Annotated in this window: 40 protein-coding genes; 22 read left to right on the top strand and 18 right to left on the bottom strand. The window is 40.4% G+C overall.

From position 1 onward, the window contains the following. Positions 1-207: 207 nt before the first annotated feature. Together AAEY68_RS16125 and AAEY68_RS16130 are read right to left on the bottom strand one after the other, a co-directional pair. Complete coding sequence (locus AAEY68_RS16125) at positions 208-630, bottom strand: TIGR02444 family protein (RefSeq protein WP_165726850.1); 423 nt, start codon at positions 628-630, stop codon at positions 208-210. After that, a complete protein-coding gene (locus tag AAEY68_RS16130; protein WP_350586413.1) occupies positions 614-2,536 on the bottom strand; it encodes an ATP-binding cassette domain-containing protein in 1,923 nt (640 codons plus the stop codon). Before AAEY68_RS16130 ends, AAEY68_RS16125 begins: the two co-directional genes overlap by 17 nt. A gap of 132 nt (positions 2,537-2,668) precedes the next feature. Here AAEY68_RS16130 and AAEY68_RS16135 point away from each other — a divergent pair, with 132 nt between their 5' ends. Then, entirely contained in the window at positions 2,669-2,872 is a 204-nt protein-coding gene (locus tag AAEY68_RS16135) for a YheV family putative zinc ribbon protein (protein WP_007378899.1), read from the top strand. A gap of 32 nt (positions 2,873-2,904) precedes the next feature. On the opposite strand, the gene AAEY68_RS16140 is transcribed toward AAEY68_RS16135, so the two are convergent. Beyond that, on the bottom strand, positions 2,905-3,120 hold the full coding sequence (locus AAEY68_RS16140; RefSeq protein WP_007378900.1) for a SlyX family protein: 216 nt from the start codon (positions 3,118-3,120) through the stop codon (positions 2,905-2,907). Continuing rightward, complete coding sequence (locus AAEY68_RS16145) at positions 3,107-4,105, bottom strand: WD40 repeat domain-containing protein (protein WP_350586415.1); 999 nt, start codon at positions 4,103-4,105, stop codon at positions 3,107-3,109. Before AAEY68_RS16145 ends, AAEY68_RS16140 begins: the two co-directional genes overlap by 14 nt. Before the next feature lie 215 nt (positions 4,106-4,320). Between AAEY68_RS16145 and fkpA the strand changes: the two genes are divergently transcribed. Further along, positions 4,321-5,067: an FKBP-type peptidyl-prolyl cis-trans isomerase gene (gene fkpA, locus AAEY68_RS16150; protein ID WP_007582243.1), complete on the top strand. Its 747-nt coding sequence runs from the start codon at positions 4,321-4,323 to the stop codon at positions 5,065-5,067. Between the two features lie 65 nt (positions 5,068-5,132). On the opposite strand, the gene AAEY68_RS16155 is transcribed toward fkpA, so the two are convergent. After that, a complete protein-coding gene (locus tag AAEY68_RS16155) occupies positions 5,133-5,603 on the bottom strand; it encodes an Rsd/AlgQ family anti-sigma factor (RefSeq protein ID WP_007582240.1) in 471 nt (156 codons plus the stop codon). A 530-nt stretch (positions 5,604-6,133) separates the two neighbouring features. On the opposite strand from AAEY68_RS16155, the gene hemE reads away from it, so the two are divergent. Then, complete coding sequence (gene hemE / locus AAEY68_RS16160) at positions 6,134-7,198, top strand: uroporphyrinogen decarboxylase (protein WP_002961084.1); 1,065 nt, start codon at positions 6,134-6,136, stop codon at positions 7,196-7,198. 269 nt (positions 7,199-7,467) lie between these two features. Here the strand turns inward: hemE and sthA are convergent, their stop codons facing one another. After that, positions 7,468-8,898 (bottom strand): Si-specific NAD(P)(+) transhydrogenase, encoded by a 1,431-nt coding sequence (sthA, locus tag AAEY68_RS16165; protein WP_024592322.1) that lies wholly within the window; start codon positions 8,896-8,898, stop codon positions 7,468-7,470. A gap of 13 nt (positions 8,899-8,911) precedes the next feature. Then, positions 8,912-10,045 (bottom strand): acyl-CoA desaturase, encoded by a 1,134-nt coding sequence (locus tag AAEY68_RS16170; RefSeq protein ID WP_024589509.1) that lies wholly within the window; start codon positions 10,043-10,045, stop codon positions 8,912-8,914. Between the two features lie 126 nt (positions 10,046-10,171). Here AAEY68_RS16170 and fabR point away from each other — a divergent pair, with 126 nt between their 5' ends. From fabR to leuD, 11 genes are all read left to right on the top strand, one after another. Beyond that, complete coding sequence (gene fabR / locus AAEY68_RS16175) at positions 10,172-10,795, top strand: HTH-type transcriptional repressor FabR (RefSeq protein ID WP_007582233.1); 624 nt, start codon at positions 10,172-10,174, stop codon at positions 10,793-10,795. A gap of 147 nt (positions 10,796-10,942) precedes the next feature. Continuing rightward, positions 10,943-12,112 carry a hypothetical protein gene (locus AAEY68_RS16180; RefSeq protein ID WP_350586417.1) on the top strand — a complete coding sequence of 390 codons (1,170 nt, stop codon included), beginning with the start codon at positions 10,943-10,945 and terminating at the stop codon, positions 12,110-12,112. 9 nt (positions 12,113-12,121) lie between these two features. Further along, complete coding sequence (locus tag AAEY68_RS16185; RefSeq protein WP_024589511.1) at positions 12,122-12,778, top strand: PGRP and LysM peptidoglycan-binding domain-containing protein; 657 nt, start codon at positions 12,122-12,124, stop codon at positions 12,776-12,778. A gap of 1 nt (position 12,779) precedes the next feature. Beyond that, positions 12,780-13,142 (top strand): hypothetical protein, encoded by a 363-nt coding sequence (locus tag AAEY68_RS16190; protein ID WP_024592320.1) that lies wholly within the window; start codon positions 12,780-12,782, stop codon positions 13,140-13,142. A 94-nt stretch (positions 13,143-13,236) separates the two neighbouring features. Next, positions 13,237-14,310 carry a TolB-like translocation protein gene (locus AAEY68_RS16195; protein WP_024592319.1) on the top strand — a complete coding sequence of 358 codons (1,074 nt, stop codon included), beginning with the start codon at positions 13,237-13,239 and terminating at the stop codon, positions 14,308-14,310. Further along, complete coding sequence (locus tag AAEY68_RS16200; RefSeq protein WP_350586420.1) at positions 14,310-19,049, top strand: OmpA family protein; 4,740 nt, start codon at positions 14,310-14,312, stop codon at positions 19,047-19,049. The genes AAEY68_RS16195 and AAEY68_RS16200 overlap by 1 nt, the downstream gene beginning before the upstream one ends. A 161-nt stretch (positions 19,050-19,210) precedes the next feature. Next, positions 19,211-20,290: a TolB-like translocation protein gene (locus AAEY68_RS16205; protein ID WP_024592317.1), complete on the top strand. Its 1,080-nt coding sequence runs from the start codon at positions 19,211-19,213 to the stop codon at positions 20,288-20,290. Positions 20,291-20,883: 593 nt separating this feature from the next. Further along, positions 20,884-22,437: a 2-isopropylmalate synthase gene (gene leuA / locus AAEY68_RS16210; RefSeq protein ID WP_024592316.1), complete on the top strand. Its 1,554-nt coding sequence runs from the start codon at positions 20,884-20,886 to the stop codon at positions 22,435-22,437. Further along, positions 22,434-23,510, top strand: coding sequence for a 3-isopropylmalate dehydrogenase (leuB, locus tag AAEY68_RS16215; RefSeq protein WP_007582207.1), 1,077 nt, complete (start codon positions 22,434-22,436; stop codon positions 23,508-23,510). The genes leuA and leuB overlap by 4 nt, the downstream gene beginning before the upstream one ends. A 60-nt stretch (positions 23,511-23,570) precedes the next feature. Next, the gene (gene leuC, locus AAEY68_RS16220) at positions 23,571-24,971 is read left to right on the top strand and encodes a 3-isopropylmalate dehydratase large subunit (protein WP_121954607.1); all 1,401 of its coding nucleotides are present in this window, start codon (positions 23,571-23,573) and stop codon (positions 24,969-24,971) included. Beyond that, the gene (leuD, locus tag AAEY68_RS16225; protein ID WP_024594319.1) at positions 24,971-25,570 is read left to right on the top strand and encodes a 3-isopropylmalate dehydratase small subunit; all 600 of its coding nucleotides are present in this window, start codon (positions 24,971-24,973) and stop codon (positions 25,568-25,570) included. Before leuC ends, leuD begins: the two co-directional genes overlap by 1 nt. A gap of 93 nt (positions 25,571-25,663) precedes the next feature. Here leuD and AAEY68_RS16230 read toward each other — a convergent pair whose 3' ends face one another. Beyond that, complete coding sequence (locus tag AAEY68_RS16230) at positions 25,664-27,163, bottom strand: DUF3360 family protein (RefSeq protein ID WP_350586424.1); 1,500 nt, start codon at positions 27,161-27,163, stop codon at positions 25,664-25,666. 418 nt (positions 27,164-27,581) lie between these two features. Here AAEY68_RS16230 and AAEY68_RS16235 point away from each other — a divergent pair, with 418 nt between their 5' ends. Continuing rightward, positions 27,582-28,568 carry an SRPBCC family protein gene (locus AAEY68_RS16235; protein ID WP_024594318.1) on the top strand — a complete coding sequence of 329 codons (987 nt, stop codon included), beginning with the start codon at positions 27,582-27,584 and terminating at the stop codon, positions 28,566-28,568. Positions 28,569-28,654: 86 nt separating this feature from the next. On the opposite strand, the gene AAEY68_RS16240 is transcribed toward AAEY68_RS16235, so the two are convergent. Next, the gene (locus tag AAEY68_RS16240) at positions 28,655-30,280 is read right to left on the bottom strand and encodes an endonuclease (RefSeq protein ID WP_350586426.1); all 1,626 of its coding nucleotides are present in this window, start codon (positions 30,278-30,280) and stop codon (positions 28,655-28,657) included. A gap of 303 nt (positions 30,281-30,583) precedes the next feature. On the opposite strand from AAEY68_RS16240, the gene AAEY68_RS16245 reads away from it, so the two are divergent. The 4 genes from AAEY68_RS16245 (at position 30,584) to AAEY68_RS16260 (ending at position 35,635) form a co-directional block, all read left to right on the top strand. Continuing rightward, complete coding sequence (locus tag AAEY68_RS16245; protein ID WP_350586428.1) at positions 30,584-32,398, top strand: assimilatory sulfite reductase (NADPH) flavoprotein subunit; 1,815 nt, start codon at positions 30,584-30,586, stop codon at positions 32,396-32,398. Between the two features lie 61 nt (positions 32,399-32,459). Next, complete coding sequence (cysI, locus tag AAEY68_RS16250; RefSeq protein ID WP_007582193.1) at positions 32,460-34,157, top strand: assimilatory sulfite reductase (NADPH) hemoprotein subunit; 1,698 nt, start codon at positions 32,460-32,462, stop codon at positions 34,155-34,157. Between the two features lie 43 nt (positions 34,158-34,200). Then, on the top strand, positions 34,201-34,941 hold the full coding sequence (locus tag AAEY68_RS16255) for a phosphoadenylyl-sulfate reductase (protein ID WP_007582191.1): 741 nt from the start codon (positions 34,201-34,203) through the stop codon (positions 34,939-34,941). Positions 34,942-35,086: 145 nt separating this feature from the next. After that, positions 35,087-35,635: a DUF4124 domain-containing protein gene (locus tag AAEY68_RS16260; protein ID WP_010554783.1), complete on the top strand. Its 549-nt coding sequence runs from the start codon at positions 35,087-35,089 to the stop codon at positions 35,633-35,635. Here the strand turns inward: AAEY68_RS16260 and AAEY68_RS16265 are convergent, their stop codons facing one another. The 4 genes from AAEY68_RS16265 to AAEY68_RS16280 all read right to left on the bottom strand — a co-directional run bounded on the left by AAEY68_RS16265 (position 35,636) and on the right by AAEY68_RS16280 (position 39,888). Next, on the bottom strand, positions 35,636-35,890 hold the full coding sequence (locus tag AAEY68_RS16265; RefSeq protein ID WP_007582187.1) for a hypothetical protein: 255 nt from the start codon (positions 35,888-35,890) through the stop codon (positions 35,636-35,638). Positions 35,891-36,027: 137 nt separating this feature from the next. Further along, positions 36,028-38,772, bottom strand: coding sequence for an aconitate hydratase AcnA (gene acnA, locus AAEY68_RS16270; protein WP_024594315.1), 2,745 nt, complete (start codon positions 38,770-38,772; stop codon positions 36,028-36,030). 202 nt (positions 38,773-38,974) lie between these two features. Next, the gene (locus AAEY68_RS16275) at positions 38,975-39,403 is read right to left on the bottom strand and encodes a hypothetical protein (RefSeq protein WP_024594314.1); all 429 of its coding nucleotides are present in this window, start codon (positions 39,401-39,403) and stop codon (positions 38,975-38,977) included. A gap of 101 nt (positions 39,404-39,504) precedes the next feature. Next, the gene (locus tag AAEY68_RS16280; protein WP_024594313.1) at positions 39,505-39,888 is read right to left on the bottom strand and encodes an RNA-binding S4 domain-containing protein; all 384 of its coding nucleotides are present in this window, start codon (positions 39,886-39,888) and stop codon (positions 39,505-39,507) included. Positions 39,889-40,133: 245 nt separating this feature from the next. Here AAEY68_RS16280 and AAEY68_RS16285 point away from each other — a divergent pair, with 245 nt between their 5' ends. Both AAEY68_RS16285 and AAEY68_RS16290 read left to right on the top strand, forming a co-directional pair. Then, the gene (locus AAEY68_RS16285; RefSeq protein ID WP_007582180.1) at positions 40,134-40,421 is read left to right on the top strand and encodes a hypothetical protein; all 288 of its coding nucleotides are present in this window, start codon (positions 40,134-40,136) and stop codon (positions 40,419-40,421) included. A gap of 56 nt (positions 40,422-40,477) precedes the next feature. Then, the gene (locus AAEY68_RS16290) at positions 40,478-41,143 is read left to right on the top strand and encodes a hypothetical protein (RefSeq protein ID WP_024594312.1); all 666 of its coding nucleotides are present in this window, start codon (positions 40,478-40,480) and stop codon (positions 41,141-41,143) included. Position 41,144: 1 nt separating this feature from the next. On the opposite strand, the gene AAEY68_RS16295 is transcribed toward AAEY68_RS16290, so the two are convergent. The 5 genes from AAEY68_RS16295 to glnA all read right to left on the bottom strand — a co-directional run bounded on the left by AAEY68_RS16295 (position 41,145) and on the right by glnA (position 46,227). Beyond that, the gene (locus tag AAEY68_RS16295) at positions 41,145-41,603 is read right to left on the bottom strand and encodes a cyclic nucleotide-binding domain-containing protein (RefSeq protein ID WP_010554789.1); all 459 of its coding nucleotides are present in this window, start codon (positions 41,601-41,603) and stop codon (positions 41,145-41,147) included. A gap of 29 nt (positions 41,604-41,632) precedes the next feature. Then, positions 41,633-43,018: a nitrogen regulation protein NR(I) gene (ntrC, locus tag AAEY68_RS16300; protein WP_007582175.1), complete on the bottom strand. Its 1,386-nt coding sequence runs from the start codon at positions 43,016-43,018 to the stop codon at positions 41,633-41,635. Positions 43,019-43,032: 14 nt separating this feature from the next. Then, positions 43,033-44,103, bottom strand: coding sequence for a nitrogen regulation protein NR(II) (glnL, locus tag AAEY68_RS16305; protein WP_010554790.1), 1,071 nt, complete (start codon positions 44,101-44,103; stop codon positions 43,033-43,035). 82 nt (positions 44,104-44,185) lie between these two features. Continuing rightward, positions 44,186-44,707, bottom strand: a complete 522-nt coding sequence (locus AAEY68_RS16310; protein WP_024589531.1) for a DUF4124 domain-containing protein — start codon at positions 44,705-44,707, stop codon at positions 44,186-44,188. Between the two features lie 113 nt (positions 44,708-44,820). Next, a complete protein-coding gene (glnA, locus tag AAEY68_RS16315; protein ID WP_024594310.1) occupies positions 44,821-46,227 on the bottom strand; it encodes a glutamate--ammonia ligase in 1,407 nt (468 codons plus the stop codon). A gap of 507 nt (positions 46,228-46,734) precedes the next feature. Between glnA and typA the strand changes: the two genes are divergently transcribed. Next, positions 46,735-48,558, top strand: coding sequence for a translational GTPase TypA (gene typA / locus AAEY68_RS16320; RefSeq protein WP_024594309.1), 1,824 nt, complete (start codon positions 46,735-46,737; stop codon positions 48,556-48,558). The last annotated feature ends 390 nt before the right edge of the window (positions 48,559-48,948 follow it).

A 48,948-nucleotide genomic window follows, 5' to 3' on the forward strand; every position in this document is an offset into this window, starting at 1 on the left:
AAGAAGAAAAAGAGAAGAAAATTAGGGCAGGGTAATAAAATGCTGAGCTAAACAACCGCTCAATATTTATATTTTTACCTAAGTAATCTAGTTTGTTTTCCTCTAAAAGCGAAGCGCCTCTTAACCTCTTTGTGAATAAATTATTTAAAGGTTTTTTGCACAAAGAAAAGAGAATGAGCAGTAGAAGAGGGTATAAAAACTAGCAGCCTAAGTGGCTTTCATATACAGCTCAATATTGTTTGGTTCTGCATGCTCGATTAATTCAAACTCATTTACTGCTTCAATCAACATATGTTGCTGTTGTTTTTCAAGCTTTAGCTCAGCGCTTAGTAACTCTGCGCGTATTGTGGTGTAATCACTTATCGTATTCTGATTAGCTTTTAAATAGCTACGGGCAGCGCGCAGAGGTTGTAATGCGTGAGTATCAAACTCACTAATTGCGTCTATTAACTCATTTAACTGTTGGGTATTAATACTTAAATTTAATGAGTCTAAATAAAGTAGCAATAAGCATAAATTAACGTTTTTTCCTTGCTGGTTTTGTAGTGCCAGCAAGGTTGTTTGTTGATCAGGCTTTGCGTACAAGGTGCACGCAAACTGCCAAAAATGGTCGCTATTGAGCAAGTTCATCGGCGAATGCCTGCTCTTTTTCTTCCATTTCTTCAAGTGCCATAAGTAGCTCTTCTTCAATGTCGTTAAGCTTAGGCGTAAGGGTTGCTTGCTTGGCTAATAACTCTTTAAGCTTGGCTTTGTTGTCGTCGTTGTACAGTTCGTTATCACCTAAGGTCACTTCAACTTCACTTAATTCAGCAGTGAATTTATCGAGTTGCTTTTCAAGCTTTTCAATTTGCTTTTTAAGTGGCTGAGTGGCTTTTCTAAATTCAGCCTCTAAGCGCTTTTGCTCTTTTCGGTTAACGCCTGGGTTTGCTTTAGGCTCGTCGGTTTGCTGCGCTTTAACCGCTTCTTTATTCGCGTTAAGTAACCATTGGTAATATGCATCTAGGTCGTAGCCAAACTGGGTCACTTTGCCGTCATCTACTAAGTAAAACTCATCGGCAGTATTTTTAAGCATATGGCGATCATGAGATACGGTAACCATAGCGCCTTCAAAGCCTTGTAGTGCCATAACAAGTGCATGGCGCATTTCTAAATCAAGGTGGTTAGTTGGCTCATCGAGAAGTAATAAATTTGGTTTTTGATATACCAACATGGCAAGTACTAAACGTGCTTTTTCGCCGCCCGAAAATGGGGCTACAGGCTCAAGTGCTTTATCGCCAATGAAGGCAAAGCCGCCTAAAAAGTCACGTAGTGATTGCTCAGTGGCTTTTGGGTCTAGTCGTTGTATGTGCGTTATTGCACTGGCTTTTAAATCAAGAGATTCAAGCTGATGCTGCGCAAAGTAACCAATATTTAATCCGTGATGCTGAATAACTTCGCCCGCTTGCGGCTCTAAATCACCAGAAAGCAGTTTAATTAACGTTGATTTACCCGCGCCATTTCGACCAAGTAAAGCAATTCGGCTACCTGGTACAAGGTTTAGCTCTATATTATTTAAAATAGTGACGTCACCATAACCCGCTTTGGCTTTATCTATTGTCATTAGTGGGTTTGGTAATGCTTTTGGCTCTGCAAACTCAAAGTTAAATGGCGAGTCGGCATGTGCTGGCGCTAGTTTTTCCATGCGTTCAAGTGCTTTTACACGGCTTTGTGCTTGTTTAGCTTTACTGGCTTTTGCTTTAAAGCGCGTTATAAATTGCTCTAAGTGTGCAATTTGATCTTGCTGCTTATCAAACATTGCTTGTTGTTGTAGTAAACGCTCTGCTTTTTGGCGTTCAAACTGCGAGTAGTTACCTTTGTACACGTTGATAAGTTGCTTATCTACATGCCAAATTTGATCAACCACCGCATCTAAAAACTCACGGTCATGCGATATAAGTACAAGGGTGCCGGTATAAGCACGTAAAAAGCGTTCAAGCCAATAAACGGCATCTAAATCAAGGTGGTTTGTTGGCTCATCGAGTAATAGTAAATCGGCGTCGCGTATTAATGCTTGGGCAAGGTTTAAACGCATACGCCAACCACCCGAAAACGAGCTGACAGGGTTTTCTATTAGGTTATTGGCAAAGCCTAGACCATGTAATAGCTCACCTGCGGTTGATTCAATGCTATAGCCTTTAATATTTTCAAGCTGAATATGTACTTTGGCTTGTGTGTCGCCATCGTTGTTTTTCTCGGCCTCACGCAGTGCTATGCGCATTGAGTAGTATTCTGGGTGGCCTTGAAGTACATAATCAATCGCGCTTATTTCAAGTGCAGGTGTCTCTTGCTTAACAGAGGCAATAGACCAATCTTTTGGAATGCTGCAGTTACCGGCATCTAGTTGTAGTTCTGATTTTAGTAAACCAAATAACGTTGATTTTCCACAGCCATTAGCGCCAACAAGGCCTACTTTGTGTTCTGGGAATAATGTAGCTGATGCGTTTTTTAATAAGGCTTTACCGCCACGAAGTAGTTCTATTTCTGAGATTTGGATCATGAATGCGTTACTTTGCTGTGCCCTTGTTAAGTTGGCGCTATCATAACATAGAACTTAATGCTCTTATCAAGCGTATCAACAAGTGAAGTTATACGATAAAATGACAGCAGTTCAAACCACAGGAAAAATGTTGTGAGACAAAAGAAGCGATTTATTGCTGGTGCATCGTGCCCTGACTGCAAAGCCATGGATACTATGATGCTATACAGAGAACATGATGTTGAAAAAGTAGAGTGTGTTGAGTGTGGTCATAAAATGGCGCAACCCGATAACGCTGTTCAGGCGTCTACTCGCCAATTTGAACAAGTAATTGGTGTATTTAAACCGGGCGACTAACCCGGTTTTTTATTGCCTAATTTTTACCGGTTTTAGTAATGCGGTGGAGGCGGCTCAGGTGCTTCAGACATCATAGACGATGATGACTGCGACTCTTTAATTTTTTCTGCTAGCAGCTCAGTTTGGCGTTTCATTTTTGCTAAAAGTTGCTGGTGCACTTTTATTTCATCATTTAAGACTTCAATCGTCTCATCTTGAAAAGCCACTTTGGCTTCAAGTTCCATTAAGCGATGTTCAATTGTGTTCATTATTCTCTCGTATAATAAATCGCTCTGCGATACCGCTGGAGCTTTCGGTTAACAACGACTTACCGTTATCTGTAAATGTCACATCTAGCACCACCGCCGATTTAGGCTTACTGCCTTCGCGCGGGGTAACCTGCCAAGTTTGAATCTTTTCACCGCTTGGTATTTGCCACAAATCTACGCGCTTATTTGGCGAGCCGGTTGCAAGCAAAGTGCCTTGTTCGTTAAAACGCACAGCAGTAAAAATTTTCTGACGCGCAATATACTTCAGTTTACTCACAAGATCACCTGTAGTCAGCTTCCATACATTTGCTTGTGCCATACTGTCGGCCGTAAACGCATAGCGACCTTGTGGATCGAGCGTCACTTGGGTAACACGCGTTGGGTGATTAAAACGATGAATTACTTGCCCTGTACGTGTATCCCAAAAGTAAGCAACATAATCGTTAGAACCACTTAAGGCGTAGCGTCCGTTAGGTGATAGGTCAACGGTGTTAACTTTATCTTGATGACCTAAAAACTCAATACGACGTCCGGTTTCTAGGTTTACAAATACGACAACGCCGTCGCTACGGCCGTATAAAACACTACGGCCTTGATTGCTAATAGCAATATCGCGAATACTGGCTTTTTGTATTTTGTAATAACCTTTATTTTTGCCTGTGGCTATATCCCACACAGCAAACGTGTTTTTTTCGGCGGTAACAGCCACGCTGTTATCAAAAGCAATAGCAACGGCGTATACCAAACTGTCTTGATCTTGCTGCTGAAACCATTGGTATTTTAGTACCTGCTGTTGATTATCCCACAGGGCGACCCCATGGTTGATAGAGGAGATCAAACTGTATTTACCATCGTTTGAAACTGTTGATGAAAACGCACCTTGTGCAGCATGTTCGTAACTTGCTACAGCGTGTTGTTTTTTATCGGTACAGGCGATGGCTAAAAAACAGCTAAATACGATTAAAAAAGTACGAAATATCGACATATTACAGGTATTTCCCCTTAACTCTTAGTGACTGAGAGGTTAGACTAGGACGCGTTAAATGCCTAGGTTGTTTGTCTAATCACTGGATATGTTTTTAGTTTAGCTAACAATGTGGAATTTAGTCATTAAACAAGCAGCCTATCATGTGGGCCGTTAATCTTTAACTAGTAATAATACATTAAAATGACAACTGCAAAGTGTGTCGGAGATTTAAAATGAAAAAGACGATTAGATTGTCATTGATTGCAGCGTCAGTTTTAGCGCTTACAGCTTGTAATCAAGAAGCAAAAAAAGAACAAGCTGAAGTTAAATTAGACACTGTAGAACAGCAACAAGCATACGGTATTGGTGCATCTGTAGGTAACTTTTTAAATAAAGACTTAGCAGACAAAACAGAAATTGGTATTGAACTAGACCAAGCACTTCTAATCCGTGGTTTTGAAGATGCACTTGCTGGTAATGCAAAAATTGACGAAGAAAAAATTCGCGAAGTATTAACTGAACTAGATACATCAGTACGTACTAAGCAAGAAGAAAAAGCAAAAGTAGAGTCTGAAAAAAGCAAAGAAGCGGGTGTTAAATACCTAGCTGACAACGCTAAAAAAGAAGGCGTTACAGTAACTGAGTCTGGCCTACAGTATGAAGTACTTAGCGAAGGCGATGGCGAAAAGCCAGTAGCAACAGACGTAGTTAAAGTACACTACAAAGGTACTTTATTAGACGGTACTGAGTTTGATAGCTCATATGCACGTAACGAACCTACAACTTTCCCTCTTAACCGCGTAATTGCTGGTTGGACTGAAGGTTTACAACTTATGTCAGTGGGTTCTAAGTACAAGTTCACTATTCCTTCAGAACTTGCTTACGGCGACCGCGACTTAGGTAAGATTCCAGCTAATTCAACACTTGTATTTGAAGTTGAATTACTTGAAATTCAAAATGAAGAAGCACCAGCACAATAATAAGCTTATTGTGTAAATGCAAAAAGGGACCTTAGGTCCCTTTTTTAATATGCGTAAATAACATATTAGTTTGCGTGATTAGAAAACAAGTTATCAATAAGCTCATCTTCAAGTGCAAAGCGTGCTTCTAATGCCTCACCAATAACAGACAAGTCATCATCAAAACCCTTTAACAAGTCTTCTTTATCTACTTCAGCGTACTTATCATTAAAATCTAACGCTATGTCGGTTGTACTGGAAATACGCGGGTAAATAGAGTTTGCAAGCTCTTGGCTCTGTAAGCCCTTTTTTTCACATGCTTTTGCTATATCGTCATACACTTCAAAATGGCCTGCAGATAGGTAATCCATTAAAAGTTGGCAAAATGATTCAATTAGTTTTGGCTCTGGCAATGCTTGATCTTGTTTTTCGTACGGCGTAAAACCTGCAATTTTGCAATAAAGTACAATAAGGTCTTGGCGTTCGTTTAGCCATTTATCAATTACTGTGTGGCTACCACCCCATTTTTGTTGAGCTTTTTCTACACGCGTCAGCATAACTGTTCTCCTAGCTGGGTTGGTCTTTCAATTAGAATATAATAAGTTTATGTACATCAAGATATATTTAATTTGCGCGTATATCAACAAGTAAAGTTGAGCTACTTTGAGGGGTGTACCTTTTTATATAATCTAAGGCGAGAGATTTTATTTTAGACAAGAAAAAACCACCAGTTACGGTGGTCTAATTTCTTTCAGTGACTTGTTATAACAAGCTTTCTTATTTTTATGAGATGATTTTTATTGTTATTATTTTAAAACATTTATTTTTATTGTTTTAAGATTTTTATTATTGTTTTTGTTAACGCGGGACAAACAATAACAAGGTTTTTGTAATGTTGCAAACATATTAATAAAAAGTTTTAAATGTTATTCTTTTTTGCTTGTTTTATAGTCAAAATGGATTAAAGCACGCCATTATATTGATCTGCCTCTAGGTAAAGCTGTTTTCGTCCCTAAGCAATAGAGGGTCGGAGAATATGGTGGTACAATCTTGCACAATTTATACAAGTCTTAGGATCATTTACGCCATGAGCGAATTAAAAAACGACCGTTATTTACGTGCACTTGCAAAACAACCTGTTGATGTAACTCCGGTATGGATGATGCGCCAAGCAGGACGCTATTTACCAGAGTATCGCGCTACACGTGCACAAGCGGGCGATTTTATGAGCCTGTGCCGTAATGCTGAGCTTGCATGTGAAGTAACACTGCAGCCATTACGTCGCTACCCGTTAGATGCCGCTATATTATTTAGTGATATTTTAACGATTCCAGATGCGATGGGTTTAGGTCTTTACTTTGAAACTGGCGAAGGCCCTAAGTTTGAACGACCTATTTCATCACTTGCTGATGTTAAAAAAATTCCAAAGTTAGACCCTACAGACGAGCTTGGCTACGTAATGAACGCAGTAAGCACTATTCGTCGTGAACTTAAAGGTGAAGTACCGCTTATTGGTTTTTCTGGTTCACCTTGGACGCTAGCAACTTATATGGTTGAAGGCGGTAGCAGCAAAGTATTTGGTAAAATCAAAAAAATGGCGTTTGCAGAGCCGCAAACACTTCATTTATTACTCGATAAGTTAGCTGACTCAGTTATTGATTATTTAAATGCTCAAATTAAAGCTGGCGCGCAATCGCTAATGGTATTTGACTCATGGGGTGGTGTATTAAGCCCGCGCGATTACAACGAATTTTCACTGCAATATATGCATAAAATTGTAGATGGCTTAATTCGTGAATACGATGGTCGTAAAGTACCGGTTACTTTGTTCACTAAAAATGGTGGTCAATGGATTGAAGCTATTGCAGCAACTGGTTGTGATGCAATTGGTCTTGATTGGACTATTAATATTAGCGACGCTAAACGCCGTGTGGGTGATAAAGTAGCTCTACAAGGTAATATGGACCCATCTATGTTACACGGTACACCAGAGCGTATTCGCCAAGAAGTAGGCACTATTTTAGAAGACTTCGGTACAGGCAATGGCCACGTGTTTAACTTAGGCCACGGTATTACACCAGATGTAGACCCTGAAAATGCTGGTGTATTCATTAATGCAGTACATGAGCTAAGTGCTAAGTACCATAAGTAATAGCTACTTAAATAAACTTTAAAACTGTTTAAAAGTAAAAAACCCGCTAAGTTGCGGGTTTTTTGTTACCTATTTATAAAGGCTTTTAAAACTACTTATACCAATTCGCTTAATTAAGTGATCTATTTTGAGGGAAGAAAATCGTGTCGATAACAAGGCAAAAATTTCGTTATTTAGTGTTCTATATCAGAAATTTTTAACGTAGTTAACGTCAGATTTAACCCCTCAAATTGATTAAGTATTATTGCGGATTGGTATTATTTAAGCAGTTATTTAAATAAGCGATTTAAACCATTTAATGCCGCAACACGGTAGGCTTCAGCCATGGTTGGGTAGTTAAATGTGGTATTTACAAAGTAGTCGATATTATTGCCACCATTTTTTTGTTCCATAATGGCTTGGCCAATGTGAACAATTTCAGATGCACGCTCGCCAAAACAATGTACGCCAAGTACTTCTTTGGTTTCAGTGTGGAATAATATTTTTAAACTACCTACTTCAGTACCAGCAATTTGCGCGCGAGCCAAATGCTTAAACTGAGCACGGCCAACTTCATACGGTACTTTAGCGGCTGTAAGTTCTTGCTCTGTTTTACCTACTGAGCTCATTTCTGGGATGGTATAAATACCGGCCGGAATATCAACAATCAGGCGGTCGTCACAGTTACCACACGCAATTGCATCAGCAGCTATACGACCTTGGTCAAACGCAGCACTAGCAAGGCTTGGGTAGCCAATTACATCACCTACAGCGTAAACGTTATCAACTTCTGTTTGATATGTTTCGTTAACTTTTAATTGGCCACGGCTATCGGCTTTTAAACCAATGGCTTCAAGGTTTAATGTATCTGTATTACCAGTACGGCCATTAGCAAATAAAATACAGTCAGCTTTTACGCGTTTGCCTGATTTTAAATGCATAATAACGCAGTCGTCACGTGTTTCTATTCTGTCAAACTCTTCGTTATGACGAATAACAATACCGCTGTTCCAAAAGTGGTAGCTAAGCGCATCAGATATTTCAGCATCCATAAAAGCAAGTAGGCGGTCGCGTGTATTAACTAAATCAACTTTAGCGCCTAGGCCTTTAAATATAGAGGCATATTCACAACCTATTACACCAGCACCGTATATCAGTACGCGGTGAGGGTCGTGCTTAAGACCTAAAATAGTGTCGCTCTCGTAAATACGAGAATGCGTAAAATCGACTTCTGGTGGGCGATAAGGACGAGAACCAGTTGCTATAACTATTGTTTTAGCCGTAAGTCGCTCGGTTGAGCCGTCATTTCGCTTTATTTCAATCGTGTGCTTATCTACAAAGCTCGCATCGCCTTGAAACATATGAATGCGGTTACGGTCGTAAAAGCTACTACGTAAATTAGATTGCTTAGAAATAACCGAACTGGCGTGACGTAAAATATCAGGAAAAGTTAAGCGGCTAGGGCGCTCACCAATATTAAATAACGGGTTTGCTTTGTATTCAATATAGCGGCTAACCGAATGACGAAGAGCTTTTGAAGGGATAGTTCCCCAATGTACACAACCGCCACCAACAGCTTCTTGGCGTTCAATAACCGCTACTTTTTTGTCGTTTTTTGAAAGGTTCATGGCGGTACCTTCACCGCCAGGACCCGTGCCAATAATTATTGCATCATATTGGTATGTCACGGGTACTTTTTTTTGTTCTGGTTGTTTGGCCACAGCCACTCCTAAATTAATTAAAAGAGGCTTTTAATAACCTCGCATTAAGTGCTAGCCATGCCTGTTTTTGATTTTCCCAGGCGGCTTCCAACTCATGGTATTGTGCCATTAATGCTGAGCGTTCACACTGCTTTGCCATGTTATTTTTTTTAACTTCTAACACTTGTTTTTGTAGTGAACAATAATTTTGCAGTTTTTTCAGCAGTAAATCGTACTCTTGTTGTAATAATGTAATCTTATCTTGTGCTAAAGGCAATTTTGCAAGACGCGTTTGCGTTTTGCTCATTAGTGTTTCGGCCTTTGCTTTTTCGATACGTTCAACAGGTGTACGCTTCAATTTATTAGCTAAACCAACAGCTGCTAAAGAGCGGATCATCCATTTTGTTGGATCGTAATGAAACCATTTAATACCGTTACGGTAGTCGCTTGCAAAAATATGGTGGAAGTTGTGATACCCCTCACCGTATGTAAATAACGCTAAAAAGCCGTTATCGCGTGCCGTATTTTTTTCGGTGTATGGGCGAGAGCCCCAAATATGTGCAACCGAATTTATAAAAAAGGTAAAGTGTTGGCTTAGTACTAAGCGTAGTAAACCTGCAAGAATTAACATACCCCACACATCACCAACTAATAAACCAAGTGCAAGAGGCAAACCTACGTTCATAGCAATAGCTAGTTTTAAGTAGTGCTTATGTTGCCACATAACGACTTTATTTCGTTGTAAATCACGACAATTACTATAGTCGTTGTAGCTATCGCCTTGGTAGTCACGTAACATCCAGCCGATATGGCTATACCAAAAACCATTGGTAGCCGCGTAAGGGTCTTTTATTGGGTCGTCAACTTGACCGTGATGTATACGGTGATCGCTACTCCAATGCAAAGCACTGTTTTGTAGTGCAAAAGCACCGCCAAGCGCAAAAATAAATTCAACAGCAGGGTGTGCGTTATAGGTTTTATGTGCCCATAATCGATGGTAGCCAGCAGTAATTGATAAGCCTGCATAAAACATGCAGCCAACAAAAGCAATCCAATGCGCGCTGGTAAATCCGTAGCTAATGGCGTACCAAGGTACAAGTGTGGCAGCCGCCAAAAAGGTTAGGCTAAAAAATAGGACGTTTGTCCAAATAATCGGTGGTTTATTCATAATTCTCAATCTCAGCGTACAACTGTAAGCTAAAATAGTATTTCAAACTCTCGTCGTCAAGTATTAGACTGGACAATTGAGCTAATATCACTAAATATTCATATAAAATAATTCAGGGAGCTGTTGATGTCGGGTGTTAGAGCGCAACAGAAACAAAAAACACGACAGGCGTTAATTCAAGCGGCATTTAATCAGCTGAGTGCTGATCATAGTTTTTCGAATTTAAGTTTACGCGAAGTAGCACGAGAAGCTGGTATTGCCCCAACTTCTTTTTATCGTCATTTTAAAGACATGGATGAGCTAGGTTTAACTATGGTAGACGAAGCCGGTTTAACCCTTCGTCAACTAATGCGTCAAGCACGCAGACGAATAGCAAACGATGGCGGCAGTGTTATAAATACCTCTGTGGTTACTTTTATGGAGTTTATTGATAACTCAAGTAACCAATTTAGGTTGTTGCTGCGAGAACGCTCTGGGACTTCTAAAGCATTTAGAGCCGCTGTAGCCCGCGAGGTAAAACATTTTATTTTAGAGCTGGCTCATTATTTAGAAAGTGAAACTAAATGTAATGCTATGCATGCCTATATTCAGGCGGAATCTATGGTAACGCTCGTATTTAATGCGGGTGCAGAGGCGCTCGATATAGAAGGATTGCAACGCGACGAATTGATTGAGCGCGTTATTTGGCAGCTGCGTTATATTACTCGTGGAGCCGGGCATTACGTAAGAGAAAACACTGAACAAAGTTAGCAAATTTAAAAATTCATTGTAGATTTTTTGTGCCTATTTCTTTATATTAACGCACTATAATAACGGCATACCTTTTAGCCGTAACTAAATAATAAATAAGTCTCTTATTAAGAGAAAGCGAGGATGCAAATGCTCACCAAGGATCCGGTGAACTTAAATTACCCCCCACTATTTGAACAACCACATAATGAGCCTGAAAATTCAGAGCCTGTGGTTACATTCTCTTATTTAAGTCGTGCTCAGCTTTGCAAGCTTCCTAAAGTGTTGCAAAGGCAACTGCAAGACAACCTGTTTGGTGCGCTAGATAAACACCAAGCTGCGCGATTACGCGACGACACACGGTGCCAATATTGGGCTAAAGACAAAGAGTGGAAAAAAGTACCGTATTCTCTCTTTAAGCAAGCTAATACACGCTTAGCTGTTTACCCAAAACAAACTCAAGCACCAACAAAGTACTCGGGCGCGGTTAATAATGGTTCAATTACATCATCGCAAACAGCGTTGCAAAACAATACTTTTATAAATAACACAGTAATGACGCCAAGCACTTCTGCATTTATAAACAGCCAATCAGCTGCGCAAAATAGTCCGCAATTTATAAATCAGCAAAGTTATAATCAAAAACCTAAAAAAGCGGTGCAACCTATACAACAACATGCGCCCGCTTTACGTATTTATAAGCCAGAGCTAAACAGCACAATGCTACTAAAAGCATCTCACACTGTTAGGCAAAATTTTACAACCCACGTACTTAGCGCCGCCGAAACCGTAGAGCAATTAGCACAGCAATATACCGGCTATAAAAATGCCAATTTAATTTACGATTACAACCTAGGTTATAGCGAGCGCAAACCTGCTAAAGCAGGCACAAGCTTAACAGTACCCAGTGGTTGGAAACTCAATATAGAAGGCTCATGCAGTAACAGCCGCAGTGTAGTTATTCAGTGGCAAGGGCCAACTAGTGGGCAAATAACGCTACAACTAGAAAAAAAGCGCCCCGACGAAGTCTCGTTTTGGCAGCACTACGCTGAAGTAAAACCGGGTCTTTATAATGTTACGGTAACTGCCAGTGGCGCAACCGACACCACCACATTTACTGTTGAACAACCCACTCTAGCCTACGAAATAGAACTACTCGACGAAGCTGGCGAACCACAAGCCAACATGGGCTACAAAATACGCCTACGCAACGGGCACATTATTACCGGGCAGCTAGATCAAAACGGTTATGCCAACGTATCAGGCCCCGACTTTGAAAACGCTAAAGTCAGCTTTTTTGAACTCGACAGCGAAGATTGGTCTGTAGGCAAAGTTTAAGGATACACAATGACCCAACAACACACTGTAGCTCAAGGTGAAACGCTATTGCGCATAGCAAAGCAATACGGCTACCAAACATCTAAAGCGCTTTACAACCACCCAAGCAATGCAGAGTTTAAAGCCCTACGCCCAGACCCAAACTTAATTTACCCGGGCGATAAAATTACGATTCCGCCTAAAAAAGAAAAGTTTATACCGCTGCGCACCAACAGTATTAACAGCTTTGTTGTACAAAACGAAAAAGAGTACTTTCGTCTGCAAGTATCGTACGACGACGGCGATGACGTAGTCGGTAAACGCGTAGTACTTAATATTGGTAACCAAACAATAGATACCGTATTGCAAAGTGATGGGCTTATCGAAGTAGAGCTTAATAGTAACGACGCCCTAACCGGCACAGTCGATTTATACCTAAATGAAGGCGATACCACACCAACTAAAAGCTTTAACGTGCAAATAGGCAATCTAGATCCAATAGACACGCTTTCAGGTGTGCAAGGCCGGTGCAATATGCTTGGGTTTGATTGTGGTACGGTTGATGGTGTTATGGGTAAAAAAACTCGCATTGGTGTAAAGGAATTTCAGTACGAGCACGATCTCGACATAGACGGCATACCAGGCCCTAAAACCAAAGCAAAACTACAACAAGTATTTGGGAGTTAGTATGAGTGCCCCGCACAGTATGGCAATGGTAGTAAATAACATAAACCCGTTAATTATGGTTAAGCCCGCTTTTGTGTTTATGTATCAGGTTGACCCAAATACGCCAAAGTATGACAAAGAGCAGCTTATACTTATAAATAAACAACATAGCTGGCAACAAGTACAATCTATAGCCAGTGTAAGGCTTGATTCCACGTGGGTAAAAATAAAATTTACTAATATTCCTCAAAGTGGCAACTTTGATTTAATGCAAGACCCAAATGATGGCCAGCCAGCTTATTACATTTTCGACAATGTCCCATTCAGTGAGCTTTACGACCAAACGCCAGAATCCGTTTTAATGGCAGAAATAGTAGAAGAGTAAGTGCAAGCACTTTGACTCAATAACACAAGTTTTAATGAGTGCGCTTATTTATATTACCTCGTAAATAAGTGCATGTAGTAAAAGGATAGTTTTAATGACGTTTTTAAAAAATCACAGCATGCTTTGCGCCCTCAGCGTTTGTTTTAGCTTATTGCTAAGCGGCTGCTCAGAGCCATCATCGCAAAGTTCACCACAAGTAGAGGTTGATGTTGCTAAATACCCATGGGCTAAAGAGCACAAAAACCATCCAGAGTGGCCACTAGAAATACGCGAAGAGGTGTATGGCGATGCAGATACATTTTCAACCCCGAGGTTAATGTTCTGGAATAAATATAAATATAGCGAAGTACGCACGCTGTGGTCATCAAAACTCGATGGCTCAGACAGGCGCCGTATCATTCCAGAAGAGGTATTTCAAAAGCTTGAATCTATTAGTATACATGCACCCGCTCGCTCACCAGATAACCGTTATATCGCTATTTCGGGCTATATAAATGACCGAGCGACTCGCCAGTTATACGACACCAAAGATAAAAAACTCATTACCATGTCAGGCGGGGGTGGCTACCCGTGGTTTAACTGGACGTCAGACAGTGAAAGCGTCATTTTTTACTCAGATGGCAAAAACTTTAACTACCATGTACCAACAGGGGAGCTAACCCCACGGCCTCAAATTCACCACAGTGGCGCTGCTTTTTTACTGCCTGGTGATAAAGAGTTTTTAGCGATAAAGCACGATGGCTTTTGGATACATAAGTTTAATGGTGAAGTGGTTCGCAAAGTTAATTTTGGTTTTCCACGCAAATGGGAGATGAAAAACCACCGTATTTCACCCGATGGTAAATATTTAGCGTTTATGACCCACTCTAGGTCAAAGGCACACTTTCATTGGGTGAATATTGCAAACCCTGAAATAGAGCATTCGCAAATGGGGGAAGGTAATGGCGTTATTTTCTCTCTAGATGAAGATATTACTCTTAAATTTAGTTATAACCCAATAGGTGAAGTTGATGAAAATGGAAAGCCTATTACTTATCGTATTATTACTAAAACGAATATTTTGACCGGGTATGAGCAAATAACGCGAGTAAAAGAAAAGAATATTTGGGGCTTAAGTATATTGTCTCCAATAGCGATTACAAACTTAGCGGTACGAGGAGTACAATAATGCATGACATCAGCAAAGGAAGTGCTAGCCCCGTAGTTTATTTACTCACAGGGTATTTTGAAAAGGACTTAGCGGTAAGTAAACTAACGCCGCTAACAAACCGTATTGTGGTGGCTGAAGAGCCAGAAAGCGCTACATATAACCAAAAAAAGCCAGTAGTGCTAAAAACTAATGATGCGGGTATTATTTCTACCTTACATAATAAAACATTAGCTACGCGCCAACCTTTTCATGCACATAAAAATCGGCCGATTATTATTCCTCCTTTGGAGTCAGTTAGCTTGTTAGCAGTAAATAACCCTTCTGGCTGGGCAGAAAACTTCATAAGTTATTTAAGCGATTACCGCAAAGTTGAAAGCTCGGGCTCTGCTCAAGAAACTGATAAGGCTTCACCGCCACCATTACCTATTTTAACTCTGCAAACTGTGCCAGTTAGTAATTTAAAAACGCCAATAATATCTTCGCAAAATGGGGTTGTGATTAGTAAGAATGATCAAGATTACACCGACTGGTATACAAGTGAGATTACTGCAAAAAACGTTAAAAAAATTAATGCATATATATTAGCCAAAACGCGAGCAGTAATACTAAGTATAAATCCTAATATTCCCACTTTAGAAGATGGTGAGAGTATAGTTTTGTCACCACCAATGGGCAAAGATATATTTGCTACTTTCGTTACTAAAACTAATTTAGCGGTCATATCTGGCACGAATAAAAGGTTACCGAAGGGGCTATATCGCATAAAAATAAGGCTTGAACGAGATGCTTATTTAGCCAATTTAACTAACTGGTGCTCCAAATCTATTCAGAATGATGGTACTTATTATTACTACGAACTTGCCGAAATGATCCGCTTTGATATAAAAAATGAGGCAGGTGAGTTTGATGTAATTAATTGCGACCCGCTTTCGGTTGAAGAGGCAATAATAAAGCAATTTCCTCGCTTTTATAGCCACTTAATAAGTTATGCAAAAGATTTAAAAACCGAGCATGCCACCTATGACCCTAAAAATATTAGTATTAAAGATGAAAACGGTAAAGAGATTGGCCGCGCCAAAGTTAGCGATGAACCAATAAAAATAGCCAGCGGCTTTGAGAGTTTTTGCCATGGCTGGGCGGTGGCTAAAGGCCGTGCACAATTGGCCGCAGGGTTAATAAATACCGATATAACCGCCAGCGCGAGTAACGGTAACTTTACCACTAATGGTAAATTTGTTTTAGGGAGTAAAATTGCTAAAGCAATACATACTCATTTAAATAAAACAGAAGATAAAACTATTCAAGCAACGCTAGACTCCGTGTTTGCTATGCAAGACGGGCAGGATGCCTGGAAAAAGCTACGTGAAGCTCGCGCTGCCTTTACAACCGATGCTTGGCGGCAAGCACTTGCAGAAAATTTGTGGCGCTTACCAGCTAACACACCAGCAGCAATGGAAAGCTATAATAAAAGTTTAGGTAAAAAGCTCGGCATTCCTAAATCGGCAATGGATGCAGCAGGTAATGCGCTCAATATAGCTGACTTAACCATAAATATTGCAGCACTTGGGAAAACTACGTTGCAGCAATTTGGTACAAATGTCCCTAATTTAGCGCAAGCTAAACGGCACTATAAAACGGTTGCTAACGATTATTTTGAGCATTTAAGTGCCAAAGAAATTGTAAAAGATGTCGTAATTGAAGGAACGTTTTCGCTTAATAGCGAGCAAGTAACCGATGATTACCGCAATACTATTTTGCAGCAAAGCGAGGCCGTTATAAAAGCGCTTAAGCAAAATGAGAGTCTTAAAGTAACCGTGGCAGGCCACACCTGCGATATAGGTAATTACGATTATAATATTGCGTTATCTGAGCGACGAGCAGAGGCTGTTAAGCACATTTTAGTGACCCAAGCAGGCATTGATGAAGCGCGTATTGAAGTGCTTGGGCTGGGTTATGCTCAACCACTTATAAATAATAAAGATGAGGCAAGCCGAGCACAAAACCGCCGTGTACACATTGCCGCATATGCTATTAGCCAAATAAATGTTTGCCCATCTCGTGAAGGTATGGACAGTTTAGAGCGTTTTCGTAATTTAACCGTAGCCAATGATATAAAAGTAGATGAAACCAGCGACGATATGGCGTGGCAAATGATTAACATTGCTCTGGGTGTTATGGCATTTATTCCAGCAACAGCTCCCATTGCCGCGGCAGTAGCGGTAATAAAAGCGGGTGGCGCTATCGTTACGTCGGCTGCGAATTTAATGGATGAAGTACTCCTCGATAACATCTGTAAACAATTCTATGCAGAAATTCAGCGAGATAAACGCCTAGGCCAAGAGTGTGCAGCTAATCAAGGTATGATGCATGAGCTATTAAGTGAATATAATAAAGACGGAAAAACGCAGCAAAGTACACAATGGGCAGCTCAATTTAGGCTGCGCTCAGAGGCCATATCGGGCCTTATGGGATTGCTACTAAGGGCTCAGCGTGAAGGTGATAAAAGCCAATATTATTCAAATTTAGAACGCTATAAAGTAAAACAATACATAGAAAACTTTTTATTAGGTGATAGCTGGGCACTGCCTAATTTGCCCGGTGCATCAATTAGGATGGATACATTTTGGGTATTTTTAATTGATAGCATTACCAATCAAAAGCAAAGTACAGATGGTGATAAAAAAGCACTTTACGGCTTTAGTGACAACTACAGCTTGCTAGATAAAGCGGCACGTAAAGCCGTAGTTACAGATCCTGAAAACACGCTTTATTTGCAATCGCAATCTAACCCGTATGGTTTTTATATGATGACGGTGCCGACGGTAGCGCGTGAGCATAATTATATTACGGCTGAATTTCAAAATTACTTCCCCATTCACACATTTGCCACGCAAGAAAAAGAAGGCAGTAAATACCTCGAAAGCTTTGCAAACACATTTGAACCAGTATTTTCTGACTATGGTGAGGCGAGTTATCACCACAGCGCCATATATTATCAAGACCAGACTTCAAAAAAATGGTTGCCAATTATTGCCAATAAACTAAAGCGTTTAACGCCATTCACCCCGATTCGTGTTCTTGTTGTGTTTAACGACACGATGACCGGTATTGCACCTATTACATTTAAAGTAACGCGCTGTGATGGCGTAATAAATAACGAACTTGCTTATAAAGAGCTTGTAAGGCCGCTTGTAGAGTCTGAGCTATTAAATAATGAAAAGCATTTTGCAGGAAAGTTTGGTTGTGTATTTACACCATTTTTTCAATTAGGGCCAAAAACGTATTTAGGTACCAAGCCTATGGTGCACGAAGAAGCCTTTTACTCGATTATAAACGACTCTGCACTTGAATATTATCAAGATGACAATTTTTCTGATATGCGTTATTACATTGGTGCACAAGTTGGTAGTAGCAGTAAGGTTGTATTGCCACTAATGGGGGAGCGTAAAGATAATAGTGATGAGATGATTTTTGAGTCTGACACTGCGGAGGTCCTCTATGCCTTAGGCTTAAAAAATAAGTTTGTGGCGAATGAGTTTTATGTTGATTTAAATACAAAGCGTAATGGTGGTAATGAAGAGTCACTATTAATAAAAGATTTTTTAACGAGTAGTAGCTCAAGCTTTGTATATCCAGAGCTTTTTGCTGGGGAAAAAAGCATTAGAATTTTGGTGCGCTTTGGTGGTGAGGGTAAACCTTATTTAATAACCAGTAAAATACAAAGGCAAGGGCAAGTTATTCGTTTGTTTAAGAGTGAATTTGCTGCGGCACAAAGTTTAGGGTTTAAAGTACGCCAGTTTGGCGATGACATAATATTTGATGACTTTGATTGGAATACCCAAGTCGATATTATGGTTGTAGCGACCTGTACAGAGCTAGAGTCTGATAATTATACCAAAAAATTAATTGGTTTAGATTGGCGTAGTGTGCCATGTGATTTAATACTGCAGCAAACTATTGGTATTAATGATAAAGGCCCGAAGTATCAGTCAAAACTTTGCTATTTAGGCAAGGCTACACGTAATGCAAATAAAGGTTATAAAACAGAGCGTATTTTAAATAAAATGGTGGACATATGGCATGACGATGACTATCAATTTGAGGATAAGTGGTATGACAACCAGTGCCAAATTGATGAGCAGGTAGGCCCAGAGTATGAAGAGTTAATTGAATTATTGAATAACGCAGGCTCTGATAACGAAAAAGGTAAACAGGGTCGAGCGCTGCTTAATTGGCATAATAAAGACGCTGAAGCATTTGCCGGTGAAGAGCAGGTTTTTGTTTTTGCTGCAAATTTTAGTTTGAAATATGACTCACCGAAGCGTGTTGAAGTAAACGGCTTAAGGCCTTTTGGAGACATATTTACAAGCCAATTTAGTGATATATTTACTGACAAAGAGGACAGGCAATATACGATGGAGCTAGGTATAGCTAGCTTTAACTCAGCGGGAAATTCGGGCTTTAATTTTAATGATATCGGTTCGATGACCGATAAAATTAGCAACCATGGCTTGCAGTTAAAGTTACCACTACCGAACCCTACAAATAGCAATTTGCCTTGGGGTAAAACACTACCAGAAGCTGATTTAAAAGAATTAGCCGCTGAGCTAAATAGCGATCATTCAACCCCATCACAAAAAGACCTATATAAGCACTTGTCAGAGGAAGGGTTGACTGAAGATGAAGTGAAACAGTGGTTTGTTGAAGATGCTACAAAGAGGAAAGTAAGGCCGCTAGGAGCTTTTAAAAGCGAATAAATTTATTCGTAATTTAAGTAGTTACTACCAACATAACTGAGCGCAACAGCGCAATTATAGTAAGAATAAAAAGCTCATGAATATGAGCTTTTTATTTATTAGGGTATGGACATAGTGTGCAGAACGGCTCAGTACTTTAACTGCTTAAAAGGACTTTAATAATGACATTTTTAAAAAATCACAGCATGCTTTGCGCCCTCAGCGTTTGTTTTAGCTTATTGCTAAGCGGTTGCTCAGAGCCATCATCGCAAAGTACAAAAAACACAACAGCCGTTGACGTTTCTAAATACCCATGGGTTAAAGAGCACAAAAACCATCCAGAGTGGCCACTTGAAATACGCGAAGAGGTGTATGGTGATGCAGATACATTTTCAACCCCGCGGTTAATGTTCTGGAATAAATACAAATACAGTGAAGTACGCACGCTGTGGTCATCACGGTTAGATGGCTCAGACAGACGACGTATAATTCCAGAAGAGGTATTTCAAAAGCTTGAATCTATTAGTATACATGCACCCGCTCGCTCACCAGATAACCGTTATATCGCTATTTCGGGTTATATAAAAGACAGAGCAACTCGCCAGTTATATGATACTAAAGAGAAAAAGCTAATCACCATGTCTGGCGGGGGCGGTTACCCTTGGTTTAACTGGACCTCAGACAGTGAAAACGTCATTTTTTACTCAGATGGCAAAAACTTTAATTACCATGTACCAACAGGGGAGCTAACCTCACGGCCGCAAATTCACCACAGCGGCGCTGCTTTCTTACTCCCGGGCGATAAAGAGTTTTTAGCGATAAAGCACGATGGCTTTTGGATACATAAGTTTAATGGTGAAGTAGTTCGCAAAGTTAATTTTGGTTTTCCGAGAGCGTGGGAAATGAAAAACCACCGTATTTCACCAGACGGCAAGTATTTAGCCTTTATGACCCACGCTAGACCAAAGGCGCATTTTCACTGGGTGAATATTGCTAATCCTGAAATAGAAAATTCGGAAGAAGGAACTGGCGGCGGGATAATTTTCTCTCCAGAGGAAGATTATCAATTAGAGTATAGAATAAAGCACTCGCAAGAACGTGATGAAAATGGGTTTTATCTTTCTGAGCGTGTCATCAGAACAAAAAATATACTAACAGGTGAGCAAACAGAGGCGTTAGTTAAAGAAAAAGGAATCTGGGGCATGAGAACTTTAGTCCCAGTAGCAATTACTAACTTAGCAGTTCAAGATGTGAGGCGTTAACAATGCATGAATTAAGCAAAGGATCTGCAAGCCCAGTAGTTTACTTATTAACAGGATACTTTGAACAGAATGAATCGATTATATCGATATGAAAGTAGGTTCAATGTAACTCAAATCACTTTGACTATTTTGTCGATAAAGTGAGTAATGGCACTTTTTAATTATTAAACATGGGATTACTTTATAAGCCCAGATAAAAATAATAAAACTTATCTAATCGGGGATCACTTTAAAGCCGATTTGATTATGGTGACAAGAAGCGTGTTTGGTATTTTTAATCTTGTTATTTGATGTTTATTGGTTTTTATTTTCTTTATGGTTGTGTTTCAAAGGTGTTTTGTGGAATTTTTATGCTTGCTTCCGTCGCTTTGTAATGTTAAAAATAGGCTTCACTGAACACACACACAAGAAAACAAGATGCATATTATTCGTTTAATTACACTAAAACTTAACCTCTTACTGCTATGGCAAGTAAGCGGGGATTAGTGTGTTTGCATCGAGTTGAACACTAAAAACCCCGCAATTGCGGGGTTTTTTTTATCTCGCGGCTGGGATTAATTGAAATTTGGGTAACATAGGAATGAGGGGCAGTTATGCAAGAGCAAGATAAAGTATGGATTTTTGATACCACCTTACGTGATGGCGAACAGGCGCTTAAAGCAAGCCTTACTGAAGATGATAAAATTCAATTAGCGCATACAATTAGCCGCTTGAATGTGGATGTGATGGAAGTGGGTTTTCCGGTTTCGAGCCCTGCTGATTTTCGCTCGGTGCAACGTATTGCAACCGAAGTAAAAGGCCCGATTATTTGTGGTTTAGCACGCTCAGTTGCTAAAGACATTGAAGCCTGTGGCGAAGCACTTCGCACAGCACAACAAAGCCGTATTCATACTTTTATTGCTACAAGCCCTTTGCACCTTGAACATAAATTGCGTATGAGCTTAGACGATGCAACAGCAATGGCTGTTAAATCAATTAAATTGGCACGTAACTATACTGATGATGTTGAGTTTTCGTGTGAAGATGCCGGTCGTACGCCGCATTGGGATTTATGTAAAATTGTTGAGCAGGCAATTAATGCCGGAGCTTCAACTATTAACTTGCCAGATACCGTTGGTTTTGTAACGCCAGACGAATACGCCGCGATGATCCGCCATTTAATGAATAACGTGCCAAATATTGATAAAGCGCGTTTAAGTGTGCATTGCCACAACGATTTAGGTTTAGCCGTAGCAAACTCGGTGGCTGCAGTGCAAGCCGGAGCACGTCAAATTGAGTGTACTATTAATGGCATTGGTGAGCGTGCTGGTAACTGCTCGCTTGAAGAAGTGGCGATGATCATGAAAATGCGCTACGACCACTTAAAAGTATATACCGATATTAAAAGTGAAGAAATTTATCGCGCCTCTCGTCAAGTGGCTAAAATTTGTAATATGCCAGTACAACCAAATAAAGCGATTGTTGGCGAAAACGCCTTTGCACACAGCTCAGGCATTCACCAAGACGGTGTATTAAAAGCGCAAAATACTTATGAGATTATGTCGCCAGAAAGCGTTGGTGTGCCAAGTAACCAATTAAATATGACTTCGCGTTCGGGTCGCCATGTTATTGAGCATCGCCTAGAAGAATTAGGCTATCAAAAATCTGATTACGATATGGATGGCTTATATAAAAGCTTTATCGAGTTGGCTGACCAAAAAGGCACCGTATACGATTACGACCTTGAGGCGATGATTTACTTTAATCAAATTAACGACAAAGACGAAAAATACCAATTAGAATTTGTTAACTCAGCCTCTAACTCGCAATCGGTAGCAAGCTCTACTATTGGAATGCGCATTGATGGCGAAGCTAAACAAGAAGCCGCGACAGGTAATGGCCCAGTTGAAGCTTCGTTTGCAGCTATTGAGCGCTTAACCGGTATGAGCGTTGAAATGATTGAATATAACTTAGAAGCGACAGGCCAAGGTGCAAGCTCATTAGGCCAAGTAAATATTATAGCTAAATACGATGGCCGACCTTACCACGGTGCGGGCATTGCAGCGGATGTGGTTGAAGCGTCGGTACGCGCCATGATCCGTGTTTATAACTTAATTTATCGTGCACAAAAAGTGTCTGATTTAAAACAACAAAGGAAAGCAGGATGAGTAAAACAAACTACAGCGTTGCGGTATTAGCTGGCGACGGTATTGGTCCAGAAGTAATGGCAGCAGCAGAGCAAGTACTTGATGCTGTGAGCAATAAGTTTGGTTTTACCCTAAACCGCGAGCATTATGCAATTGGCGGCGCAGCCATTGACGAATTTGGTAAAGCATTACCAGAGAGCACGCTTACTGCGTGTGAAAACTCAGACGCTATTTTATTTGGTTCGGTAGGCGGTCCTAAATGGGAAAACTTACCACCAAACGAGCAGCCTGAGCGCGCATCGTTATTGCCGCTTCGTAAGCACTTTGGTTTGTTTTGTAATTTACGCCCTGCACAGTTATTACCTGCATTAAGTGCAGCGTCGCCACTTCGCGCTGATATCAGCGAAAAAGGGTTTGATATTTTATGTGTGCGCGAACTAACTGGCGGCATTTACTTTGGTGAAAAAGGCCGCAGTGGTGAAGGCGCAGAAGAGTTTGCATTTGATACGCAAACATACTCACGAAAAGAAATTGAACGTATTGCACGCTTTGCTTTTGAAGCTGCAAAACTACGTAGTAACCATGTTACCTCTGTTGATAAAGCCAATGTATTAGCATCAAGCGTATTATGGCGCGAAGTAGTAACCGAAGTAAGCAAAGACTACCCAGAAGTAAGCTTAGATTACATTTACGTAGATAACGCCGCTATGCAGTTAGTTAAGCAGCCTAGCCAATTTGATGTATTACTTTGCGATAACTTATTTGGCGATATTTTGTCAGATGAGTGCGCCATGATCACAGGCTCAATGGGCTTATTACCATCGGCAAGCTTGAATCAATCGGGTTTTGGATTGTACGAGCCAGCAGGCGGTTCAGCACCAGATATTGCAGGTAAAGGCGTTGCAAACCCAATAGCACAAATTTTAAGTGCCGCATTAATGCTACGTTACTCGCTAGGGCAAGACGAAGCTGCACGCACCATTGAAAAAGCAGTAGCAGAAGCCGTAGAAGCAGGCGTTGGCACACCAGATATATATCCAAATGCAGGTTACAGCACAAGCGATGTGGCAGCAGCCATCGTTTCACGCATTTAATAACATATTAAAGTTGCAGCACCGTTATGCTGCAACTCAAACAGATTAGGGAATTAGCAAGTGGCCCAAACGTTATACGAAAAAATTTGGCAATCACATACCGTTGCCAGCATAAACGAGCAAACCGACTTACTTTATATTGACCGCCATTTAGTGCATGAAGTTACTTCTCCGCAGGCTTTTGCTGGTCTACGTGAAAAAAACCGTACTGTACGTTGCCCAGAAAAAACCTTTGCAACGATGGATCACAACGTATCGACTAAGAGCCGATCACTTGATGCGGCAAGCGAAGTATCTAAAAACCAATTAATGGCGCTTGATAAAAACTGTAAAGAGTTTGGTATTGTGCTTTACGATTTAAACTCAATTAATCAAGGTATTGTGCACGTAATGGGCCCAGAGCAAGGTATTACTTTGCCTGGCACAACCATTGTATGTGGCGATAGCCATACCTCTACGCATGGTGCGTTTGGCGCATTAGCGCATGGTATTGGTACGTCTGAGGTTGAGCACGTATTAGCAACGCAAACGCTACAGCAAAAAAAGGCGAAATCGTTAAAAATTCAAATTAACGGTGTATTGCGTCCAACGGTTACGGCTAAAGATTTAATTATGGCGGTAATTGGCAAGTTAGGTACCGCTGGTGGCACAGGTTATGTAGCAGAGTTTTGTGGTGAAGGCATTGAAGCGCTTTCAATGGAAGCCCGTATGACGCTATGTAATATGAGCATAGAAATGGGTGCAAAAGCGGGTTTAATTGCATCTGACCAAATTACTTATGATTACTTAAAAGGTCGTCCGTTTGCACCAAAAGGCGCAGATTTTGATGCAGCCGTTGAATATTGGGAAACATTAAAAACGGATGAAGGCGCACACTTTGATTTAGTTGTTGAGCTAAATGCCGACGACATTCAGCCGCAAATTACCTGGGGCACAAGCCCAGAGCAAGTAATTGGTGTTGATGAGTGCATACCCGATCCAGACCAAGAACCAGATTTAATTAAAGCCGATGCTATTCGCAGCGCGCTTAAGTACATGGATTTAAAAGCGGGTGATAAATTATCAAGCGCGAAAGTAGACACGGTATTTATTGGCTCATGTACAAATAGCCGCATTGAAGATTTACGCGCAGCTGCAAAAATTGTTGAAGGCAAACATGTGGTAGCCGGCATTGAAGCGTTAATTGTACCGGGCTCTGGCTTAGTTAAAAAACAAGCCGAAGACGAAGGCTTAGCTGATATTTTTAAAGCCGCTGGCTTTGAATGGCGCGAACCGGGTTGTTCTATGTGTTTAGCGATGAACGATGACCGCCTAGGAGCAGGCAAGCGTTGTGCATCTACTTCTAACCGTAACTTTGAGGGCCGCCAAGGTCGTGGCGGGCGTACCCATTTAGTTAGCCCTGCAATGGCGGCAGCCGCTGCAATACATGGTCACTTTGTTGATATTAGAGGAGAAGCCTAATGAGCGTATTTTTTAGTGGCTTAATGGCCCCACTTGATAAAAACAATGTAGATACTGACCAAATTATCCCTAAGCAGTTTTTAACATCAACTAGCCGCGAAGGCTTTGATGCGGCATTGTTTTATGATTGGCGTTACCGAGATAACGACGAGCCAAACCCTGACTTTATTTTAAACCGCCCATGCTACCAAGGCGCGCAAATATTATTAACGCGCGACAACTTTGGTTGTGGCTCATCTCGTGAGCATGCTCCTTGGGCGCTGAAGCAATATGGTTTTGAAGTTATTTTGGCTGAAAGCTTTGCAGATATTTTCTTTAATAACTGTGGTAACAACCAAATGTTAGCCATAGCGTTACCTGCCGATACGCTTGAGCAATTGTTTGTACTTAGCGAGCAGCACGACGATATTAACATTGAAATCGATCTTGAAAATCAAACACTAACAAGCAGTAAGTTTGCACCAATTAGTTTTGATATTAGTAAAGAGGTAAAAGAGCGCTTATTAAGTGGCTTAGATTTTATTGGTGTAACCGAAACGCTAAACCCACAAATTGATGCGTTTGAAAAACAACTAGCGACTGAGCGTTCTTGGCAGTAATTGCTTAACCGTGTGTATTAAAAATCACGTATTAAAAAGCACGGCAATTGCCGTGCTTTTTTGTGGGTAAATATGAGATGTGGTAGCTAAAGGTTAATGCCTAAAGTCAGCCATTAACGCCGGTATACCAGGTAACATACCTACAATTGCCATTACAGTGGTAAGTAACACAAACATAATAAGTGGAATCACCCAGCGGCTCATTTTAGTTAACTCAGCGCTGCGCTCTTTACAGCCAATCAGCCCTAAGTTATCAAGTAACATAGTAAGCGACCAACCAAAAGCAGGATTAACCAAGGTCGAAGCAAACACCACAATAGCGGCTGATTGCGTCGTTTTACCTTCGCGCGTCATTTCCATGCCAGCTTCAAGTAGCGGGATAAATACCCCAACAATAAGCGCTACACACAATACAGGCTGCCAAATTGCTAAATCCATAGGGTAACCCCATAAACCAGCAATAATACAAAATAATGCCGTTAAAATAGCGCCAGCAGGGATAGGGCGTTTAGCAATAGCGGCAGGCACAATATAAGTACCCCAAGAGGAGGCAAAGTTAGCACCACCGGCAAGTGAGCCAAATATTTGTCTAACCGATGCACTTAGCATGGTGTCGTCGATATTCATTTGTACTTTTTCGGTGCGTTGCGGATAGCTTATTTTTTGAAATACTTGATGGCCTAAAAAATCAGGAGACCACATAGCAACGGCGAGCACTGCAAATGGGAGTACAACAACAAAGCTTTCAAGTGTTGGTAAACCTAGCATCCAACCCGTGTTTTCGCCCCACCAGTATGCAGGGTTCATATTTGGTAAACCCGGTGCAGTATGAAACTCAAACGGTGCACCTAAGGCAAAGGCAACCACGCCACCAATAAGGCAGCTTAACGGCACGGCTAACCAACGTTTTTTAAAGTGCTCTAACAGTGCATATAGTAAAATGGTGGCTAAAATAACAATAAACGCAATGTGTGCCATATCAATGGCTTCAGCCCAAGCAAACAGCTTTTTAACTTGCGAAATAGTACCAATAAAGCCTAAATAAATAAGTAGCCCGCCACATACACCTTTACTGGTTAGGCGCGCGAGCATACTTCCTCCCTTGGTTATGGCTAAAATAAAACCAAAGGCACCAATGAGTAAGCCAAACGCCATAGGGTGACCGCCAGCAGCAACAACAATAGGAATTAACGGAATAAGCGGGCCGTGAGTACCGGCTAAGTTGGCTGTTGGTAAAATAAAGCCCGAAAACAAGATGATAAAAATAGAAACAATGAGTAATTCGTAACGTACGTTTTCTAAAACAAATGCATCGCTTAAACCAAGAGGCGCTGCAAATGTTGCTGCAATAGCACCCACCATAACGACTTTGCCAATTGTGCCTGCCATTGCTGGAATGGTGTCTTCAAATTCAAATCTGTAATCTCTAAACGGTAAATTAGGACGCCAGCGCTTAGGCTGCATAATTTGTAATTCATGTTCGAGATACTCGTCGCGAGTATTAAACTCTGAACTCGGCTTGTGAAGTTGCTCGTAGCTTTGAGCATCCTTGTGCGTGTTTGATGGTGCATCACCGGGTGGTGTAGTTTGCATGCGTTCTCCTGCAACATTGTTGCTTAATCAAATAAATACGGCTTTTGTTAAAGCAAATGAATATTGAACATGCAGGGTAGATCAGCTCTTAGGCTGGGATGTATAGGCAAAAGGTCGTGCATGGTTGTTTTTAATACAGTTAATCTGACAATCAGCTTTACGTTAAAAATTATAAAACCACACAAAATTATTTAAAATTACTATAAATCAATGGCTTGTTTTTTATTTTAAAGAGTTTGATTACTGTTTATAACGGGGAATAGTGTTAATGGCAGGTTATTATCCTTTAGTCTTAGTGACTGTAAAAGCCGCTTTGTTTGAAAAGCTTATTGGTAGCAGCCGTTAATTTCGTTTTATTTGTGGTGAAATAATACTTCTGTTACTTTCGGATTGTTAATAACAACAATAAAGAATAGAGATGCAACTCAACTCCCCTAAATCAATTGGTATTTTACTTGGTACGCTTTACGGCATATTTATGCGGCTGTTTGTAGAGCTAGTCAATGTTTATAATTTAGGTAGCTTAGTCTCTATATCATTTATGTTTTTAGTGCCTGTTGCTATTGGCTATATTCGTATTCACTTTGAGTACAACGAATCAAAAACATTAACTAAAAGGCAAATGATCACGATTGCTTGGCAGCCTATTTTTGTTTTTTTATTTGTAAGTGTAATTACTTTGCTTGAAGGGAGCATTTGTGTGGCAATGGCTTTGCCTGCTTTTATGTTTTTTGCCAGCATTGGTGGGTTACTTGCGGGCTTTGTTAGAAAACGTAAAATAAAAAAAGCGAATAGTTCTTTATTATCAATCGCGTTGTTACCTATATTGCTCTCACCTATTGAAGTTAACTTTTTACATTTATCAAAAACATACGAAGTAACAAATTCAATAGCTATTAACGCGCCCATCAATGTTGTGTGGCAGCAGTTAGCTAATGTGAGTGACATAAAGCCACAGGAAGTGCCTTTTTCACTCACTCAATTAATTGGTGTACCAAAGCCATTAAAGGCAAGTATGAATGCTAGCGGTATAGGCGCTGTTCGCACAAGTACTTGGCAAAAAGGCGTTGTGTTTAAAGAAGTAATAACCGACTGGCAACCAAATAAACTGATGCATTATAGATTTGATATAGACCCAGATGCTATCCCCGATGACGCACTCGATAAACACGTAAAACTAGGCGGTGAATACTTTTCACCTCTTTACGGTGGATATGAGTTAAGTGAAGATAAAAGCGGCAATACGATTTTAACGTTAAAAACGACCGTGCAAGATAATACAAATTTTGGTATTTATTCGCGAATATGGGGTGAGGTGATATTTCAAGATTTTCATTACACACTTTTAACGTTGATGAAAAACAGAGCTGAAAAATCACTTATCGTAACTGTTTCTTATAATTAGCTTAAGCCATCATATTTCTAAAAAATATTACACACTAAAAGGTAAAGCCTTTGCATTTGCAAAGGCTTTTTTTTAACTGCTAACTTTTACCAAATCATTTCTACAAATTCAGGGTGGTCGATATATGGGTTACGATTACCTTGAAATTCAAACGCTGCTTGGTTACGGTCAAGTTCCATTTGGCTTACAGGATCGCTGTTATGCCAATTAAGTAGCATGGCTACAACCCAGCTTTCAAACACTTGGTTGCTTGAACCATTAAGCACAGCATTACTTGAGGTCGTTTTGGTTTGCCAAGTGCCTATTACATTTTCGTAGCGCGTTGCCATGTAAAAATAAGCACGTGCAAAGTCACCTTTAAATTCGTCAATTGGCTCAAATACAGTACCTGAGTAATTTAATGAACTTGCGGCAGAACCTAATTTACTTCCGTTAGTTGATGTAAATGAAGCGCTTGCTACTTCACCAAATGGGAAGTTACTACGTTTTGAGTTTACATAACCGTCGGTTGCGTAAATATGATGCACATCTGAGTTCATTGGTTCAATAGTGCCGCCAAACCAACTTTTAGGGAATGAATGCTCTCGGTTGTAACAGCCGCCTTCTCCACTATAGTTACCACATTGATCGCTCACCGCAGCATAATTGTAGCTGTCAGAGCCGTTTGGTTTTTCGCTATACATATCTAAAATGCTGTTATCGTTTTCAAAGTATGTATCACGTGCTGATGAGTCGTAAAAATTCCAAATAGCCGAGTAACCCTGTGCATTATGATCTTTAATAATATTATAAAGCTCAGTTTTTAGTGAATAGCCCGATAGCCCTTGAGCTGTAACATAGTAGCCAGTGGGTGTTGGGTTGGTCCCGCCGCCATCACCAGAGCCACTGCCTAAAGTAAATGCCGTGCTGTCTGTATTATTAAAACTTGCACCGCTAGCAAGTGTGGTAGAGCCTTGCTTAAGCGCATAACTGCCATTACCTGTTGAACAACACATGCCATCGCCGTAGCTGTCGCTAATAACAAGAGTGTATGTACCATCAGTTAGGCATATTTGCTCATCATATTGTGTGTTTGATGCGTAACCACTGCCGTTAGCAACAGCACTACCTTGATTGTTATTAACGGCCCAGCTAGTTTCGCTACCGTAATTATCGGTATTAAGCGTTAAGGTAAGGCTATTGTCGGTACAGCTTGTTGATGCGCTGCCATCAGCGTTTGGTAAAAAGTTATCTACGTATACGGTTTCGCTGCCATCAAATCCACTTACATCGTAAAACCTTAGGCCAACACTAATTGTTTTATTACTGCTTGCTGTATAGCTATGGCTAACTGTTTGCCATTGGTTAGTTTGTGCTTGATTTGAATAGCCTTGATAACCATCTACATACAAGCGAGCTTTAATTTTACCTTCGGTGTGGTAAACATCAGCCGAAAAGTTATAGGTTTTACCTGCTTCTACAGCAACCTGTTGTAGTAAATCAGTGTTACTTTGCGATCCTGTAGTTACATTTACAGCAGCAGAGCTATTACCGCTTTTAACTGTACTGGTTGAGCGCGTTAAGCTGATTCCGCTATCAATAGTGCTCCAAGAACTAGGTGTATTGCCAGTCCATTGTTCAAAGTCGCCATTAGCTACATTGGCCATTACAGGTAATGAGCCAAGTAACAATGCGGTACTAAGTAGTTTATTTTTATATTTCCCGTGTAACATAGTTGTTCCTATTTTTATTTTGAATGAGGAATATACCCTACATTAGTTAGGTTACAAAATTGTTAATTTAAAGTGCTGTAAAAGGCAATAATCGTCCTTTAATCTGTTTTTGAAGGTGTTTTTATAAATTAATAACTAAATGGAATATCAAAGCAGATTCTATTCTTTTTTTATCTATGCAGAGCCCGTTATCCTACATACTTAGAAAACCTCAACAGATACGCTCTGGATGAGGTAAAACTCATTTTTAACAATACACAAAGTGTGTTGTGTTTAATTTTCAGGGTTATGGGGAATCGATTCATGTTGTTAGGTCAACTAAATGCTGCGGCAAGCCCGCTATCGCAAGATCAAGTACAAAAGCTGCAAGGTTTAGTGGCTGAACTTAATCCAATTCAACAAGCGTGGGTAAGTGGTTACTTAGCTGCAAATGCTAATTCGGCTGCGTTAGGTGCTCCTACGGTAGGCGTACCGGCTGCGGGTGATGCAGCAGCGCTAACTATTTTATATGGTTCGCAAACAGGTAACGCAAAAGGTGTAGCTACCAAAATGAAAGAGCAGGCTGAGTCGCGAGGCTTAGCAGTTAAGCTTGTTAGCATGTCAGATTACAAACCAACAGCCCTGAAAAAAGAAAAGTTTTTAACAATCGTTGTATCTACTTACGGCGAAGGTGAGCCACCAGAAGACGCAGAAACACTCCACGAATTTTTAGCCACTAAAAAAGCGCCAAAACTAGACGATGTAAAAATAGCGGTTATTGGCTTAGGTGATTCTAGCTATGAGTTTTTCTGCCAAACAGCAAAAGATTTTGAAGAGCGTTTAAATAAACTCGGTGCGCAAACCATATATCAACGTGCTGATTTAGATGTAGATTACGAAGATGAAGCTGCAACATGGATTGCCGGGGCAGTTGATGCATTCGAACCTGATTTAAAAGCGCAGCAAGAAGCCGCTGGTGGTCAAGTTGTATCAATGCCATTTGGCGCTCCAACCTCTGCAGCAAGCCAATATACAAAACAAAATCCATTTGAAGCAGAGCTATTAACTGTTCAAAAAATTACCGGTCGCGACTCGACTAAAGATGTACGCCACGTTGAAATTTCGCTTGAAGGTTCAGACATTACTTACACACCAGGCGATTCATTAGGTGTGTACTTTTTAAATGATGATGTATTAGTTGATGAAGTACTTACACTTACTCAAATAGATGCAACAAGCATTGTAAAAGTAGGTGATGAAGAGCTAAGCGTACGCGGCGCACTTATTGAAAAACTAGAGCTGACTCAGTCATACCCTGGTTTTGTAGAAAAATACGCAATAGCAACTGGTACGCCTGAATTATTAAAGCTTGTAGAAGATAAAGCCGCAATGCGTGCGTATATTGAACCTCGCCAAATATTTGATGTAATTCGCCAAAACCCTGCAAAAATTGATGCACAAACATTAGTAGACTGCCTACGTAAACTACAAGCTCGTTTGTACTCAATTGCATCTAGCCAAGCTGAGGTTGAAGACGAAGTGCATTTAACACTAGGTCTAGTGCAGTTTGATGCATTTGATAGCGAGCATTTAGGTGGCTGTACAGGTTACTTAACTCGTCGTGCAGAAGAAGGTTGTAAAGTTAAAGTATTTAGCGAACACAACGACAATTTCCGCCTACCCACTAACGATGATACACCTGTGATTATGGTTGGCCCTGGTACTGGTATTGCGCCGTTCCGTGCATTTTTACAAGAACGTGATTCGCGTGAAGCGCAAGGCAAAAACTGGTTGTTTTTTGGTAACCCACATTTCACTCAAGACTTTTTATACCAAGTAGAAATACAGGGTTATTTAAAATCGGGTTTACTTAACAAAGTAGATGTTGCATTTAGCCGTGACCAAGCAGAAAAAGTATATGTGCAAGATAAGTTACGCAGTAACAGTAAAGACGTGTTTGAATGGTTAGAAGCCGGTGCTCACTTTTATATTTGTGGCGATGCAAATCGCATGGCAAAAGATGTACACAACGCCTTGCTTGATATTGTTAAAGAAAACACAGGCAAGAGCAATGAAGACGCAGAGCAATATTTAAAAGATTTGCGTAGCGCAAACCGCTATCAGAAAGACGTGTATTAATCACGTTTCTTATTTTATTTAACAGCTAGCAGCCGTCACTGTAACAAATTTAGGATTTAAAATGAGCGAACAAGATAAAAACGTAAAACTTTCTGATAACGAACGTTTGAAAAGAGAAAGTAACTTTTTACGTGGCACCATAGAAAAAGATTTAACAGACGAAATTACTGGTGGCTTTACAGCCGATAACTTTCAGTTAATACGTTTTCACGGTATGTACCAACAAGATGACCGCGATATACGTGGTGAGCGCGCTAAGCAAAAGCTAGAGCCGCTACATAATGTAATGTTACGTGCACGTATGCCTGGCGGTATTATTAAGCCAGAGCAGTGGTTAGCAATCGACAAGTTTGCAGATGACAAAACAAGCTACGGCAGTATTCGTTTAACAACGCGTCAAACGTTTCAGTTTCATGGAGTGTTAAAGCCTAATATTAAAGGCATGCACCAAATGCTTGATAGCGTAGGTATAGATTCTATTGCTACAGCGGGTGACGTTAACCGTAACGTGCTTTGTACTACTAACCCAGTTGAGTCTGAGTTACACCAAGAAGCTTACGACTGGGCTGCAAAAATTTCTGAACATTTATTACCAAAAACGAAAGCGTATGCCGAAATTTGGTTAAATGGCGAAAAAGCAGAAACCACAGAAGAGCCAATTTTAGGATCTAATTACTTACCGCGTAAGTTTAAAACCACGGTGACTATTCCACCTAACAACGAAGTTGATGTACACGCTAACGATTTAAACTTTGTGGCAATTGCTGATAACGGCAAACTTGTTGGTTTTAACGTATTAGTGGGCGGTGGCCTTGCGATGACGCACGGCGATACAGCAACGTATCCGCGTAAGGCTGATGACTTTGGCTTTATTACGCTAGAAGATACCTTAAAAATTGCAGAGCATGTTGTATCTGTGCAGCGCGATTGGGGTAATCGTTCAAACCGTAAAAATGCAAAAACTAAATACACATTAGACCGTGTAGGTGTTGATGTATTTAAAGCAGAAGTTGAAAAGCGCTCAGGCGTTACGTTTGCACCAAGCCGTCCGTTTGAGTTTACTCACCGTGGCGATCGTATTGGTTGGGTTGAAGGCATTGATGGTAAGCACCACTTAACGCTATTTATTCAAAGTGGTCGTATTTTAGACTATCCAGGCAAGCCGCTTAAAACAGGTTGTCGTAAAATTGCAGAAGTTCACCAAGGTGACATGCGTATGACGGCAAACCAAAACTTAATTATTGCTGGCGTACCTGCAGATCAAAAAGCCGTGATTGAAGAAATTGCTCGTAGCCATGGCCTGATTGATGACACAGATTCGCAGCAGCGTAAAAATTCTATGGCGTGTGTTTCACTGCCAACGTGCCCACTTGCAATGGCCGAAGCAGAGCGTTACTTACCAAGCCTAGTAGAAAAAACTGAAGCATTACTTGCTAAGCACGGTATACCCGATGACAGCATTATTATGCGCGTTGTAGGTTGCCCGAACGGCTGTGGCCGCGCAATGCTTGCAGAAGCAGGTTTAGTAGGTAAAGGCCCAGGTAAGTACAACGTTTACTTAGGTGGTAATTTAGAAGGCACACGTATTCCTAAATTGTACCTTGAGAACGTAGGCGAAGACGTTTACCTAGAAGCATTCGATAAGCTCATTGGCCAATGGGCAAGCGAGCGCAATGACGGTGAGTGTTTTGGTGACTTTGTTATACGCAAAGGCATTGTTGCTGAAGTAAAAGTATCAGTAACCGATTTTCACGCTTAATTAAATACCAGCGCTTTGGCGCTGGTGAGGTTTGGAATTTACCATGAGTGAATTTAAAAACATTTTACAGCTAGATAAACAAAGCCAAACGGCTATGTTAGCTGATGCTAATGGTTTACTAGCGAATATGAGCGCAGAACAGCGTGTTGCATGGGCGCTTGATAACTTGCCTAATACGGCTTTTTTATCATCTAGCTTTGGTATTCAAGCGGCAGTAATGCTGCATTTAATGACCTCACAACGTCCAGATATTCCCGTTGTATTAACCGATACAGGCTATTTGTTTCCTGAAACGTATCAGTTTATTGAGCAAATGAGTGAGCGTTTATCACTTAACTTAAAGGTGTATAGAGCGCCGCTTAGCCCAGCATGGCAAGAGGCTAAATTTGGCAAACTATGGGAGAAAGGCGAAGACGGCATTAAGCAATATAATCAGCTTAATAAAGTAGAGCCGATGACCCGTGCGTTAAAAGAAATAGAAGCGGGCACGTGGTTTAGTGGTTTGCGTCGCGATCAATCATCTACACGTGCTGATAAACAGTTTGTAGAAATTAGCCGTGGTACCGTTAAAGTGTACCCGATTATTGAATGGTCTAACCGCGACGTGTATCAGTATCTTACTAAGCACGATTTACCTTACCACCCATTATGGGAGCAAGGTTATGTGTCTATGGGAGACGTACATACAACACGTAAGTTAGAACCAGGAATGACAGAGGAAGAAACTCGCTTTTTTGGTTTAAACCGAGAATGCGGACTACACATGGATGGTGACGGTATTTAACGCGACTACGGTGTAGTTAAATTGCAAATAAAAACGCAGCTTCGGCTGCGTTTTTATTTTCTTTTATTAGGGTACAAAAAATTGCCTAATTAAGTATTTTTTATTAGACTCAAGGCAATAAAGGATTAATTAAAGCAGGAACGCTATGAAATACTTTACCTACTTAGCTATATCAATCATGGCTATTGCAGTCATCTCTTTGTTTTATTTAAAAAAGCCCGATGGTCAAACATGGCTTTCTGCATCATCAATTAGCAGTGAATCTCAGCAAATTAAAGAAAAAATGGTTGCGCTATCTAGCAATACTTTGGACCAAGCAGTGCAGGGCGTTAAGCAAGCTGGCGATAAAATTGCGAGCAGTATTTCTGATGAACCAATGCCTGAAAGTACTACCTCAAGCAGCAAAATTTTTAAGTGGCAAGATGAAACAGGCCAATGGCACTTTTCTGATACACCTAACCCGCATGCAAAAAGTATTGAAGTAAAACTCGATCCTAAAGATATTACTGTTATTGCTGCAGAAGACACGTCTATTTTAAATACCTCTCCAAGTACAAATACAATGTCGGCTGCACCAGAGGGGATCAGTATTTTGAACCCAGACTCGGTTAAAAAGTTATTTAATGATGCCGAAAATGTAAAAGACAAACTAGAAAAACGTAATAAAGAAATTAATAATTTAAGTGCACTCTAATTATTTAGAGTGAGTGCTTTTATGGTTTTTTAAATAACGTTTTTCGGCTTCCATCAATAATACGGTTAAATATATTTTAGTGGGAAGCGACAGCAGTACACCTACAGCAATGCATGCCGCGGCTATAATTATTCCTTTAATACCATGATTAACAGTGAAGTAACTCGACACAATTAAAGTGTGGCCAGTCACGATAAGGCACAACCCAAGCACTATTGATGTTTTTAGCAGCCTAATTATCATTGTTTGCGACATAGTTACCCCACTAATAGTCGCTATAGTGTAGGCACGCTTTAAATGCTTAGCATTGATTTAAGACAACAAACAGCACACATAAAAAAGCCCAGTTTATTACTAAACTGGGCTTTTAAATGTATTAACTACTGTCTTTGTTAGTCGAGCATATTACGCAGTACATATTGTAAAATACCGCCGTGTTTGTAGTAATCCCACTCTTTAGGCGTATCAATACGTACATCAGCACTCAAGGTTACTTTTTTACCTTCGGCATTTGTAGCAATAACGGTTACTTCATCGGTTTTATCGTACAGGCCATCAATATCAAATTGTTCTTGCCCTGTTAACCCATGTGACTCGTAGCTTTCACCTTCTTTAAATTGCAGCGGTAATACACCCATACCAATTAAGTTAGAGCGATGAATACGTTCATAGCTTTGTGCTACAACGGCTTTAACGCCTAATAAAAGTGAGCCTTTAGCAGCCCAGTCACGAGATGAACCCGTACCGTATTCCTTACCCGCTAAAATAATGAGTGGCGTATTATTTTTTTGATACTCCATTGCTGCATCATAAATACTCTCTAGCGTATCGCCAGGCTGAGTACGTGTTACGCCGCCTTCAGTACCTGGTGCTAGTAAGTTTTTAAGACGAACATTAGCAAACGTACCACGCATCATTACTTCGTGATTACCACGGCGTGAACCGTACGAGTTAAACTGCGCTTTATCTACGCCATTTTCTTGCAAGTATAAACCTGCTGGTGCATCTGCTTTAATAGCACCTGCTGGAGAAATATGGTCAGTGGTTACTGAATCCCCAAGTTTAGCTAAACAACGTGCGCCTTCGATAGTAGGAATGCCCGGTGGTTCTACTTTCATACCATCAAAAAAGGGTGCTTTTTTAATGTAGGTAGATGCATCATCCCAATCGTAAAGTTTGCCATCTGGTATTTTAATTTGCTGCCAACGGCTATCGCCTTCGTAAACGTTAGCGTAGCTTTTTTCGAACATTTCTTTAGTTACTGTTTCTTTAACTAGGTCACTTACTTCTTTAACGCTTGGCCAAATGTTTTTAAGGTAAATATCGTTACCGTTAGCATCTTGAGCAAGGGGTTCGTTGTATACGTCAATATCGGTTCTACCTGCAATGGCATAAGCTACAACAAGCGGAGGAGAGGCTAAAAAGTTCATTTTAACATCTTGGTGAATACGCCCTTCAAAGTTACGGTTACCCGATAAAATAGAGCTAACCACTAATTTATGCTTTTGAATCGCGTCTGATATTTCAGTTGCAAGCGGCCCTGAGTTGCCAATACAGGTAGTACAGCCATAGCCTACTAAGTTAAAGCCTAAACTTTCTAGGTCATCCATCAGGCCTGCTTTTTCTAGGTAGTCGGTAACTACTTTAGAGCCTGGTGCAAGTGATGTTTTAACCCAAGGTTTTACATTAATGCCTAACTGTTTTGCTTTTTTTGCAACCAAGCCAGCAGCTAAAATTACACTCGGATTAGAAGTATTGGTACAGCTAGTAATTGCGGCAATAACACAAGCGCCATCGTTTAGCTCAAACTCTTGGCCTTTAAATTTAACTTTAGCGGCGCCCATAAACTGCGCTTCGTTAACTGGTTCGTCTGGGTTTGTTGTTGGCCCTTCGCCTTCTATACGAGCTTGTTCTTCGTCGCTATTATCACGACGAGCCATACGTTCATCTTGAAAGTTTTTTAAATGCTGGCTAATCACTTCACTAGCCTTGTCTAGGGAAATTCTATCTTGTGGTCGTTTAGGGCCTGCAAGGCTTGGTACAACATCACCTAGTTTAAGCTCGAGTGTATCGGTATAGCTAGCTTCGTCACCATCGTTACGCCATAAGCCTTGATGTTTAGCGTAATCCTCAATTACCTTTAGGTGACTTTCATCGCGGTTTGTTAAGCGAAGATAGTTAATGGTCTCATCATCAATTGGGAAAATACCACACGTAGCGCCGTATTCTGGTGCCATATTCGCTATGGTTGCTCTATCGGCAAGTGGTAAGTCGGCAAGGCCATCACCATAAAACTCTACAAATTTACCCACTACACCATGGTTACGCAGTATTTCGGTTACCGTTAACACTAAATCTGTAGCGGTAGTACCTTCAGGTAAGCGGCCGCTTAGCTTCATACCGACTACTTGTGGAATGAGTAAGCTAATTGGCTGACCAAGCATGGCTGCTTCAGCTTCAATACCGCCTACACCCCAACCAAGCACACCTAAGCCATTAATCATGGTGGTGTGAGAGTCAGTCCCTACAAGCGTATCTGGGTAAGCGAATTTTTTGCCGTCGCGCTCTTCATTAAAAACAACGCGCGCTAAGTATTCTAGGTTTACTTGGTGGACAATACCGGTTGCTGGTGGCACTACTTTTAAATTATCAAAAGCGGTTTGTCCCCAACGTAAAAATTCATAACGTTCTTTATTTCGGTCGTATTCAAGTTTTGCATTTAAATCAAATGCACCATCATTTCCGTAGCCATCTACTTGTACCGAATGGTCAATAACAAGTTCAGCAGGTGATAACGGGTTTATTTTTGCAGGATCACCACCTAGTTTTTCCATTGCGTCACGCATCGCGGCTAAATCTACAATAGCGGGTACACCGGTAAAATCTTGCATAACAACACGGGCGGGAGTAAAGGCAACTTCAGATGCAGGCTTTGCTTGAGGATCCCAATTAAGAAGGGCTTGAATGTCTTGTTCTTTTATATTTGCGCCATCTTCGTTACGAAGCAGGTTTTCAAGTAATACTTTTAAGGAAAAGGGCAGTCGTTTCGCTTTGTCGCCAAGTCCTTTTAGAGAATGAATATGATATTGCTCACCATTTATTGTGAGTTGATGTTGGGTATCGAAACTATTATTCATTATTTGCCCCTTTATGAATTAGAAAAATATTTTGAAGAGTGACCTCTGTAGTGTTCGAGTTGCAAAGTACATACCAGTGTAAAAAATCGTGTTTAGAGAATGAATTTTGTACAGTTACTATAGTAGAGATGATGCTGAAAAGTTTAATTTCAAGAGATGATTTGAAAGAGGTAGGGTCAAAAGTTATTTCGACCCTTATTAATTACTGTAACCAACCGTGTTGCTTACCTTTAATACTCAAACAAAGTAAAGCGATGGCAATAACGATTACAAAAATAGGCATAAATACAGCACTTGCGCCAAGTAGCTCAATACTGTTTATGACCACAAAATTATAATATTGCTGAATTAAAATAGCGCCGAGCGATAGCGCAAAAGTAGGTGTTGCCAGCGCGTTTTTAGCAAGTAAAAACAGACAACCAAAAGTGCTTCCAAATACAGCTATAGCAAATGCAATAGTTGACCAAATAGGAACGTTAGAGTAGGCAGCTTGTTGATCTAGTGGAAGTTTACTTATCATTTCGGGTGTCATCATCATGTGCATAGCAAATGCAATAACGCCAAGTAAGTTCCATACGAGTGCCGCCCATACCACGGACTTAAACCAATTTTCAGGTGTTTTGACAGACATTTTATAACCTTGTTTTTATTATTATTAACTAGGTTATTAAAGAGTAAAAAGGCCAACTATACAAGTTGACCTTTTTATATAAAAAGAGGGCTTTTAAATGCTTAACCAAATGAAATAGGACGACGACCTGTTTTATCATCTACTTTTGGTTTTTTAGTTCGCTTACGCTTACTTTTAGCTGGCTGATTTGTTGGTTGTGGTGCAGCTTGCTTTGACTCTGCTTGAGTTTGTACCGCAGGTTTTTCTGCAGGGTTTGCGTCTTCACTTAGCGCAAGTTTAAAAAATTCGCCATCAAATTCTAATACATCGCCACTGTATAATTTTTTCCGCTTTATTGTACAAATTTCATGGTTAACACCCACATAGCCTTCGGTAATTAGGTTTTTAGCTTGGCCGCCACCTTCAACTAAGTTTAGTACTTTTAATAATTTACAGAGCTCAATCGGCTCTTCTTCTAATTCTATTTCTATATATTCTTCGTTCATATTTGCTCTCGGTGGGGTAACGCACAAGCTGTAGTATAAAGGCTTGCAGCTACTTTTGCACCAAAGCAAGTGACTTTCGCTAATTGTAATACTTAAATAGCTATGAAATTTTTTATGTATTTTATCTGTCTTTAAAAAAACTGAAGCAATTGAAGAGTAACCTTTGCAGCAGTTAATTTTACGTATGGCCTGCTAATTGCTAAAACTTTGGCGGATTAAATAGTTTTCATTAAATGGAGTAGGAAATGGGCGTAAGATTGGCAATGAAAAAAGAGCTAATGGGATTAGACAATTCAGGTATGTTAACTGCTGACGATGTTAGAGAGCACCTTGCTAATTCTGTAAAAAAGCAAGCTGATCAAGATGAGCGCGGTTTTTCTGTAATTTCAAAGTTCAATGATACCCATAGCCGTTTAGTTAGTGGTGATGCCACGAGAAAAACAAAACTCGAGTTTGAACGTCATCGTTTATTTAAAGAAGTTTTATATACTCGCAAAAGTGTTGATGCTTGGTTAGATAGCCAAACAAATTAAATTGCGATAAATAGTTACCTTTAATAGACTACAATTGTAATCAAAAAGGGGTAACTATGAAAAATGGAATTTTAATATGTGTGTTGGCATTACTATTAGCTGCGTGCCAACAACCTACCGTGTATGTATTTAGTGAAAACTTGCAAGATGAACAGCGCAACCAGCTCGATGCTGCGCTAAAAACACAATCGCTCCCTTATGAATATGTAGAGCTGGCAATCCCACCTGATTTTGGTGAGGCTACATTACTCTTATCAAGTGACAAAATTTACCCAAAAGAGACTGAGCAGTTAGCTACTATTATGCAGGGGCTAGGTTACGAGCCACAAGTTAACTATACAACGCGTTCAAATCATTTTTATGGTGATGGCAATATAGGCTTTTATCTAAAAAATGCAGTGGCGGGTACAACCTTTGTTATGCCTAAAAAGTTACGAACAACTCAATGCAGCGAAGACAAGTACAATGATTTACTCGTCACATTTACAGATAAATATGCTGACTTTAGCTTACCCAGTGGCGCTGTTGTAAGGTTAGGTTGGGAGTTTTTATACGGTTACGTTGTCATTTATTATAAAACCTATTCGCAAACATATCGCCACTCGCAACCACTTATAAATACGCCCTTTGGCGATAAACCATCAGATACTTACACGTTTACAGCCCATGTTAGTAACCCCAGTTGGCTTGATTGCTCATTGCAAATTGTTTATATGGACTGAACTAACCGTGAGTTTCTATATGCTCGCTTAGTTTGGCAATGCGCAGACTCATACCTTCTATAATTCGGTCTTTAATTTTTTCGCGGATAACATTAGGTAAACGAGTGAGTGCTTCAGGGGTAATAGCGAGGACTATACTGTCGGTTTTAGCGCGAGCGCTAGTACTACGCTCTCGGTTATTTATAAAGGCACCTTCACCTATAAATTCACCGGGCTCTATAGTGCCAAGTTCTAGCAAATGATTATGTTTAAATACTAATAACGCGCCGCTAAGTACAATGTACAAACGTTTGTCGTTATCGTATTGCTTAAATAAAAATTGATGCTGGCTTACTAAATACAACAGGCCGAACGACTCTAATAAGACTTGGCGCTCGCTGAGCGTAAATTCTTTAAAAAAGTGCAGCCTGTTTATAATTTCCATTTGTTTGAATAATGGAATATGTTCGATTAGCTTCATCAATAACCAAATGTGTTAAAAGCGTTTAATCAGCTAATATTGCGCTCTTTTAATTTTCGGGTCAACGTGTTGCGTCCCCAACCAATTTTTATAGCAGCATCTTGCTTATGACCAGAACAATTAGCCAGTGCGGTTTTAATTAAGCGAGTTTCTAGCTGGGCTTGAATGTCAGGCCAAATATTTTCTTTGCCTTGTTTAAGCTCTTGATTAAGCCATTGCTGAAACGCATCTAGCCAATCACCTTCTTCCTGGGTTGGCGAAGCATCCAGAATCTCTGGCGGTAAGTCTTGCTCGCTTACAAGCTCACCCGGTGCCATTACAGTAAGCCAGCGACAGGTGTTTTCTAATTGGCGTACATTGCCTGGCCAATTAAATAAGCGTAATTGCTCAGTTGCCTTAGGGCTCAGCACTTTGCTTTCTACTTGTAGCTCTTTAGCGCTTTTATGTAAAAAGTGTTGCGATAAGCTTTCTATATCTTCAGTACGCTCTCGAAGAGCAGGTAAACGTAGGCGCACAACATTAAGACGATGGAATAAATCATCCCTAAACTTGCCCTGTTTAACTAAATCTTCAAGGTTTTGGTGCGTAGCCGCAATAATACGCACATCTACTTTTATACTTTGATGGCCACCAACGCGATAAAACTCACCATCGGCAAGAACGCGTAATAAACGTGTTTGTACATCAAGTGGCATATCACCAATTTCATCTAAAAATAGTGTGCCGCCATTGGCTTGCTCAAAGCGGCCTTTACGCACGCTGTCGGCGCCCGTAAATGCGCCTTTTTCGTGGCCAAATAACTCTGACTCAACAAGCTCTTTTGGAATGGCTGCCATGTTAAGTGCAATAAATTGATTTTCTTTACGTGGGCTATGATTGTGCAGCGCACTGGCGACAAGTTCTTTACCTGTTCCAGATTCGCCATTTATTAATACGCTCATGCTAGAGGCCGATAGTTTACCTATCGCTCTAAACACTTCTTGCATTGCGGGCGCTTCACCAATTATGTGGGCACTTTTTGGTGGAGCTTGCTTTCGCTTAGTTTTTTTAGTGGAGTTTGCTCTGCATGCGCTTTCGACTAGCGCCACTGCTTCGTTTAAATCAAACGGCTTAGCGAGGTATTCAAAAGCACCTTTTTGGAATGCATTTACAGCTGAGTCTAAATCTGAGTGCGCAGTCATTATAATAACCGGCAGCCCAGGGTTTTGCTCTGCAATAAGTTCAAGCAACGCCATACCATCCATACCAGGCATTCGTACGTCAGAAACTAAAACAGTAGGTTGGCTAAACTTTAGTGCGCTTAGTACATCTTGCGCATTAGCAAAGCTCTCTGTGTTAAACCCTGCACGGGTTAGTGCTTTTTCAAGTACAAATCGAATAGAAGCATCATCATCTACAAGCCAAACTGTTTTCATGCAAACTCCAAACATTAATCTGCAAAGGGCAGATAGATATTAAATTCAGTATGTCCAGGCCAGCTATCACATTCTATATAGCCATCATGTTGATCTATCAGTGTTTGCGCTATTGAGAGTCCTAACCCAGAGCCACCTTCTTTATTGGTGATCATAGGGTAGAACAGTGTTTCGCGTACACTGGGATCAATACCTGGTCCGTTATCAGATATTTGGATCAACAAGGCTTTTTTAGGTGCTTTACCTGGGCGACGATGTTGATGATTAATGCGGGTTTTTATTGTTATTTCACCGCCATCTACAAGCGCCTGTTGGGCATTTCGAACAATGTTTAATACCACTTGCTGAATTTTGCCTTGATCAATGTATACATCAGGAATACTCGGGTCGTAATCTTTAACTAAGCTAATGTTAGAACAATTATCTAACGTACTTAGCCTTGCAACTGATTCAAGTGATTGATGTATATTGCCATACGATTTTTGAGGAAGTTGATTGGGCCCCAAAAGCCTATCTACTAGCTCGCGTAATCGGTCGGCTTGCTCAATGATGAGCTCAGCACATTGATCTCTTTCTTGTTGATCAACCTCATACTGCAATAACTGCGCCGCTCCGCGAATTCCACCTAAAGGATTTTTAATTTCGTGAGCTAACCCTCTAATTAGGTTTCGGGCAGCTTGATATTGATGCATTTGATTAGACGCTTGGTCGTGCTTAATTTCGTCATCGGTTTGGCGCCACTCAAATAAAATATAAAGCGAGCCATTAAACTTAATTTGTCGTGTACTTACGGCTACTTTTGCATGGCGAGAATCGCTAAAAACCACGTCAGCTCTATGCTGCTGGCAATCTACGCCTTCAACTAGTGAGTATTGTTCTATACGCTGTAAATCGATTGAATGGTAGTTAAAAAGGCTATCAAACGGTTGATCTAATAGGCGCTTATTACCAAGGCCAAGCAGCTCGCTAGTACTAGTATTGGCATATACAACGGTGAAGTTTTTATCAAGTAACATGATAGCGGTTGTTTGATTTTGCCAAATGGCATCGAGTAGCTCAGGGCTAAAGTTTTTATTATTAATCATAGCTGCACCATTTTAGTGCGTGGATGTTTGCAAGCAAGTTATATGGTTAAATACACTGCTGCACGTTTAGTAATGCCCCAATTTAGTTACCTAGGTTTAGCCCTTTTCGGTGCATAAAAAATATGCAGGGTTCGCTTGTAGCAATAACTTGGTTTTTACTATTAAAAAGCTTTAATTGTAGCGTGTGCTGACCACGTTCTACATCTCTAATTGCAAAGGTTGAGCTGTCACTGGCTGGGCCGTGTGCTTTACCATCAATAAAAAGTTGTATAGTAAAACCAGTTTCAAAGCGTGGTTTTATTCGGCTAGTTACATAAACAGTGCCGGTATTTTCACGAATAGTCTGGTTATGATCAGGTGAGGAAATAGCAATACTAAAGGCCGCTTGTTGAGGCTGAGGTTGCTCGTCAAAAATGTCAGTATTTGTTGCAGGCATATTAAGATCTTGGCTGGTGAGCTTTACCTCTTGGGCCCCTTTATGAGGGGTGTCTGAGAACACTAATACGCCATTTTTATCTTTCCAAGCGTATATTTTTGTTTCACCGGCATAACCATAATTACTTAATCCTAAAGTAATTAATAGTAATAAAATCTTGTTATTCACTCTGCAGCCCTGCATTTTTATCGGTAACTTAACTTTAGTGGAGATTGACTAATTTTACCATTAAAAAAGCCCGCAAAGCGGGCTTGAGAACACACATATTTTTTACAGCTTAATTAACAGCTGTAGTACATTTCAAACTCAACTGGGTGAGTTGTCATGTTAAGCTTTTCAACTTCTTGAGACTTAAGTGAGATGTAAGCATCGATTAAGTCATCAGTGAATACGCCACCTTGAGTTAAGAATTCACGGTCTGCGCTAAGTGCAGATAGTGCTTCGTCAAGTGATGCTGCAACAGTTGGAATTTCTGCTGCTTCTTCAGCTGGTAAGTCGTATAAATCTTTATCCATAGCATCGCCAGGATGGATCTTGTTTTTGATACCATCAAGGCCAGCCATAAGCATTGCTGAGAAAGCAAGGTATGGGTTAGCAGTTGGATCCGGGAAGCGTACTTCAATACGACGACCTTTTTCAGATGGAACCACTGGGATACGGATTGATGCAGAACGGTTACGTGCAGAGTATGCAAGCATAACTGGTGCTTCAAAACCTGGTACTAAACGTTTGTACGAGTTAGTAGACGCATTTGCGAAAGCGTTAATTGCTTTAGCATGCTTGATGATGCCGCCAATGTAGTAAAGTGCATCTTCAGAAAGACCGCCGTACTTATCGCCAGCAAAAAGGTTAACACCGTCTTTAGCTAAAGACTGGTGACAATGCATACCAGAACCGTTATCACCAACAACTGGCTTAGGCATAAACGTTGCTGTTTTACCGTATAAGTGAGCCATGTTATGGATAACATATTTCATTTCTTGAATTTCATCCGCTTTTAATACCATTGTATTAAAGCGAGTAGCGATTTCGTTTTGACCTGCTGTTGCTACTTCGTGGTGATGTGCTTCTACTACTTGGCCCATTTCTTCTAGAACTAGACACGTAGCTGAACGCCAATCTTGGAAGTCATCAACTGGAGCAACAGGGAAGTAACCGCCTTTAACACCTGGACGGTGACCAGTGTTGCCATCTGCATATTCTTTATCTGAGTTCCAAGCAGCTTGCTTAGAATCAATTTTGTACATAGAACCAGACATATCTGATTTGTATTTAACATCGTCAAATACGAAAAATTCTGGCTCAGGGCCAAATAAAACAGTGTCTGCAATGCCTGTAGAACGCATGTAATCTTCAGCACGCTTAGCAACAGAACGCGGGTCGCGCTCATAGCCTTGTAGTGTAGAAGGCTCTACTACGTCACAACGTAAAATTAATGTCGCTTCTTCAGTGAAAGGGTCTAGTTTGATTGACTCAGGAACTGGCATTAATACCATGTCTGATTCGTTTATGCCTTTCCAGCCTGCAATTGAAGAACCGTCGAACATTTTACCGTCTTCGAAAAAATCTTCATCAACTTGGTGATGAGGAATCGATACATGTTGCTCTTTACCCTTAGTGTCAGTAAAGCGTAAATCAATGAACTTGACGTCATTTTCTTTAATAAAATCTAAAACCGATTGTGACATGTGTCCTCCAACTATTGGGTTTTGTTATTGCTGCATAATTGCTTTGGTATTTACTAAGCTGATTTTGTGCCATTATTGTAACTGGCTGTTTATAAATTAAAAAAATATCATTGCATCAAAATGGAATATATAAACGCACCATATTGGTGCGTAAATATTCCATTTTAGTGCAAAATTTACAGAGCGTAATTTGTTGTTAATTTAATCAGCTGAAATTAGCATAACCTAAATGTAAAAGAGTAACAAAAAGATCGGAAAAATAGCCAAAAAGACTGTTTTTCAAAAAAATATTGAAATTTAATTCATATAATTGTCATATATAAAACAGATACTTAGTAAAAGTATTGAGAAAGTTTTAAAATATGTATTGGATAAACTTTCATCCATGTCATTAATGAGGGATAATATGCGCCCTTTTAAATCCTATGCTGGGACATCTCGCGAAAGCGTGGATGAGTGCGTAGATCTTGCAGGATCATTGAGAATTTAATTTCTCTGAGTAAATATATGAGCATCGAAAAGTTAAGAAATATAGCGATTATCGCGCACGTTGACCACGGTAAAACAACTCTGGTTGACAAACTACTTGAGCAATCAGGTACATTAGAAACACGCGGCGGTAACGAAGAGCGCGTGATGGACTCAAACGACATTGAGAAAGAACGTGGTATTACCATTTTGGCTAAAAACACAGCCATCTCTTGGAACGACTACCATATCAATATCGTAGATACTCCGGGACACGCCGATTTCGGTGGTGAAGTTGAACGCGTACTTTCGATGGCTGACTCAGTATTATTACTTGTTGATGCTCAAGAAGGTCCAATGCCACAAACGCGTTTCGTTACGCAAAAGGCATTCGCGCAAGGCTTAAAGCCAATCGTAGTTATCAATAAAATTGATAAGCCAGGTTCACGTCCTGATTGGGTTATGGATCAAATCTTTGATTTATTCGACAACCTTGGCGCAACTGACGAACAGTTAGATTTTAAAGTAATCTACGCTTCAGCTATCAACGGCTGGGCAACACTAGATTTAGACGTACCATCAGACAACATGGAACCTATGTTCAAGATGATCGTTGACGAAGTATCACCACCGGATGCAGATCCTGAAGGTGACTTCCAAATGCAAATTTCTCAACTAGATTACAACTCTTATGTTGGTGTAGTTGGTATTGGTCGTATTAAACGTGGTTCTGTTGCTCCTAACCAACAAGTTACTATTATCAGTGCTGATGGCACTACACGTAATGGTAAAATTGGCGCAGTACAAAGCTACTTAGGTCTTGAACGTATCGAAACTGATAGAGCTTACGCTGGTAACATCGTAACTGTAACAGGTATTGGTGAGCTTAAGATTTCTGATACAGTTTGTTTCCCAGGAAACGTTGAAGCATTACCACCACTAAGTGTTGATGAGCCAACTGTAACAATGACATTCTCTGTAAATAACTCACCTTTCTGTGGTAAAGAAGGTAAGTTTGTAACGTCACGTAATATCCGTGAACGTTTAGACAAAGAATTAGTACACAACGTAGCACTTCGCGTTGAAGATACTGGTAGCCCAGATAGCTTCCGTGTTTCTGGTCGTGGTGAATTACACCTAGGTATCTTAATCGAGAACATGCGTCGTGAAGGTTACGAGCTTTCAGTTTCTCGTCCAGAAGTTATCTTACGTACTGTAGATGGCGTTCTAGAAGAACCGTTTGAAACAGTTACTATTGACTGTCAAGACGAGCACCAAGGTTCTGTTATGGAGCAAGTTGGCCTACGTAAAGGTGAACTTACTAACATGACTCCAGATGGCAAAGGGCGTATGCGTTTAGATTTCATGATCCCTAGCCGTGGTTTAATTGGTTTCCAAACTGATTTCATGACGCTTACTTCGGGTTCTGGTCTTATGTACCATACGTTCGATCATTACGGTCCTCACAAAGGTGGCGACATCGGTGTTCGTAAGAACGGCGTAATGATTGCAAACGCAACAGGTAAAGCACTTACTAACGCATTATTCAACTTACAAGAACGCGGCCGTTTATTCATCGGTCACGGTGTTGAAGTATACGAAGGTATGGTTATCGGTATTCATAACCGTGATAACGACCTTACAGTTAACGCCCTTAAAGGCAAGCAGTTAACTAACGTACGTGCATCTGGTACTGATGAAGCGCAAACGCTTTCTCCACACCTTAACTACTCACTTGAGCAAGCGCTTGAGTTCATCGATGATGACGAGCTAGTTGAAGTAACTCCACTAAACATTCGTATTCGTAAGCGTTACCTTACTGAAAACGAGCGTAAACGTGCAGGTCGTGGACCTAAGTCATAATCTATTAATTTAGAATAATGATTTTAAAAGCCGCTGTATTGAAAAATACAGCGGCTTTTTTGTGGGTGAAGGTTAATTGAGTAAAAAGGTTGAAGGAGTTTTTACTACAGAGCTCACCGAGGCGCTGCGTGGTATATCTAGGTCGACTTGTAAATTTGTATTGTTTTTGGGTAATAGTGTTGTTATATATTAGCAAGGGTTTTGCTGGTGCAAACACTAAATATTTATCGGTATTCTTGGTGGTGCACTGTTAGAGTTTTTAATTATTAAATCTCAATTTGGAGTATATTATGGCCTATGAGTTAGGGAAAAGACTAGGGGCTGTTGATCTTTGTAGTATATATATTAATCAGCCCACATTGGTAGCCACATCATAGTAAATGCTAAAGC

It is taken from the genome of Pseudoalteromonas sp. RB2-MNA-CIBAN-0110 (assembly GCF_040309305.1).
GTDB lineage: Bacteria > Pseudomonadota > Gammaproteobacteria > Enterobacterales > Alteromonadaceae > Pseudoalteromonas > Pseudoalteromonas arctica.

Coding starts and splice junctions, on each gene's coding strand:
- AAEY68_RS16125 (WP_165726850.1), bottom strand. CDS start 630: ATGAACTTGCTCAATAGCGACCATTTTTGGCAGTTTGCGTGCACCTTG.
- AAEY68_RS16130 (WP_350586413.1), bottom strand. CDS start 2,536: ATGATCCAAATCTCAGAAATAGAACTACTTCGTGGCGGTAAAGCCTTA.
- AAEY68_RS16140 (WP_007378900.1), bottom strand. CDS start 3,120: ATGAACACAATTGAACATCGCTTAATGGAACTTGAAGCCAAAGTGGCT.
- AAEY68_RS16145 (WP_350586415.1), bottom strand. CDS start 4,105: ATGTCGATATTTCGTACTTTTTTAATCGTATTTAGCTGTTTTTTAGCC.
- fkpA (WP_007582243.1), top strand. CDS start 4,321: ATGAAAAAGACGATTAGATTGTCATTGATTGCAGCGTCAGTTTTAGCG.
- AAEY68_RS16155 (WP_007582240.1), bottom strand. CDS start 5,603: ATGCTGACGCGTGTAGAAAAAGCTCAACAAAAATGGGGTGGTAGCCAC.
- hemE (WP_002961084.1), top strand. CDS start 6,134: ATGAGCGAATTAAAAAACGACCGTTATTTACGTGCACTTGCAAAACAA.
- AAEY68_RS16170 (WP_024589509.1), bottom strand. CDS start 10,045: ATGAATAAACCACCGATTATTTGGACAAACGTCCTATTTTTTAGCCTA.
- fabR (WP_007582233.1), top strand. CDS start 10,172: ATGTCGGGTGTTAGAGCGCAACAGAAACAAAAAACACGACAGGCGTTA.
- AAEY68_RS16185 (WP_024589511.1), top strand. CDS start 12,122: ATGACCCAACAACACACTGTAGCTCAAGGTGAAACGCTATTGCGCATA.
- AAEY68_RS16190 (WP_024592320.1), top strand. CDS start 12,780: ATGAGTGCCCCGCACAGTATGGCAATGGTAGTAAATAACATAAACCCG.
- AAEY68_RS16195 (WP_024592319.1), top strand. CDS start 13,237: ATGACGTTTTTAAAAAATCACAGCATGCTTTGCGCCCTCAGCGTTTGT.
- AAEY68_RS16200 (WP_350586420.1), top strand. CDS start 14,310: ATGCATGACATCAGCAAAGGAAGTGCTAGCCCCGTAGTTTATTTACTC.
- AAEY68_RS16205 (WP_024592317.1), top strand. CDS start 19,211: ATGACATTTTTAAAAAATCACAGCATGCTTTGCGCCCTCAGCGTTTGT.
- leuA (WP_024592316.1), top strand. CDS start 20,884: ATGCAAGAGCAAGATAAAGTATGGATTTTTGATACCACCTTACGTGAT.
- leuB (WP_007582207.1), top strand. CDS start 22,434: ATGAGTAAAACAAACTACAGCGTTGCGGTATTAGCTGGCGACGGTATT.
- leuD (WP_024594319.1), top strand. CDS start 24,971: ATGAGCGTATTTTTTAGTGGCTTAATGGCCCCACTTGATAAAAACAAT.
- AAEY68_RS16230 (WP_350586424.1), bottom strand. CDS start 27,163: ATGCAAACTACACCACCCGGTGATGCACCATCAAACACGCACAAGGAT.
- AAEY68_RS16235 (WP_024594318.1), top strand. CDS start 27,582: ATGCAACTCAACTCCCCTAAATCAATTGGTATTTTACTTGGTACGCTT.
- AAEY68_RS16240 (WP_350586426.1), bottom strand. CDS start 30,280: ATGTTACACGGGAAATATAAAAATAAACTACTTAGTACCGCATTGTTA.
- AAEY68_RS16245 (WP_350586428.1), top strand. CDS start 30,584: ATGTTGTTAGGTCAACTAAATGCTGCGGCAAGCCCGCTATCGCAAGAT.
- cysI (WP_007582193.1), top strand. CDS start 32,460: ATGAGCGAACAAGATAAAAACGTAAAACTTTCTGATAACGAACGTTTG.
- AAEY68_RS16255 (WP_007582191.1), top strand. CDS start 34,201: ATGAGTGAATTTAAAAACATTTTACAGCTAGATAAACAAAGCCAAACG.
- AAEY68_RS16260 (WP_010554783.1), top strand. CDS start 35,087: ATGAAATACTTTACCTACTTAGCTATATCAATCATGGCTATTGCAGTC.
- AAEY68_RS16265 (WP_007582187.1), bottom strand. CDS start 35,890: ATGTCGCAAACAATGATAATTAGGCTGCTAAAAACATCAATAGTGCTT.
- acnA (WP_024594315.1), bottom strand. CDS start 38,772: ATGAATAATAGTTTCGATACCCAACATCAACTCACAATAAATGGTGAG.
- AAEY68_RS16275 (WP_024594314.1), bottom strand. CDS start 39,403: ATGTCTGTCAAAACACCTGAAAATTGGTTTAAGTCCGTGGTATGGGCG.
- AAEY68_RS16280 (WP_024594313.1), bottom strand. CDS start 39,888: ATGAACGAAGAATATATAGAAATAGAATTAGAAGAAGAGCCGATTGAG.
- AAEY68_RS16285 (WP_007582180.1), top strand. CDS start 40,134: ATGGGCGTAAGATTGGCAATGAAAAAAGAGCTAATGGGATTAGACAAT.
- AAEY68_RS16290 (WP_024594312.1), top strand. CDS start 40,478: ATGAAAAATGGAATTTTAATATGTGTGTTGGCATTACTATTAGCTGCG.
- AAEY68_RS16295 (WP_010554789.1), bottom strand. CDS start 41,603: ATGAAGCTAATCGAACATATTCCATTATTCAAACAAATGGAAATTATA.
- ntrC (WP_007582175.1), bottom strand. CDS start 43,018: ATGAAAACAGTTTGGCTTGTAGATGATGATGCTTCTATTCGATTTGTA.
- glnL (WP_010554790.1), bottom strand. CDS start 44,103: ATGATTAATAATAAAAACTTTAGCCCTGAGCTACTCGATGCCATTTGG.
- glnA (WP_024594310.1), bottom strand. CDS start 46,227: ATGTCACAATCGGTTTTAGATTTTATTAAAGAAAATGACGTCAAGTTC.
- typA (WP_024594309.1), top strand. CDS start 46,735: ATGAGCATCGAAAAGTTAAGAAATATAGCGATTATCGCGCACGTTGAC.